Source organism: Paeniglutamicibacter antarcticus (assembly GCF_039544305.1).
In the GTDB taxonomy this organism is placed as follows: Bacteria; Actinomycetota; Actinomycetes; order Actinomycetales; family Micrococcaceae; genus Paeniglutamicibacter; species Paeniglutamicibacter antarcticus_C.
The window spans coordinates 169396-226069 of the sequence record NZ_BAABLK010000022.1 but is presented as its reverse complement, the minus strand read 5'-3'; the positions used below and the strand labels follow the sequence as shown (position 1 = coordinate 226069).

General features: G+C 62.5%; 51 protein-coding genes, 2 tRNA genes and 1 pseudogene (2 of these 54 running past the window's edge). 26 read left to right on the top strand and 28 right to left on the bottom strand.

Going from position 1 to position 56674, the window contains the following annotated elements; genetic code table 11:
* Nucleotides 1–615, bottom strand: the beginning of a protein-coding gene (locus ABEA12_RS06060) for an FMN-binding glutamate synthase family protein (RefSeq protein WP_210099711.1). Its footprint begins 1143 nt before the window's first position; the window shows 615 of its 1758 coding nt (coding positions 1–615); the start codon lies at nt 613–615; its stop codon lies beyond the left edge, outside the window.
* Between the two features lie 305 nt (nt 616–920).
* Between ABEA12_RS06060 and ABEA12_RS06055 the strand changes: the two genes are divergently transcribed.
* Together ABEA12_RS06055 and ABEA12_RS06050 are read left to right on the top strand one after the other, a co-directional pair.
* Nucleotides 921–3329 (top strand): beta strand repeat-containing protein, encoded by a 2409-nt coding sequence (locus ABEA12_RS06055; RefSeq protein ID WP_210099710.1) that lies wholly within the window; start codon nt 921–923, stop codon nt 3327–3329.
* Nucleotides 3330–3526: 197 nt separating this feature from the next.
* On the top strand, nt 3527–4510 hold the full coding sequence (locus tag ABEA12_RS06050; protein WP_210099709.1) for a diaminopimelate dehydrogenase: 984 nt from the start codon (nt 3527–3529) through the stop codon (nt 4508–4510).
* Between the two features lie 75 nt (nt 4511–4585).
* On the opposite strand, the gene ABEA12_RS06045 is transcribed toward ABEA12_RS06050, so the two are convergent.
* Together ABEA12_RS06045 and ABEA12_RS06040 are read right to left on the bottom strand one after the other, a co-directional pair.
* Nucleotides 4586–5149, bottom strand: a complete 564-nt coding sequence (locus tag ABEA12_RS06045; RefSeq protein ID WP_210099708.1) for a putative antibiotic biosynthesis monooxygenase — start codon at nt 5147–5149, stop codon at nt 4586–4588.
* A gap of 26 nt (nt 5150–5175) precedes the next feature.
* Nucleotides 5176–6360 (bottom strand): helix-turn-helix domain-containing protein, encoded by a 1185-nt coding sequence (locus ABEA12_RS06040; protein WP_345466969.1) that lies wholly within the window; start codon nt 6358–6360, stop codon nt 5176–5178.
* A 162-nt stretch (nt 6361–6522) separates the two neighbouring features.
* On the opposite strand from ABEA12_RS06040, the gene ABEA12_RS06035 reads away from it, so the two are divergent.
* From ABEA12_RS06035 to ABEA12_RS06020, 4 genes are all read left to right on the top strand, one after another.
* Nucleotides 6523–7845 carry an MFS transporter gene (locus ABEA12_RS06035; protein WP_210099706.1) on the top strand — a complete coding sequence of 441 codons (1323 nt, stop codon included), beginning with the start codon at nt 6523–6525 and terminating at the stop codon, nt 7843–7845.
* Nucleotides 7846–7945: 100 nt separating this feature from the next.
* On the top strand, nt 7946–9586 hold the full coding sequence (locus tag ABEA12_RS06030; RefSeq protein WP_210099705.1) for a thiamine pyrophosphate-dependent enzyme: 1641 nt from the start codon (nt 7946–7948) through the stop codon (nt 9584–9586).
* Complete coding sequence (locus ABEA12_RS06025; protein ID WP_210099704.1) at nt 9583–11250, top strand: amidohydrolase; 1668 nt, start codon at nt 9583–9585, stop codon at nt 11248–11250. The genes ABEA12_RS06030 and ABEA12_RS06025 overlap by 4 nt, the downstream gene beginning before the upstream one ends.
* Before the next feature lie 36 nt (nt 11251–11286).
* Nucleotides 11287–12579 carry a M20 family metallo-hydrolase gene (locus ABEA12_RS06020; RefSeq protein WP_210099703.1) on the top strand — a complete coding sequence of 431 codons (1293 nt, stop codon included), beginning with the start codon at nt 11287–11289 and terminating at the stop codon, nt 12577–12579.
* Nucleotides 12580–12632: 53 nt separating this feature from the next.
* Here ABEA12_RS06020 and ABEA12_RS06015 read toward each other — a convergent pair whose 3' ends face one another.
* Both ABEA12_RS06015 and ABEA12_RS06010 read right to left on the bottom strand, forming a co-directional pair.
* Nucleotides 12633–14036, bottom strand: a complete 1404-nt coding sequence (locus ABEA12_RS06015) for an HNH endonuclease (protein WP_210099702.1) — start codon at nt 14034–14036, stop codon at nt 12633–12635.
* A gap of 225 nt (nt 14037–14261) precedes the next feature.
* Nucleotides 14262–15107 (bottom strand): SDR family oxidoreductase, encoded by an 846-nt coding sequence (locus tag ABEA12_RS06010; protein WP_210099701.1) that lies wholly within the window; start codon nt 15105–15107, stop codon nt 14262–14264.
* 110 nt (nt 15108–15217) lie between these two features.
* On the opposite strand from ABEA12_RS06010, the gene ABEA12_RS06005 reads away from it, so the two are divergent.
* Nucleotides 15218–15598, top strand: a complete 381-nt coding sequence (locus tag ABEA12_RS06005) for a hypothetical protein (protein WP_210099700.1) — start codon at nt 15218–15220, stop codon at nt 15596–15598.
* Nucleotides 15599–15630: 32 nt separating this feature from the next.
* Here the strand turns inward: ABEA12_RS06005 and ABEA12_RS06000 are convergent, their stop codons facing one another.
* Both ABEA12_RS06000 and ABEA12_RS05995 read right to left on the bottom strand, forming a co-directional pair.
* Entirely contained in the window at nt 15631–16179 is a 549-nt protein-coding gene (locus tag ABEA12_RS06000) for an acyl-CoA thioesterase (RefSeq protein ID WP_210099699.1), read from the bottom strand.
* 66 nt (nt 16180–16245) lie between these two features.
* Entirely contained in the window at nt 16246–18063 is a 1818-nt protein-coding gene (locus ABEA12_RS05995; protein ID WP_210099698.1) for a glycoside hydrolase family 15 protein, read from the bottom strand.
* A gap of 128 nt (nt 18064–18191) precedes the next feature.
* Between ABEA12_RS05995 and ABEA12_RS05990 the strand changes: the two genes are divergently transcribed.
* From ABEA12_RS05990 to ABEA12_RS05975, 4 genes are all read left to right on the top strand, one after another.
* Entirely contained in the window at nt 18192–19568 is a 1377-nt protein-coding gene (locus ABEA12_RS05990) for a sensor histidine kinase (RefSeq protein WP_210099697.1), read from the top strand.
* Nucleotides 19565–20248 (top strand): response regulator, encoded by a 684-nt coding sequence (locus tag ABEA12_RS05985; RefSeq protein ID WP_210099696.1) that lies wholly within the window; start codon nt 19565–19567, stop codon nt 20246–20248. The genes ABEA12_RS05990 and ABEA12_RS05985 overlap by 4 nt, the downstream gene beginning before the upstream one ends.
* Before the next feature lie 142 nt (nt 20249–20390).
* The gene (locus ABEA12_RS05980; RefSeq protein WP_210099695.1) at nt 20391–21272 is read left to right on the top strand and encodes an ABC transporter ATP-binding protein; all 882 of its coding nucleotides are present in this window, start codon (nt 20391–20393) and stop codon (nt 21270–21272) included.
* Nucleotides 21269–22504 (top strand): ABC transporter permease, encoded by a 1236-nt coding sequence (locus tag ABEA12_RS05975; RefSeq protein ID WP_210099694.1) that lies wholly within the window; start codon nt 21269–21271, stop codon nt 22502–22504. The genes ABEA12_RS05980 and ABEA12_RS05975 overlap by 4 nt, the downstream gene beginning before the upstream one ends.
* A 120-nt stretch (nt 22505–22624) precedes the next feature.
* Here the strand turns inward: ABEA12_RS05975 and ABEA12_RS18775 are convergent.
* The 3 genes and pseudogenes from ABEA12_RS18775 to ABEA12_RS05960 all read right to left on the bottom strand — a co-directional run.
* Nucleotides 22625–22675, bottom strand: a pseudogene (locus ABEA12_RS18775) (hypothetical protein); the annotation flags it as partial.
* Between the two features lie 94 nt (nt 22676–22769).
* Nucleotides 22770–22988, bottom strand: a complete 219-nt coding sequence (locus ABEA12_RS05965) for a hypothetical protein (protein WP_210099693.1) — start codon at nt 22986–22988, stop codon at nt 22770–22772.
* A 306-nt stretch (nt 22989–23294) separates the two neighbouring features.
* A complete protein-coding gene (locus ABEA12_RS05960; RefSeq protein ID WP_210099692.1) occupies nt 23295–26831 on the bottom strand; it encodes a proline dehydrogenase family protein in 3537 nt (1178 codons plus the stop codon).
* Between the two features lie 234 nt (nt 26832–27065).
* On the opposite strand from ABEA12_RS05960, the gene ABEA12_RS05955 reads away from it, so the two are divergent.
* The 6 genes from ABEA12_RS05955 (at nt 27066) to ABEA12_RS05930 (ending at nt 33819) form a co-directional block, all read left to right on the top strand.
* Nucleotides 27066–28025 carry a LysR family transcriptional regulator gene (locus tag ABEA12_RS05955; protein WP_210099691.1) on the top strand — a complete coding sequence of 320 codons (960 nt, stop codon included), beginning with the start codon at nt 27066–27068 and terminating at the stop codon, nt 28023–28025.
* A 165-nt stretch (nt 28026–28190) separates the two neighbouring features.
* A complete protein-coding gene (putP, locus tag ABEA12_RS05950; RefSeq protein WP_210099690.1) occupies nt 28191–29714 on the top strand; it encodes a sodium/proline symporter PutP in 1524 nt (507 codons plus the stop codon).
* 125 nt (nt 29715–29839) lie between these two features.
* Nucleotides 29840–30217, top strand: coding sequence for a DUF4282 domain-containing protein (locus tag ABEA12_RS05945; RefSeq protein ID WP_210099689.1), 378 nt, complete (start codon nt 29840–29842; stop codon nt 30215–30217).
* A 135-nt stretch (nt 30218–30352) separates the two neighbouring features.
* Nucleotides 30353–31867: a S10 family peptidase gene (locus ABEA12_RS05940; RefSeq protein ID WP_210099688.1), complete on the top strand. Its 1515-nt coding sequence runs from the start codon at nt 30353–30355 to the stop codon at nt 31865–31867.
* A gap of 31 nt (nt 31868–31898) precedes the next feature.
* Nucleotides 31899–33299: a DUF1731 domain-containing protein gene (locus ABEA12_RS05935; RefSeq protein WP_210099687.1), complete on the top strand. Its 1401-nt coding sequence runs from the start codon at nt 31899–31901 to the stop codon at nt 33297–33299.
* Nucleotides 33300–33321: 22 nt separating this feature from the next.
* Entirely contained in the window at nt 33322–33819 is a 498-nt protein-coding gene (locus tag ABEA12_RS05930) for a methylated-DNA--[protein]-cysteine S-methyltransferase (RefSeq protein ID WP_345466955.1), read from the top strand.
* Between the two features lie 15 nt (nt 33820–33834).
* Here ABEA12_RS05930 and ABEA12_RS05925 read toward each other — a convergent pair whose 3' ends face one another.
* Nucleotides 33835–34611: a DeoR/GlpR family DNA-binding transcription regulator gene (locus tag ABEA12_RS05925; protein WP_210099685.1), complete on the bottom strand. Its 777-nt coding sequence runs from the start codon at nt 34609–34611 to the stop codon at nt 33835–33837.
* Nucleotides 34612–34868: 257 nt separating this feature from the next.
* On the opposite strand from ABEA12_RS05925, the gene galT reads away from it, so the two are divergent.
* Nucleotides 34869–36005 carry a galactose-1-phosphate uridylyltransferase gene (gene galT, locus ABEA12_RS05920; protein ID WP_210099684.1) on the top strand — a complete coding sequence of 379 codons (1137 nt, stop codon included), beginning with the start codon at nt 34869–34871 and terminating at the stop codon, nt 36003–36005.
* Nucleotides 36006–36016: 11 nt separating this feature from the next.
* Nucleotides 36017–37162, top strand: coding sequence for a galactokinase (galK, locus tag ABEA12_RS05915; RefSeq protein WP_210099683.1), 1146 nt, complete (start codon nt 36017–36019; stop codon nt 37160–37162).
* Between the two features lie 180 nt (nt 37163–37342).
* On the opposite strand, the gene ABEA12_RS05910 is transcribed toward galK, so the two are convergent.
* Nucleotides 37343–38107, bottom strand: a complete 765-nt coding sequence (locus tag ABEA12_RS05910) for an SH3 domain-containing protein (protein ID WP_210099682.1) — start codon at nt 38105–38107, stop codon at nt 37343–37345.
* 253 nt (nt 38108–38360) lie between these two features.
* On the opposite strand from ABEA12_RS05910, the gene ABEA12_RS05905 reads away from it, so the two are divergent.
* Entirely contained in the window at nt 38361–38786 is a 426-nt protein-coding gene (locus ABEA12_RS05905; protein WP_210099681.1) for a hypothetical protein, read from the top strand.
* 63 nt (nt 38787–38849) lie between these two features.
* Here ABEA12_RS05905 and ABEA12_RS05900 read toward each other — a convergent pair.
* The 3 genes from ABEA12_RS05900 to ABEA12_RS05890 form a co-directional block, all read right to left on the bottom strand.
* Nucleotides 38850–38922: transfer RNA gene (locus tag ABEA12_RS05900), tRNA-Ala, on the bottom strand.
* 237 nt (nt 38923–39159) lie between these two features.
* Entirely contained in the window at nt 39160–40296 is a 1137-nt protein-coding gene (locus ABEA12_RS05895; RefSeq protein ID WP_345467109.1) for an MFS transporter, read from the bottom strand.
* Between the two features lie 274 nt (nt 40297–40570).
* Nucleotides 40571–41824: an NAD(P)/FAD-dependent oxidoreductase gene (locus ABEA12_RS05890; protein ID WP_210099680.1), complete on the bottom strand. Its 1254-nt coding sequence runs from the start codon at nt 41822–41824 to the stop codon at nt 40571–40573.
* A 247-nt stretch (nt 41825–42071) separates the two neighbouring features.
* On the opposite strand from ABEA12_RS05890, the gene ABEA12_RS05885 reads away from it, so the two are divergent.
* Entirely contained in the window at nt 42072–43058 is a 987-nt protein-coding gene (locus ABEA12_RS05885; RefSeq protein ID WP_210099679.1) for an endonuclease/exonuclease/phosphatase family protein, read from the top strand.
* A 26-nt stretch (nt 43059–43084) separates the two neighbouring features.
* Here ABEA12_RS05885 and ABEA12_RS05880 read toward each other — a convergent pair whose 3' ends face one another.
* The 4 genes from ABEA12_RS05880 to ABEA12_RS05865 form a co-directional block, all read right to left on the bottom strand.
* On the bottom strand, nt 43085–43756 hold the full coding sequence (locus ABEA12_RS05880; protein WP_210099678.1) for an alpha-ketoglutarate-dependent dioxygenase AlkB family protein: 672 nt from the start codon (nt 43754–43756) through the stop codon (nt 43085–43087).
* Between the two features lie 51 nt (nt 43757–43807).
* Nucleotides 43808–44962 carry a N(5)-(carboxyethyl)ornithine synthase gene (locus ABEA12_RS05875; RefSeq protein ID WP_210099677.1) on the bottom strand — a complete coding sequence of 385 codons (1155 nt, stop codon included), beginning with the start codon at nt 44960–44962 and terminating at the stop codon, nt 43808–43810.
* Nucleotides 44963–45096: 134 nt separating this feature from the next.
* Entirely contained in the window at nt 45097–45702 is a 606-nt protein-coding gene (locus tag ABEA12_RS05870) for a hypothetical protein (protein WP_345466944.1), read from the bottom strand.
* A gap of 48 nt (nt 45703–45750) precedes the next feature.
* Entirely contained in the window at nt 45751–46257 is a 507-nt protein-coding gene (locus ABEA12_RS05865; RefSeq protein WP_210099675.1) for a hypothetical protein, read from the bottom strand.
* A gap of 259 nt (nt 46258–46516) precedes the next feature.
* Between ABEA12_RS05865 and ABEA12_RS05860 the strand changes: the two genes are divergently transcribed.
* From ABEA12_RS05860 to ABEA12_RS18635, 3 genes are all read left to right on the top strand, one after another.
* Nucleotides 46517–46987: a hemerythrin domain-containing protein gene (locus ABEA12_RS05860; RefSeq protein ID WP_210099674.1), complete on the top strand. Its 471-nt coding sequence runs from the start codon at nt 46517–46519 to the stop codon at nt 46985–46987.
* Between the two features lie 326 nt (nt 46988–47313).
* Nucleotides 47314–47589, top strand: a complete 276-nt coding sequence (locus tag ABEA12_RS05855) for a histidine phosphatase family protein (protein ID WP_210099673.1) — start codon at nt 47314–47316, stop codon at nt 47587–47589.
* A 50-nt stretch (nt 47590–47639) separates the two neighbouring features.
* On the top strand, nt 47640–47909 hold the full coding sequence (locus ABEA12_RS18635) for a histidine phosphatase family protein (protein WP_210099672.1): 270 nt from the start codon (nt 47640–47642) through the stop codon (nt 47907–47909).
* Nucleotides 47910–48137: 228 nt separating this feature from the next.
* Here the strand turns inward: ABEA12_RS18635 and ABEA12_RS05850 are convergent, their stop codons facing one another.
* From ABEA12_RS05850 to ABEA12_RS05840, 3 genes are all read right to left on the bottom strand, one after another.
* Nucleotides 48138–49454, bottom strand: coding sequence for an MFS transporter (locus tag ABEA12_RS05850; RefSeq protein WP_210099671.1), 1317 nt, complete (start codon nt 49452–49454; stop codon nt 48138–48140).
* A 373-nt stretch (nt 49455–49827) separates the two neighbouring features.
* Nucleotides 49828–49900: transfer RNA gene (locus ABEA12_RS05845), tRNA-Ala, on the bottom strand.
* Nucleotides 49901–49978: 78 nt separating this feature from the next.
* Nucleotides 49979–50188, bottom strand: a complete 210-nt coding sequence (locus ABEA12_RS05840; RefSeq protein ID WP_210099670.1) for a helix-turn-helix domain-containing protein — start codon at nt 50186–50188, stop codon at nt 49979–49981.
* 390 nt (nt 50189–50578) lie between these two features.
* Here ABEA12_RS05840 and ABEA12_RS05835 point away from each other — a divergent pair, with 390 nt between their 5' ends.
* Both ABEA12_RS05835 and ABEA12_RS05830 read left to right on the top strand, forming a co-directional pair.
* Nucleotides 50579–51055, top strand: a complete 477-nt coding sequence (locus ABEA12_RS05835) for an Lrp/AsnC family transcriptional regulator (protein WP_210099669.1) — start codon at nt 50579–50581, stop codon at nt 51053–51055.
* 97 nt (nt 51056–51152) lie between these two features.
* Nucleotides 51153–51548, top strand: a complete 396-nt coding sequence (locus ABEA12_RS05830) for a RidA family protein (RefSeq protein WP_210099668.1) — start codon at nt 51153–51155, stop codon at nt 51546–51548.
* A 37-nt stretch (nt 51549–51585) separates the two neighbouring features.
* Here the strand turns inward: ABEA12_RS05830 and ABEA12_RS05825 are convergent, their stop codons facing one another.
* From ABEA12_RS05825 to ABEA12_RS05800, 6 genes are all read right to left on the bottom strand, one after another.
* Nucleotides 51586–52722 carry an acyl-CoA dehydrogenase family protein gene (locus tag ABEA12_RS05825; RefSeq protein WP_210099667.1) on the bottom strand — a complete coding sequence of 379 codons (1137 nt, stop codon included), beginning with the start codon at nt 52720–52722 and terminating at the stop codon, nt 51586–51588.
* A 53-nt stretch (nt 52723–52775) separates the two neighbouring features.
* Nucleotides 52776–53708, bottom strand: a complete 933-nt coding sequence (locus ABEA12_RS05820) for a cytochrome b/b6 domain-containing protein (RefSeq protein ID WP_210099666.1) — start codon at nt 53706–53708, stop codon at nt 52776–52778.
* Between the two features lie 51 nt (nt 53709–53759).
* The gene (locus ABEA12_RS05815) at nt 53760–54728 is read right to left on the bottom strand and encodes an electron transfer flavoprotein subunit alpha/FixB family protein (protein ID WP_210099665.1); all 969 of its coding nucleotides are present in this window, start codon (nt 54726–54728) and stop codon (nt 53760–53762) included.
* Nucleotides 54729–54746: 18 nt separating this feature from the next.
* Nucleotides 54747–55511: an electron transfer flavoprotein subunit beta/FixA family protein gene (locus ABEA12_RS05810; RefSeq protein ID WP_210099664.1), complete on the bottom strand. Its 765-nt coding sequence runs from the start codon at nt 55509–55511 to the stop codon at nt 54747–54749.
* A gap of 199 nt (nt 55512–55710) precedes the next feature.
* Nucleotides 55711–56241 carry an isopentenyl-diphosphate Delta-isomerase gene (gene idi, locus ABEA12_RS05805; RefSeq protein ID WP_210099663.1) on the bottom strand — a complete coding sequence of 177 codons (531 nt, stop codon included), beginning with the start codon at nt 56239–56241 and terminating at the stop codon, nt 55711–55713.
* A gap of 170 nt (nt 56242–56411) precedes the next feature.
* Nucleotides 56412–56674 carry the end of an APC family permease gene (locus ABEA12_RS05800; RefSeq protein WP_210099662.1) on the bottom strand. The gene runs 1264 nt beyond the window's last position, so 263 of the gene's 1527 nt are visible here — the last part of the coding sequence; the start codon falls outside the window, past its right edge — the gene reads right to left on this strand; the stop codon is at nt 56412–56414.

The window sequence follows — 56674 nt, the reverse complement described above, 5'->3', positions numbered from 1 at the left end:
CTCCCAAAAAATGTCGGCACCATACTCCAGATGGTAGGGGGAGAGCCCTCCCTCGCCTGTTTCTTGGGCGAATCCCCCCATTGCCGCACCCTTGTTCATTGCCAGCACAGCGTTCTGCGACAGTGCGCCAAAGCTCATCGAGGACACGTTCATCAGCGACATGTCGTAGGGCTGCGTGCAATCCGGTCCGCCGATACGCACGCGGTGCTGTTCGGTGGCGACCGCAACAGGTGCCGTGGAATGGAGAAGGAATTCGTAGCCGACCTCGTTGACGTCGCGTTCGGTGCCGAAGGCCTTGTGGCTGTCAGCGCCCTTGGCACGCGAATAGACCAACGAGCGGGTGTCACGGTCAAAAGGCCGCCCGTCGGTGTTGCGCTCAATGAAGTACTGCTGGATTTCGGGGCGGATGGATTCGAACAGGAACCGCATCCGTCCCAACACCGGGTAGTTGCGCAGGATCGCATGTTTCGTCTGCAAGACGTCATGGATCCCCAGCGCCAGCAGCAGGACCGCCAGCACGGCGACCGCCCACCAGCCGTCGGGCCCGAACGATGCCGCGACGATGGTGATGAATCCCAGCAAGGACAGAAGGGCAATAATCAGAAATCTCACCATGTCTGCGAGCCTACAACTTTCGCACCCGTTTGTGCGGGTTCGCGGAAACGAAACACCTCAGGACTGGTTCAAATACGTCACAACCTACTGATGGGTAAGTTTTTTATTCAAAACGTTTGCAGACTTACTGATGAGTAAGTTCAATGGATCTAGCCCCTTGCGTGATCCGCATCACGGGGCTGCCGGCCGTTGGCCGCCGCTTTCTCCCGTTCCACCGAGCCACAGTGCGTGGCGTACTTCAGTGCATCCGAAATCCATTGTGGCTGTCTAGTGAACCTCCCACCATTTCGCCACAAGGAGTCCCATTGAACGCACATATCGCAGCCAAACGGCATACGCTGCTCCACGCCGTCATCACCGTTTTGCTTGGCCTTTTCCTCATAGCCTTCGTCGCTTTCTACGCCATGTTCTCATCCCAGGTGGCCACCGGCGCCTCCGACTTGAACGAGGGCATGGGCAAGGCCAACGACGGCGTCACGACGTTGGCCGAAGGGTCGACCTCGGCTGCATCCGGTGCCGCCGAGCTGGCCGCGGGAAGCGGAACGCTCTCCACCGGCGCACAGAATCTGGCAGAGGGCGCGAAGACCGCCGCCGAGGGAGCCACGAAGCTTGGCGACGGCGCCACCACCCTGCATGCCGGCACATCCAAGCTCCACCTCGGAGCCCAGGATGCGTCCGTTGGTTCCTCCAGGCTGAGCCGCGGGGCCGCGGATCTGGCCGTCGGAGTCGACACGCTTGCCAGGGGAACCGGTTCAGTTAATTCAGCAGCGGGAAAGCTCGACGCCGGAGCCGGCAGGCTATCGGCCGGGGCCAAGGACGCAAAGGCCGGAGCGGGTACACTGAGCGCTGGATCCGGCAAACTTGCCGCCGGGGCAGACTCCCTGGCGAGCGGAACAGCCGCCGTGGATGCGGGAGCCCAGTCGCTCAAGGACGGTTCGGCTGAACTTTCCGAAGGTGTCTCAAGACTCGGCCTGGGGGCGGGCCAGGCCAACTCCGGTGCACAGAATCTCAGCGCCGGAGCCCAAGGCCTGATGGCAGGAGCCGGTGCGGCCCACCAAGGGGCACAGCAACTCGCTGCCGGAACACAAGCCGCCAATGCCGGCGCACAGAAACTCGCCACAGGTACTGCCAATGCCACGGCCGGATCCGACGCCCTGGCAACCGGTAGCGGCAAACTGCTTGGTGGCGTCGAAGAACTCGCTGCCAAGGCACCTGCATTGCTTGACGGTGTGACGGCGCTCAAGGATGGTTCGGGACGCCTTGCTTCGGGCAGCACAGAGTTGGCAACCGGAACCAAGTCGTTCTCCGCCGCGATCCCTGGGCTTCGCGACGGCATAGTGGCCGCAAACGAGGGCTCTGCGACGTTCACAACCGGTGCCAAGGAACTCTCGGACGGGCTGGTCGCGGTCAACGCCAAGTCCACGGAGTTGGCAACCGGTGCCGGGCATATCTCCGGCGGGCTCGACAAGCTGGCCGCCGCCATCAAAAAGAACCCTGAAATGCCGGCCAGCTTGTTGCTGGATCAGCTCAACACGCTGAACTCCGGCGCCAAGAATCTCAAGACAGGGATCAACGGTCTCCATTCCGGAACCGCGCGCCTCAGCACGGGGGCCAAGAACCTTGCAGTTGGTGCACAGGACCTGTCAGCAGCAATGGGGAACCTGAACAAGAAGACGAAGGAACTTCCCACCCAGGCGAAAGCACTAGACGACGGGGCGCAGGCATTGAAGTCGGGTGTCGAGAAGCTCGATGGAGGATTGGGCGAACTCAGCAAGGGGTCCAAGGACTTGGGCGCAGGCATCGGCACGCTGAAGGCAGGTGCAGCCGATCTCAATGCCGGCGCCAAGGATCTCAACGCGGGACTCGGGCAGCTGGACGCAGGATACAACGATGCTGAAAGCGGCCTGCTGACGGGACTGGATTCCTTGGGCAACGGCGCCTCGAAACTGGCCGGCGGCACTGACGCTTTGGCCGCGGGAACCACCACACTCAACGCGGGGGCCGGCGCGCTGGCACAGGGAACCGCATCCTTGGAGAAAGGCGCCAGCAAGCTCGGCACCGGCGCGACCGCCTTGGCAGAAGGCGGCACCAAGCTTGCCAAGGGCACCTCAAAACTTGATGCAGGAGCTGGCAAGCTGAACTCCGGAGCCAGCGAACTCGCCGTGGGAGGACAGAAACTGGCAGCAGGAACAGACACGCTGGCTGCGGGTTCGGAGGACCTCAAGACGGGAACTTCCATGTTGACCGCCAACACCCCTGTACTGGCCGAAGGCGCCAAGGCTGCAGCAGTAGGTACGAACAAGATCCGCTACGGTGCCAGCGACCTTGGAGCGGGCAACGCCAAGCTCGCACGCGGTGCCGGGGACCTGGATACGGGGGCAGCGAAGCTTGCCAGCGGCACCGATGTCCTCGGGTTCGGGCTCGATGCGCTGCGCGAGGGCTCCGGGGATCTGTCCGCCGGTGCCGCCAGGCTCAATGAAGGGGCCACCAAGTTGGCGGACGGCAACTCGGAGCTCGCCACCGGCTTGTCAACGCTGTCGGACGGCTCAACCGAGCTGGCTACCGGCACTTCGAGGTTGGAAGCCAGCACGCGGGCAGTCTCGGCGGCGAAGATCGGCAGCGGCCCCAGCGCCCTTCTGCTCCTGGTGCCCGCGGCTCTCTTGCTGATCCCGGGGCTGATCATGATTCGAAACCGCCGCCACCTGCGCGGCTAGGAATCCACCTCGGAGGCGCGGGTGGCCCAGGCCCGTTACAGGGTCGGCACCACCCGCGCCCTGCATTGCCCTCCTGGGCACTCCGTCGACGAAGTCGATGTCCTTCCGTGGTTGTCACCACGTCACCGTTCTAGGTGTTCGGCCCCTGCAGGCACTAGCGTGAGAGGTCGTAAGAATCATCTGAAGTGAGGAATTTCGTGGGAGCATCAATCCGCATTGGCATTGCCGGTTATGGGAATCTGGGACGCGGGGTGCAGGCAGCAATCGCCAAGAACCCCGACATGGAACTGGTTGGCGTATTCACCCGACGCGATCCGGCGACGTTGTCCCTTGCCGGGGGCGCATCGGCCTTTCACATGGATGAGCTGGCCAAGCACACCGACGACATCGACGTGCTGATCCTTTGCGGCGGGTCCAAAACCGACCTGCCCGAACAGGGGCCCGTGCTGGCCGCCAAGTTCAACACCGTGGACAGCTTCGACACCCACGCCAAGATCCCCGAGCACTTCGCTGCCGTGGATGCCCCGGCAACCGCCGCAGGCAAGACCGCACTGATCTCAGCCGGGTGGGACCCGGGAATGTTCTCCATCAACCGTGTCTATGGCGAAGCCTTGGTTCCCGACGGGCAGACCTACACGTTCTGGGGCCGCGGACTGAGCCAGGGCCACTCGGATGCGATCCGCCGCGTACCCGGGGTTGCCGCCGGGGTGCAGTACACGATTCCCAGCACCGAGGCCATCGCCAAGGTCCGCGCCGGGGAACGCCCGACATTGAGCACCCGCGAGAAGCACGTGCGTGAGTGCTTCGTGGTTCTCGACGAAGGCGCCAGCGCCGAGACCGTGCGCGAATCCATCGTGACCATGGAGCACTACTTCGACCAGTACGACACCACGGTGAACTTCATCGATGCCCTCACGCTGGCTTCCGAGCACTCTTCAATGCCGCACGGTGGCTTCGTCTTCCGCAGCGGAAACACCTCCGACGAGCACGCCCAAGTCATCGAATACTCTCTGGCTCTGGGCTCGAACCCGGAGTTCACCTCCAGCGTGCTGGTGGCCTACGCACGGGCAGTGCACAAGATGAACAAGGCCGGCCAAGTTGGTGCCAAGACCGTTTTTGACGTTGCTCCGGGCCTTTTGTCCCCCAAGTCACCCGAGCAGTTGCGTGCCGAACAGCTCTAGGAAGCCTCGGAAGAGCAAACGCGTATGGGCGCAGATCGTTGGATCTGCGCCCATACGCGTTTTTCGTACCAACTGCTAACGGCGCGGCTTTTGCAACCATGGCCGCAGCAACCGTGTCGTGACCGGCAGGAAGATGTAAGTCATCAGCGGGGTCATGATGCAAATGTTCAGCAGCACCGCAAGCGCCACCGGCCAGTTCCCCAGAAACGGCATGAGCAGCACGTTGGAGAGCAAGCTGAGCGGGAAGAAGGGCAAAAAGATACTGACCGCCTGCTTCCAGCGCGGCGGCACCACTGTTTCAGGGATGGTCAGGTTGGTATCCCCGGGCTGTTCGAACCAGCCTTCTATCCCCGTACGGTGCTCCACCTTGGTGCTTTCCACCAGTTCCGAAGCGCTGTCAATCCACCAGCTGCGTTCTTCGGATTCGTCCCACGCAGCAAGTGCCTTCGCCGAGGAGAATCTATAGAGCACATGCCACTGGTTGGAGTCCGGTGCTGTGCGGATCCAACCGGATCCCAGGTATCCGTCCCATTCGCGGGCCAGTTCTTGGCCCGCCTGGACCCAGGCGTTGAATCGGCGGTGGTGTAGGGGCAGTACCGTTCTGGTGATCGAGACGGTGATGGGGGTTGCTTGTGGCATCCACACAATCTAACGTCTCTCGGTTCCTATGACCAAGCCACGACAAGTCTCGCAGCTTGAACCGGAATCGTCGGATCCAAGCCGGTGAGAGTAGCGAAACGTTTGAGCCGGTTCATCAGCGTGTTGCGGTGGCAATACAGGCTCTCGGCGGCAAGTGCGACGCTGCCCGTCAATAGGTACTCCTGGACGGCTTCGCCCAACCTTCGCCGTTCGGTAACCCCGCATCGTTCCAGTGCGCGTTCCACCTCTGCCAGCCCGGGGGCACCAGCACGATCCAGCTCTCTCCGTGCCATGCGTGCCCATCCCCGGGACCAGGTCATGGCTCCTTGCTCGTTCGGCCCCAGCAGTCTAGCCAAGGTGGCTGCCACTGCCGCAGCATGCGGAACCCGCTCCAGCAAGCATCCATCGCCAAGCAAACCACACGTAAGCTTCTCAAGTTTCGAATACAATATCTTCGCGTCGAAACCGGGACGCTTCTCAAACGGATAGAACACCACCAAGTCACCCGCAAGCGAATGGGTGAACACCTGGTGGCTGGCATGTGCATCTGCAATAGCGACGCGCAGGGCAGGAATATGGTCCCACTGTGCCACCGCGACCACGTATTCCTGCTCCGCGTCTTGTCCAAGTCCGGCCGCAATCAGTTCCATGGCCGCGCGCGTCATGCTTCGTTCGCTAAAAAGCGTGGCGAGGTATCCCTGTCGGAGGTTCGCGGCTTCCGCCTGGATCCTGGCCAGTTCGGCGACATAGGAGCGCTGCGTTTGTCCTGCATAGCCATCGACGACCTCCCAGACTCGGGCGGTGTGTTCTACCAGCAGTTGCGCATCTGCCGGGGCGGCTATGGTGGTGATTGCTTCCCAGATCACCGAGAAGTCTAATCGGATCGCTGTCATCAACGCCTCGATGGGAACTCCCGCTCTGGCCCTGGAGACGCCCACGTCCAATGCGATGGCATCGCGTTTGCGAAGGTATCCGGGGGCATCAGCGGTTGCCTTCATGGCCAGGATCAGCGCCTCGAAGGAAGTGCTGCCGGTGCGCCTGATCTCACTCTGTGGCAGCGGGGATCCAGCGTAAACAGGAATAGTTCCCAAGCGTGCAATGAACTCGTCCGTCAGTTTTCCGACGTCCAGCCCGTCCAGGATCACATTCCAGCGCACCGCATTCTCATTTTGTTTTTTTAGGACGTTCTCACTGTCTCCCATACGTCCCATCCGACCATAAAATGTGCTTTTGCACATAATGTGGCGTGGAATTCGTTATAAATCGTGCGCCGCGTCATAGTGAAAGTTTGGCAAGATTGTCTTCGACCACATAACCCGGACGGCGTGCGACGATGCAGCAGCCATCCCCTTGAGATCAGGCAGAAATATCCCATGACCCACACTGGAACACTCGAAGCCGGTGCGACACGGCACATCTCCGACAAGGAGGCCACCAAGGTCGCCGTTGGCGCCCTCATTGGCACAGCCATGGAATGGTACGACTTCTTCCTCTTCAGCGCTGCCGCCGCCTTGGTATTTAACGTCCAATTCTTTGAAAGCCAAAACCCCACGGCCGCAGCAATGGCTGCTTTCGCAACTTTCGGCGTTGGACTCGTGGCACGCCCCATCGGTGGAATGATCTTCGGGGTGATGGGCGATAAGATCGGGCGCCGTAAGACACTGATGGTCACGATCGTCGGCATCGGCCTCATTACCGGGCTGATCGGCATGCTGCCGACCTACGCCGCCATCGGAATCGCGGCTCCGATCCTCCTGGTTATGCTCCGCATCGCCCAAGGCTTGTTCGTGGGTGGTGAATGGTCCGGTGCCATGACCATTGTTGTCGAGAACGCGCCGCTGCACCGTCGTGCGCGCTATGCGGCACTACCGCAGATCGGCTCACCGATCGGTACCATCCTGTCCTCGGGCGGATTCTTCCTGATGACGGTGTTCTTCTCCCAAGGAAGCTTCGATGACTGGGGATGGCGCATCCCGTTCCTTGCAGCGATCCCAATGTTGCTTGTTGCCCTCTACATCCGAAGCCGGCTTGACGAATCACCTGTCTTTGCGGAACTGATGGAAAAGGGCGAAACCGAGAAGACACCCATCCGCACCACGCTCGCCGAGTCCTGGAAACAGATCATCGTCGGCATGGCTGCCGGCCTGCTGGGCATCGGCGGGTTCTACCTCGTCACTGCGTTCGTCGTCTGGTACGGAGTGAACATCCTGGACTATTCCGCTTCCCTGATGCTGCTTGGGACCATCATTGCAGCCGTCGTGGAGATCCCCGTCCTGATCTTTGGCGGTCGCCTCGGTGAACGCTTCGGCGCGTCCAAGGTCATCACCTATGGCGGCGTCTTCTCCGCAGTCATCGCCTGGCCGGCATTCCTGCTCATCGATTCGGGCAACGAGGTGATGGTCATCCTCGGCATGACGCTTGCGGTCGCCGCCCTTTCGCTGCCGTACGCGGCCTCAGGCACCGTATTGACAGGCTTGTTCCCCGCAAAGACCCGCTACACCGGCGTGGGCTTCGCGCAGAACACCGCTGGAATGATTTCCGGGTTCATCCCCCTTGCTGCCATCGGCCTCGTGGCATCCGCGGCCAACCACTGGTGGCCGGCAGCAGCGATGCTCATCTTCCTCTCGCTGTTCACAGCAGCGGCAGGGATCATCGCCCCTCGCCTAAGCGTCGATCTTCCCGGATTCAAGCACTAGCACGACTTTCGCCAGCGTTCATCATGGACCCCGCTCCCGCGGGCGTCGTCGGACCCCCTACTTCTTGGCCACGTTTCACCGCAAAGGACAACAAAAGCCCATGACCATCTCAGCCGGACACCTCATCGTCAGGACCCTCGAGGCACACGGTGTCACCCGCGTTTACGCCGTCCCTGGGGAAAGCTATCTCGATGTCCTCGACGGCCTGCACGATTCCTCGATCCACACAGTGGTGACCCGCCACGAGGGAGGAGCCGGATTCATGGCACTGACCGAGGGAAGACTGGGAACGGTGCCGGGCATTGCCATGGTCACTCGCGGGCCAGGTGCAGCCAACGCCATGATTGCCGTCCACACCGCGTGGCAGGACGCAACGGCCATGGTGCTGTTCGTCGGGCTGATCCCGCTGGTCGACCGCGGCCGGGACTCCTTCCAGGAGTTCAGCCTTGAGGGCTGGTTCTCCACCACCTCCAAGGCCGTCTACGTGCTCGACGACGAGCAACAGGCCGGGGACCTGGTGGCACGCGCCATGCGGCTGGCATCCACCGGACGCCCCGGCCCGGTCGTCGTCGGCCTACCCGAGGACGTCCTGGTCCGCATGACTTCCGCCGACGTCCCGGCGGTGCTGCCGCTGCCACAGACCGCACCCGGCACCGCCGGCTTGCAACAGCTCACTGACATGCTCCGCGATGCATCCGCTCCTGCGATAATCGTAGGCGGGGATGGTTGGGACGCGGCTACCTCCAGTGAGCTTGCCCGGTTGGCGGCCGCTGCGAATGTGCCGGTGCTGGCGGACTGGCGCGCCTATGACGTCATCGACCACGACTCCCCCGCCTACGCGGGCTGGCTTGGCTACGGCAGAGCCGAACGCACGGTGCAGGCACTGAACGAGGCCGACCTCTTGGTCTTCATCGGATGCACCCGCGGCGATGTACTCTCCGAGGGCTACACCGCGGCGCTGCATACACCGACAGTCCTGGTGAGCACGGATGCCCAATTGACCGGACACGCCGGACGCATCGATGTACACCTCGGCATCAATGCCGCGCAGCTGGTCTCCGCCCTTCCCACAGCGGAAGAACTCCGTGGCACAAGGGACGCGACGTGGATGAACACTCTGCGCAGCCAGCAGCTTGACTTCACCGTCCCCGGGCCCGACGGCGGCAGCGGAGTGGATCTCGGTATCGCGTTCGAAGCACTCGAGGCCTCCCTCGATGCCGACAGGATCATCACCTACGGTGCAGGCAACGCCACGCTGTGGGGGCACCGCTACCTCAGCCACCACGGCCCCAAATCCCTGGTGGCACCGCGCAACGGCGCAATGGGGCTTTCCGTACCGGCGGCTGTGGCAGCGAGCATCATGAACCCCGGACGCCACGTAGTGGCCATCTGCGGAGACGGAGACTTCTTCATGAACGCGCAGGAGCTTGCCGTCTCTTTCGCCCACGGCGGCACCCCGTTGGTCATCGTGGCGGACAACGGCATCTTCGGAACCATCGTTTCCCACCAACAGAGCCACTACCCGAACCGCCCATCGGGGACGGCGATGAGCAACCCCGACTTTGCTCAATGGATCGGTGCCTTCGGAGGCCACGGTGAATTCGTCACCTCCACACAGGACTTCGCACCGGCATTGGAACGCGCCCTTGCCAGTGGCCTGCCATCCGTGCTGCACCTGAAAACCGATCCCGCCACCATGGGCCCGGGCACCACTGCACACAAAGTACAGGTCTCGGCATGAGGCTCGATTTGGTTGTCCGCGCAGGCACGATCCTCACCATGGACGATTCCCGGCCCACGGCCCGGGAAATGGGAATAGTCGGTGGGCGGATAGTCGGGTTTGACGAAGAGCTCAGCGGCTGCACGGCAGAGCGCACCGAGGACTTCGGCGAGGCGGCGATCACGCCCGGATTCATCGATGCCCACTGCCACACCACGTGGTGGGGACTGGGCCTGTCCGCTTTGGACCTTTCGACCGCCCGCGGGCTTGATGAACTTTACGCAGTGCTCGAGGAAGGTATGCGCCAGCTGGACCAGAGCCCCGGAGCGTGGCTTATGGGCACCGGATTCAACAACAAGAATCATAACGGACTATTTCCCGACATCAAGCAGCTCGACGCCATTACCGGCGACCGCCCCCTGTACCTGCGCCATGTCTCCGGGCACGCCTCCATCACAAACACCGCCACGCTGCGCCTTGCCGGGGCCCTTGAATCCGGCTTCACCAACCCCGTAGGAGGAGCGGTGGTCCGCGATTCCAATGGCGCCCCCACCGGCTTGGTTGAGGAAGCTGCACAGGGACTCATCCAGAACCTCTTGCTGCCCTATTCGGTGGACCAGATCGTCGGTGCCCTGGATGCAGCAACCTCGCGCTATGCGGCCGAAGGCATTACCTCGTTCACCGAAGCCGGTATCGGCGGCGGCTGGATCGGTCACTCCACCATCGAAGTCACCGCCTACCAGCGAGCGCTGGCTTCCGGGAAGCTCCACGCCCGTGCCCAGCTCATGCCGGCCCTCGACGCACTGGTGGAGCAGGTATCCCACGCTGAGGACGCTCACGGCACCGGCAGCGGGCTCGGACTCGGACTCGGCATCATTGCCGGATTCGGGAGCGAGCATCTGTCGCTGGGGCCGGTCAAGGTGTTCATGGATGGATCACTGCTTGGCGCCACCGCGGCGATGACTGAGGATTTTTGTGGACACCAGCATAATACCGGATACCTTCTCGATGATCCCCAGGCATACCGGGACCGGGTTTCAGCCGCCTACCGCGCCGGCTGGCCGGTGGCACTCCACGCCATTGGGGACGCAGCCATCGACCTTGCCATCGAGATCATTTCCGGATTGCAGGAGCTGCACGGCCCCAACGCACTGCCCAATCGCATCGAGCACTTCGGCATCGCCAGGCCAGACCAAGTCGCTGCCGTCGCCCGGCATGGCATCGCAGTGACTCCGCAGGCCTCTTTCATCGGCCCGCTCGGCGACCAGTTCGCCACGCTCGTCGGCCCTGAACGGGAGGGATGGCTTTATCGAGGCCAATCACTGCTCCAAGCCGGTGTGTTGGCAGCCGGAAGCTCGGACCTGCCGGTGGCGGACAACAACGTGCGCAGGGCCATGGCCTCAGCCGTTGACCGCAAGACGGAAAACGGCAAGGTGCTCGGCGGGGCCGCAGAAGGACTTTCTGCCCTCGAAGCCCTCCGTTTGTACACCGTCAACGCTGCAAAAGCCACCGGTTTGTTCGCCGACCGCGGGTCCCTAAGCCGCGGCAAGCTTGCAGACTTCGTAGTTCTCTCGGAGTCCCCTCTGATTGCCAAGGACATCGCAGCCCTCGGGCTGGTGTGCACTTTCGTCGGCGGAAAACAGAGTTACTCAGGGCTCGAGGCCAGCGTGGCAACCACTGTCTGATCTAATTTACTGTTTCACAAGATTCCAGGAGAAACCATGACTTCCGCAAATCAGGCCTTCCTTACCGACTTCACATCCATGAGCAGCATCGGTGCCACCGATGGGGGCGGGGTGGACCGGCAGGCAGCTACGGTGGCCGACGGACAGAACCGCAACTGGTTCCGGGGGTTGGTGGAGGGCCTTGGCTTTTCGGTGCGCTACGACTCTGTGGGGAATCAATACGCGCTGCTCGAGCTGGTTCCCGGGGCGCCGTGGATTGCAGTAGGGTCGCACTTGGATTCGCAACCGCTTGGGGGTAGGTTTGACGGCGCATACGGCGTCTTGGCCGGCGCACATGCGGCGAAACGAGCACAAGCGGCCATGGCAAATGCCACTGATCCGGCGCAATTCAACATCGTCGTCATTAACTGGTTCAACGAAGAGGGTTGTAGGTTCAAGCCCTCTATGATGGGCAGCTCTGTCTACACCGGGAAGATCACTGCTGCCCAGGCCCTTGATACCACAGACCCCGATGGCGTGACTGTCCGCGAGGCACTGGAAGCCATCGGCACCATTGGTGACTTCGAGCTATCCGTTGCCGCCTACGTGGAGATACACATCGAACAGGGCCGCTCCCTCGAGGACAGCGCGATAAGCATTGGACTAGTCGAATCTACTTGGGGTGCAAACAAGTATGAGTTCGTGGTCAACGGAGATCAGGCACACACGGGTGCCACGATCATCGCGGATCGCCAGGACGCGCTGCTCGGTGCCTCCGCGCTGGTGGTTGCCGCTCGCGAGATCGCATTGAAACACTCGACCGCGGAACACATGGTTATCACTTCCTGCGGCGAGTTCAATGTCTTCCCGAATTCCCCGGTGGTGGTTGCTAGCCGCGTGAACCTGCTGGTGGACGTACGCTCCACTGACCCCGACGTGCTAGCCGCCGCGGATGCGGACCTGCATGCCCGAGTCGAGGAGATCGAGAAGATGGCCAACGTGCGGATCGAACGCGGCGCCGAGCATGCTTGGGGCGCTAAGTCCTACGACCAGGCTGGTTTGAGGTTGGCCGGCGAAGCGGCAGATTCGTTGGGCCTAAGCCACGGAGTCGTGAGAACCCTCGCGGGCCATGATTCGACGAACATGAAGGACATCGTCCCGACCATCATGTTGTTCGTCCCTAGCGTCGAGGGCATTAGCCACAACGAGCGTGAGCTGACTCGAAATGAAGATATGGTCGCCGGAGTTGAACTGCTTTCCGAAGTGCTCTTGCGCATAGTGAATGGCGAATTCGTCTCAGCTTCGGACACGACACAGGATCTTATTACCGAGTCGACCGTTGACGCCTGACCTGAAGTTCCATCGAGCGTCCTGAACTGCCTCGGGGCTTTATAGCGGCAGGTTCATTCGTCTTGGGGGTGCTTCGACTGGCTATGCGCGCCTGGTAGTGGTGGAGCGGTTGAACTGTAGATGTGCCCACTGGAGGTCGTGACTCGGATGGTGTGTCTATCCCCGGAGATGGTGCATTCTTCCCAATCGGGTGCTTCCTTGGTTGCGTTGCACCATTTGCAGCGTGAGCTTGAGTTTTCTGCGGTGGTAGGCCCGCCTCGTCGAACTTGGACTACGTGGTCCAAGTGTTCGATGCGTCCGTTGCAGTACGGCGTGCGGCAGTGTTGGTCCCGCAGGGTGATGAACCGTTTGAGGCTCCCTTTGAAGAGTCGTGCCTTGGAATCCATGGCTACCAGGTCGCCGGTTCCCGGGGCCGTGTAGAGCCGCCTTATCCACGTGTCCAGGGGGTTCTGGGGGTTCCCCGTGAACAGGTTTTTGGCCTTTTTGGCGCTGATGAATCCGTAGCCCGGGATCAATGCCGGCTCTTGGTTGCCCTCAAGCAGCGTCCGGTCCGTCATGATCAGGGAAACCTGCAGCGGGATGCCGTTGGGTTCGCGGATGCCAGTAAGGGACTCCAAGAGAAAGTCTGCGGCAATCTGTCCGCGGTTTCGCGTGTCCCCGGCGGCTTGGGCGTGACCTGATTCCCTGGCCAGGACCTGGCACAGCGCAACCCCATATTCCAGAGGCAACAGTCCGGTGATCTTCATCCGGTGTGCATCGATCTGGTAGAGATCGATATAGCGGGCTTTCATGGCCTTTTCTTCAAGGTCGGTCTCGGCGCCGGGTTCCAGGATCGCCGCCCAGCCTCGGATCATTTCACGGAGGATCGCTCCTCCGCTACCAAAGGCATTGTGGGTTTCGCAGAAAAGCATCTGGTCGATGAGGCGCCTGTTTTCACTTCGAAGGTTCCGGACCTCTCGCACGATCAGTTGGGCCTCGTCTTCGGTGATCGTTCCGTCCTTCAACCCCTGTGTGGCATAGGACAGGTCTTCGGTGAGGATACGGGAATAGTTGAGGAATTGGACCCCGGTGCGCGGGGACTCGTGGCGGGCCAGCGCTACGTCCGCGCCGATCCCCCAACTGGGGTGCTTCTCCCGAATTCCCTTGGCGTTGCGGTCGGCCGTGACAACGTCCTCAAGAGTGCATGCCTGTTCAGCCTGTTTCGCGCTGGCCGTGGATTTCAGGCACTCGTAAGCGTTGATGGCCTCGACAGATTCGTGGGCGTGCTGTTCCGACGGAACCAAGCTCAGTGCCCGGGCAAGGGTGCGGACACCTTGGACACCTGCGCGGGTGACGTATTCAGAGATTAGTACACCCATGTCCAGCCCGCGTTCCAGAAGCGCTGCGTAGGACAGGTCCTCACCGGTTGCATAGTGGGCAACCCCTCCGGAGTCCCGACTATCTGATGTCGTTGCCATACTTCAATTATAGAATACCTATCCGATGGTTTGCCGAGCATCCGCAGTGCTGTGGAAAGAATATTCTAAGGACGGTCGTCTTCTGGATCGTCTCCGCCGTCAGGTCAACGGCTTCCGGTTTTCACGATGGAATAACGGCCAAACAGGTGCAACCGGATCTTTCTGGTGCCTCCCATCCTAAAAGGCGATCCCTGCCGCGCGACTGGCTGGGCTGCGGCGATGCGGTCAGGAACGCAGCAACTTCGCGAACGACATCGGTGGGACGCCGGTGATCTTTTCGATGTCTCCACTGACATTCGCCATGGCGCCGGAGGCCATCGACGTATAGGTGGAAACCCACGCCTCGACTTGCCACTTGGATGCACCGAACGCTTCCCGTGAGGCATAGGCCTGCTCCATTGTCTGGGGAACGTAGGAAACCATGCGCGGGCCCGCTGAGCTGAGCTCCTCGGCGATCCTTGCCATCGACAGCGCTTCTGGACCCGTCAGTTCGTATGTCGACCCTTCGTGTCTTGTCGGCTCCTGCAAGATCAGGGCCGCAGTTCGTGCAACATCCGCGCGGGCAACCAGGGCCACCTTGCTTGCTCCGGCCGGACCACGGATGGTTCCGTCCTGGCCCACCATTTCCGGGATGTAGTCGGCGTAGAGGTTGTTTCGCAGGAAGGTGAAATGGATGCCCGAGGCCCGGATGTATTCCTCGGTGGCGTATTGGTCACGGGCCAAGGCGAACACTGCGTCTTGGGCAGCGCCAACAAAGGAAACATAGACGAGATGCCGCACACCGGAGGCCTTGGCTGCATCGACGAAGTCGCAGTGCCGCTCCAGCCGCTCCATGCCCTCGGTTCCCGGGACCATGAAGACGGTTCCGGCTCCGGCAAGCGCCATCCGCGTGGCAGTGGTGTTCTCGTAGGCCGCCTGCAGCACGGTGGTTCCCTCAAGCACCGGGGCCATGCGCGGGGTCCTGACCAGTAGTCGCTGCTTGAGGCCTGCGGCGCTGAGCAGCGAGGCAACACGGCCACCAAGCTTGCCCGTGGCCCCTGTGACGGCCAGCGGAGGAGGAACAATGATCATGGCTCCATTGCACCATCGAACCGGTTCCCGGGATAGGGCACAGGCCCCGAGCCCATTTCCCGGCGCGTCGCTCCATGGTTTTCTTCGCGTTTCGGGGTGATGCTTAAAGCATGAAGCCGTTGAACCAGGGTGCCGTCTACACGGAAGCAACACAGGCCAACATCCATGACGTTGTTTCCACCTTGCTGGAGGCCATCGGCACCCCGGCGGTCGTGGCGCTTTCCGGCGCCCTGGACGGCACCGCACCGGGTACCTGGGCCCGGCAGGACGGTTCCGCCCTAGACACCGGAACCGAGCAACGGCTGCGGCTGGGCTACAGGGTGTGGCTGACCTTGCAGAGCCTTGAGAACCAGAAGGACGCCACCGACTGGTTGATCAGCGCCAACCCCGCCCTTGACGAGGACCGCCCGGTGGACTTCATTTCGCGCATGGCCGCCCAGCAAGTCATGAAAGTGGCGGAAAAATTGGTCACCGGCGTCGAGTCGCGCTGAGCTTTCCTGCCGGAAACCGCCTCCGGGACGAATCAGCCCCAGAGGTGCGGGGCAGGCTTGCGCGTCCCGGGAAGTGCCGTCTCTTCGCGCCAGGGCTGGACCCACTGTGGGAGCACCAGATCCTCGGGCTCCTGGACCCCGGCAGCGGCGAGGATCTCCGCGTTGGAGAGAGCTCCATTCCTTGAGACGAGGCGCGTGGCGATGGTGGCCTGCACGTAGATCTCTCCGTCAACGACCATGCGTTGCTCGAAGTAGATGCACTTTTCGTCCATTCCCAGGACCCTCGTCTCCTGGGTGAACTTCTGGTTGAACTTCACCGACTTGCGGAAGGTGATGGTCTCGGCCTGGACGACGGGGGTCCATTTGTTCTTCTTCATCATGTCCCAGACCCCGGCGCGGACCATGAGGTCGAAACGGCCGAGGTCGAAGAGCGAGAAGTACATCCCGTTGTTGATGTGCCCGGCCACGTCGATGTCCGTGAGAAGCGCGCGCATGTGGACCGTCGAGGTATCGAATAGCGAGAGCTTGGGGCGTCTGCCGGCGGTGACGAGCAGGAGCAGGAGGCGAATAAGAACATGCATAACGCCCATCCTACTCATGGGTAACTTATCTGTCACCCATCGCGTTCGCAGGCAGGGGAAGATGCGCTACTTGGGTCCGCGGCGCGGCCTGAACGCACGGGTCCCTTCGGCCTCGGCGATGGCGTCGGCCGCGCGGATCAATCCAAGGTGGGACAGTGCCTGCGGGAAGTTCCCTGCCATCCGTCCGGTCTCCGGGTCATACTCCTCGGAGACCAGCCCCAGGTCGTTGACGATCGAAGCGAGCTTCTCAAAGAGTTCCTTGGCCTCGGGGACGCGCCCGGAATGGGCGTACTGCTCAACCAGCCAGCAGGTGCACACCAGGAAGGTGTACTCCCCAGCCGGCAGCCCGTCGCCACCGGCCTCGGTCCGGTAGCGCTTGAGGAAACCGTACTTGTCCAGCAGATCCTTTTCGATCTGTTCGGTGGTGCCCACCATGCGCGGATCCTCGTAGTCGATGAACCCCACCTGGGCGAGCACCAGCAAGGAGGCGTCAACCTCGGTGCCCTCATAGGTTTGCGTGAAGGCGTTGAGCTCCTTGTTGAACCCCTTGGCAAGAATCTCCGCGCGCAGTCCGTCACGCTCCGCTTCCCATTTCTTCACCTCTCCGGTCAGTCCGTGGTGGGTCACCGCGCGCACCCCGGCATCCAGCGCCGCCCACATCATCACCCGCGAGTGGGTGAAGTATTGTGGCTCCCCGCGCATTTCCCACAATCCGTGGTCCTTGCGCTTGAGGTTGTCGATGACGTATTGGATCAGCACCTTTTGCAGCGGCCAGGAAAAGTGGTCCTCATGCCCGCCCATGGTGCGCAGCTCATCCAGGGCAACCAGGACCTCCCCGACGACGTCGCCTTGGTACTGGAGCACCGCACCGTTGCCGATACGCACAGGCTTCGCTCCCTCGTACCCGTCCAGGTGTCCCAGTTCCTTCTCGGGCAGCTCGCGTTCCCCTCCGACTCCGTACATGATCTGCAGCTTGTGGTGGTCCCCGGCGATGGCCCGCAGCAACCAGTCGCGCCAGCGCAGGGCTTCCTTCTCAAAGCCGTGAGTCATCATCACCTGCAACGTCAGCGACGCGTCGCGCAACCAGCAGTAGCGGTAGTCCCAGTTGCGTTCCCCGCCAAAGAACTCGGGAAGCGACGTGGTGGGGGCGGCAACGATGCCCCCGGTCTCGTGGTGGGTCAGCGCCTTGAGCACCAGCAGCGATCGGCGCACCAACGCGTCGTGGGTCCCGCACTGCGGGATCTTCTCCGCCCAGTCGTGCCACACCCGCGCGGTCCGGGTCATCTCCATGCCTACGTCGTTGGCTGCGGGAAACTTCGAGTGTCCCGGATAGCAGGCGAACTCGAAGTCGTACACGTCCCCGGCGCTGACCTCGAACTCGTCGTGGTGGGTGCGGTGGCGTGCCTTGGGCAGCCGGGAGGCATGCAGCACCGCCGCATTCGGGCCGGCCACGGCGATCAGGGACTCGGTGCCGTGTTCCGGGTCGAAGTTGCGTCGCACCCAGGGCAGCACCTGGCCATAGTTGTACCTGATGATAAGTTCGTGCTCCACGGTCATGGTTCCGCAGATCCCCTCCACGCGGCGCATGATGCTGGAGTCGCCCTTGCCCATCGGCATGAAGTCGGTGACCAGCACCTGGCCGGTGTCGCTGGCCCACAAGGTGCGCAGCACGAAGGAGGAGTTGAGGTAGTTGCGGCTGAGCACCTTCGCGTTCTTCGGTGCCAGCAGCCAACGTCCGTTCTCCGGCTTGCCCAGCAGCGCGGTGAAGATCGCCGTGGAATCAAAGCGCGGGAAACACAACCAGTCGATCGATCCGCCGCGGGAGACAAGCGCAGCGGTTCGTTGGTTGGAGAGCAACGCGTAATCCTTGATCAAAGTGGCCATGGCCCCCAGCCAACCGCATTTACCGCTGCCAGACAAGGGAAAACCGTTCCCGTGGCCCAACAAAAAGCCGGCCATGGGATATGTTCGTGGGTGCGACGATGACCGAACATGTGCCCAGAGGATGAACCATGAAACTCCTGGCCCTGCGCCAACGCTTCCTTCCCGGCGATTTTCCGCCCGAAGAATGGGAGCGTCCCCAACCAGGCAAGGCAATGCTGCGCCGCGATGCCTGGATGACCCTTGCGGTGTTGGCCGTCGCACTGCTGGGCATGGAAATGATGCTCAGCTTCGCCCCGGCGCAGGACGGCCCGCAGCGCCTGCCCAGCTACCTGGCCATGGGCTTGATGATTGCCCCGTTGGCCCTGCGCAGGCGTTTCCCGATTATTTCGATGCTAGTGCTCTCCGCGATCTTCCTGGGCTTCGGGATGTGGTTGCCGGCGGTCATGGTCCAGCTGGCCCCGCAGATCGCCTACTTCGTCGGGCTCTATTCGGCAGTCGCCTGGGCACGGGATCGACGTGCACTGCGACTAGCGCTGGGCTCCGTCATCCTGGCCATGGCCCTGTGGCTCATGGTGGGGATCACCAACGCCAAGGTGCTCTTCGGGGAGGAGCTGGATCTGCCCGCGGCCGTGGACACCACCGGCTTCATCGACCCGGTGCTGGCCTACGCCGGATACAACTTCCTGGTGAACCTCTTCTACTTCGGCGGGGCGATCTTCCTGGGGATGACGTCCTGGCGCAGCGCCTGGCGGCACGACGTTGTCGTGGCCCAGGCCAAGCAGCTGGGCGAGCAGTCCGCGGAGCTGGCCAGGCGCGCGGTCATCGACGAGCGCTTGCGCATTGCCCGGGAGCTGCACGACGTCGTCGCCCACCACATCTCGGCCGTCGGTGTGCAGGCCGCAGCAGCCCGAATGGTCCAGCCCCGTGACCCGGAGCGTGCCGCCGAGCTCATGCACGGCATCGAGGACTCGGCGCGCCGGGCCGTGGGCGAGACCCGTTCGCTGCTGCGCGTGCTGCGGCATGAGGAAACCGGAACCCCGGACCCCGCCGGGCGTTCCCCCGAGCCAACGCTTGGCCAGCTGGGCGCACTGGTGGAGCAGTCGGGCCGCGCCGGAGTGGTCGTGGAACTGATTTTCGCCGAACACCGCGAGGGGTTCCTGGATTCGCTGGGCGCCGGGCTGGGACTGGCGCTGTACCGGATCGCCGCGGAATCCCTGGCCAATGTCCGCGAGCATTCCACCGCGCACAAGGCCATGCTCTCGGTGCGCAGTGGGGCGGACACGCACGGGGAATGGGTGGAAGTCGAAGTGACCGACGACGGCAATCCGCGCCCGGGAACCGCCGGTGGCGGTTACGGCTTGCGCGGGATCACCGAACGGGCACAGCTGCACCACGGGATGGTGGACATCGGGCCGCGTTCCCCTGCCGGCTGGCGCACCCGTGCCCGGCTGCGCGCGCTGCACACCGGCGTTGCCCGGGTTCGGGCCAAAGGGGCAACCCCATGAGCGCAATCCGCGTCCTGGTGTGCGATGACCAGGCACTGATCCGTTCCTCGCTGGAAATGATCTTGGGCACCGATGATGCCCTGGAGGTGGTGGGCGCGGTTGCCGACGGCCAGGCGGCCCTCGATGCCGCGCTGGCGCTGGGGCCCGACGTGGTGCTCATGGACATCCAGATGCCGGTGCTCGACGGGGTGGAAGCCACCCGGGTGATCACCGCCGAAACCAACGCCAAGGTCGTCGTGCTGACCACCTTCGACCGCGACGATTACCTCTTCGCCGCCATCGATGCCGGGGCCTGCGGGTTCCTGCTCAAGAACACCGAACCGGAGATGATCATCCAGGCGGTGCACGCCGCGGCCGGCGGCCAGGCACTGCTCTCCCCCGAGGTCACCTTGCGCATTATCCAGCGCGGCACCTCAACGGTGTCTGCGGGCCCACCTAAGGACGCGCTGGATCCAGCGGACCGGCGGGTGCTCGCGGGACTGACCAACCGCGAGCGCGAGGTGCTCATCAAGCTCGCCGCAGGGCTCTCCAACGCGGAGATCGCCGGCTCGCTGTTCGTCTCCGAGGCCACCGTCAAGACTCACCTGTCCAACATCTTGGCCAAGGCCGGTTTGCGCGACAGGGTCCAGGCCGTGGTCTTTGCCTACCGGGTAGGTCTCATCCCTTTGGCGGAGGCATGAGCCCGCCGGCGTGAACACGTGCGTCGATTTCATTCCTTTGAACGATCCGTCCTGGGGGTTCCGGCACATAGATTGGAAGGCAGGAAGCAAGGCCCTGCACATCAACGTGGGGCATCGAAACGATACGAAGGGACGCCCACGCGTGTTAGAGGCCATTAATCTCACCCGGCATTTTGGGTCGCGGACGGTGTTGGAGGATGTCTCGTTCTCCGTGCCCGCCAACGGCATGACCGGATTCGTCGGAGCCAACGGCGCCGGCAAGACCACCACGATGCGCATCATCATGGGAGTGCTCAAGTCCCATTCCGGATCGGTGTCCTTCAACGACACGGCGATCACCGCCGCACACCGGGCACGTTTTGGCTACATGCCCGAGGAACGCGGGCTCTACCCCAAGCAACAGGTGCTGGACCAGCTCAACTACCTGGGCCAGCTTCACGGGATGAGCCGCACCGACGCGCGCACCGAGGCCATTGGCCTCCTTGACCGCTTCGGGATCGCGGACCGCGCGAAGGACAAGCTTGAATCGCTCTCGCTGGGCAACCAGCAGCGCGTGCAGGTCGCCGCATCGCTGATGCACCACCCCGTCGCGTTGATCCTCGACGAACCGTTTTCCGGACTCGACCCCCTGGCAGTGGATTCGATGTCCTCCCTGTTGGCCGAGCGCGCCGCCACCGGGGTTCCCATCCTCTTCTCGAGCCACCAGCTCGATTTGATTGACCAGCTTTGCGACAACCTCGTCGTGCTCTCCGAAGGAAGGATCGTCGCGGCCGGGTCCGCCGAGGAGTTGCGTGCCCGCGCGCATTCACGCCACGTGGTGGTGACACCGCCGGATGCCGGTTGGCTGCGCGAGCAGCCCGGGGTCAGCGTCCTTGACGTAGCCGGGCCCAAGGCCCTGGTCGAGTTCGCAGACGACGCCACTGGCCAGCGCGTCCTGCGCGCCGCCATCGATCGCGGCGCCGTCACCGAGTTCGCACCGCTTCGACCCTCGCTGGCCGAAATCTACCGGGAGGTCATCCGATGAGTATCACCGAGCAGCGCACCGCCCCCGCCGTGCCACCGACCAACGACCTCGCCGCCACGGCCACCGCGCCTTGGATGATCGTGACACTGCGCGAAGTCACCGTGAAGATCAAGGACAAGTCCTTCATCATTTCCACCGCGATCACCCTCGCGCTGATCATCGGCTCGGTGGTGTTCGCCGGGATCATGGGAGACAAGACTACGACGGCATCGGTTTCCTTCACGCAAGGATCCACGGCGTCAGAGCTGCTGGCCTCCGCCAACGAGCTCGCCACCAGCACCGAGCAGAAGATCGTGCTCGAGCCTTCCCCGGTGGGAACCGAGGAGGCGGGCCTCCAGGCACTGCGGGACAAGGACACCGATTTGGTGATCACCGCCACCGACGGGGGCTACACCCTCACGGGGCTCACCGAGGTGGACGCCTCGGTGCAGAAGCTGATTTCCGATGCCGCGCAGGCCCTGGCGCTTGAGACACATGCCAAGGACCTCGGTGTCACCGCGGAGTCGCTGACCGCCGGTTCAAAGATCACCCCGGTCCTGATTGAGGGCAGCCAGGAACGCAATTCGATGGCCCTGGCCATGGGCCTGGTCTTCTCCTTCCTCTTCTACATGTCCTCGCTGATCTTCGGCATGCCGATCGCCAACTCGGTGGTGGAGGAAAAGCAGAACAGGGTCGTGGAAATCCTGGCAACAGCCATCCCGATCCGCCAGTTGCTGAGCGGCAAGATCCTGGGCAACCTGATCCTGGCCATGGGCCAGCTCTGCCTGTTCGTGGGTATCGGGCTGCTTGCCCTGAGCGTGATGCCCACGCAAATCCCATTCCTCTCGGTGGTCATCGCCACCTCCGGATGGTTCCTTGCGTTCTTCCTGGCCGGGTTCCTGATCCTTGCGGCCATCTGGGCGGCATTGGGGGCGATGGCCTCGAGGGTCGAGGACCTGCAGCAATCGACCGGCCCGGTGATCACGGTGCTCATTGCCGTGTTGTTCATCGGGATCTACGCCAAGGGCTCTTTTTTGGTTATCGCTTCCTATGTCCCGGTGGTTTCCTCTGTGGCCATGCCGATCCGGTTGCTGAGCACCGACGTGTCCTTGTGGGAACCGATCGCCTCGCTGGTCTTGGCCGTTGGGGCGGCCTGGGCGATGGTGTTGCTCGGGGAACGCATCTACCGCCGGGCGATCATGCAGACCGGCGGCGCGCTGTCCTTGCGCAAGGCGTTGAAGCTCGAGGACTAGGCATCCGGCCACCGGCCTTGCCAAGGCGTGCGCATCCCGTTGGGTTGCGCACGCCTCGTGTATTTTCAGGGGCTCGGGGCCCAGCAGGTCGCCGATCTCGCATCCGAGCTCCTTGCGGATCGCCACCAGGGTGCTGAACCGAATCGTCTTGGTCCTGTCTTTCTTGAGCACCGGGAGGTTCACGATGCTCACCCCGCCCGGGCAGCATCATGGATCGTTCCTGCAGGATCTCATCGAGTCGGCAGTGCACGCCGCCCTTTGGCATCTACCTGGTGCCCCCGCGGAAGGCCAGCAACAGCAGGGAATGGTTGGCGTCCTGGAAACTGAAAACGGCGGAGGTCACTACCCAGGGGGCATCCACCGGAACCGTCGGGCTCTCGCCGGGGTGCCAAGAGATCAGCAAGCCAGGGGACGAACAGTGCCGTGGCAGCCGCGAGGACTCCGGGGCCAATGTGCCGGCAAGGCGGATGCCTTGTTCTTCCATGGCCTGCGGCAGATCAGCATTGGCCGCGCAACCGCAGATGAAGAGCAGGAACTACAGCGCCTCGGACGCCTCGATGGCCAGTCAAGGAACCCTGTGACCGCCGCAAGGCTTGACACGGTCAGAAGGAAGGCCCGTCCTCCGATGTGTCCGAACCTCTGCTTTTAAGTTTCGAGAACGCGGCTCGTTTCACGCCATAACGATCGTCGATCATTTGGTGGTCAAGTCGGCATCTAGGCTAACCACCACTGGCCCGCCGCATCTCCCATGCGGGGGATGCGGCGGGCCAGTGTTGTCAGGAAACGGCGGTTAGATCACCGAGTCGCTGAGGTGGTCCGGGGTGCCGAAGCGGTGCGCGGTGATGGAGATGGCCTGCTCGCGCAGGAACGTCAGCATTTCCACGCGGCCCGCAGAGACCACGTTGTTCGTGTAGATCGCCACGTCCGGCTTGCCGTCTGTGGCCTCGGCGAGATCCATGACCGTTCCGCCGATCAGGCGGATGCGGGAGGTGGATTCCGGTCCGGTCTTGGCCGCCAGGCGAGCGGCGCGGGCACCGAAGGCCTGGGTATCTTCGACGAAGACCACAGCGGAGGACTCGGTGAACACGGCACGCAGGGCGGCCGGCACCTCGACGGACGAGGAAACCGTGATGCGGGACCCGGCGGCGATGCCTGCGGCCACGACTCGCACTAGCTCGGCAATGCCGTGGCCCGAGGTGTCATGCTCGTAGCGAACCGTCACTGGCAGGGGACGGTAGCGGAAGATGTTGCGTTCGGCCTGCAGGTCCGAGACATCCTTGGCGGTGTTGAACTCCTCGGCCCACGCCGCGGCGTCCGAGACCAATGCGCTCTCGAGCCAAGCCAAGTCGGCAGCCCCGAAGCCGTCCGAGTTGGCCGCTTCCAGGATTGCTGCGGAGGAAGCAGCGATCTTCCCGGCATGGGTGACCGGGGCGTCCTCCCAGGAGCCTAGGCCCACCAGGTAGTTCGGCCCCCCGGCCTTCGTGCCGGCCCCGATGGCCGACTTCTTCCAGCCGCCGAACGGCTGGCGCTGCACGATGGCACCGGTGATGCCGCGGTTGATGTAGAGGTTGCCGGCATGGATGTTCTCCAGCCAGTAGCCCATTTCATCGGGATCCAGCGAGTGCAGCCCCGAGGTCAGGCCGAAGTCGGTGCCGTTGACGACCTCGATCGCTTCTTCGAGGGTCTCGGCCGTCATCACGCCAAGGATCGGGCCGAAGTACTCGGTGAGGTGGTATTCGGAACCCGGCTTCACCCCGGAGCGTACGCCCGGGCTCCACAGCTGGCCGGAGTCATCGAGCTGCTTGGGCTCGAGGACCCACTTTTCGCCCTCGCCCAGCTGGGTCAGGCCGCGCAGCAGCTTGCCGGCTGCCGGTTCGATGATCGGGCCCATCTGGGTCTGCGGGTCCTGCGGGTAGCCGACCTTCAACGAGCGGATATCATCGATCAGCTGGTTGTGGAAGCGCTTGGATTCCGCGGCGGATCCGACAAGGATGACCAGCGAGGCAGCCGAGCACTTCTGCCCCGCGTGGCCGAAGGCCGACGCCGCGGCATCCTTGGCCGCCAAGTCGAAGTCCGCGTTCGGGGTGACGATCAGCGCGTTCTTGCCGCTGGTCTCGGCCAGCATCGGCAGGTCCTTGCGGAAGGAGCGGAAGAGTTGCGCGGTCTCGTAGCCGCCGGTGAGGATCAGCCGGTCCACGTGCGGGTTCGAGACCAGCTCGGTTCCCAGGTCGCGCTCGGAGAGCTGAACAAGCTGCAGCACCTCGCGCGGCACGCCGGCTTCCCACAGTGCCTTGACCATGACGGCGCCTGAACGTGCCGCCTGTCGTGCGGGCTTGATGATGACTGAGGATCCCGCGGCCAATGCCGAGAGGGTGGAACCTGCCGGGATGGCCACCGGGAAGTTCCAGGGCGGGGTGACGACGGTCAGCTTCGAGGGCACGAACGTGGCCCCGTCGACGTTCTCAAGGTCAATCCCGCGTTGGGCGTAGTAATGGGCGAAATCGATGGCCTCGGAGATCTCCGGGTCGCCCTGGTCAAGGGTCTTTCCGCATTCGGAGCCCATGACTTCGAGCAAATCGGCGCGGTGGGTCTCAAGGGCCGCACCGGCGCGGTGCAGGATCGCTGCGCGCGCTTGAGCACCCATGGCCACCCACGATTCCGAAGCGGCGACCGCGGTGTCGATGACCTGGCTCAGTTCGGCTTCGGTGTGGATCATGGATTCGGCCACTGCCTGAACACCCAGGGTGGAGTCAACCATCTTGTCCACGATCGCCCGGCCCCAGGCGCGGTTGCCGGCGAGGTCGGGGTCGGTGTCCGGGGTGTTCTCGAAGTCGAGGGTGCCATCGGCCAGGCCGGCAAGCTTGGCCTCGACGGCTTCTTTATCGACAATGTTGCGGTCCTGGATACGGTGCGGGGCCGGGACCTTGTCATCGAGCTCGGCAAGGGATGCCAGGAAGCGGTTCTTTTCGCGCTCGTAGAGGGCCTCGTTGTCGGCCAGCTCGAAGACGGCGGACATGAAGTTGTCCTGGCTGGCGCCTTCCTCGAGGCGGCGGATCAGGTAGGCGATCGCCACGTCGAACTCGGCGGGGTGAACGACAGGCGTGTAGAGCAACAGTCGCCCCACGTCCTTGCGCACGGCTTCGGCCTGGCCGGTTGCCATGCCCAGCAGCATCTCGAATTCGATGCCGTCGGTGACGCCGCGGCCTTGTGCCAACAGCCAGGCAAGGGCCACGTCAAAGAGGTTGTGCCCGGCAATGCCGATACGCACGTTCTTCACGTGCTCCGGACGCAACGAGTAGTCGATCACGGACTTGTAGGAGGTGTCCGAGTCCTGCTTGGTGTGCCAGGTGGCAACGGGCCAGCCGTGCACGTCGGCCTCGGCCTGTTCCATCGGAAGGTTTGCACCCTTCACCACGCGCACCTTGACCGGGGCGCCGCCGCGGGCCACGCGCTTGGCGGACCACTCCTGGATGTGGATCATTGCCGAGAGCGCATCGGGCAGGTAGGCCTGCAGCACGATGCCGGCCTCGAGATCCAGGAATTCCTCGAGGTCAAGGAGCCTGGTGAAGACCTCGATGGTCAGGTCCAGGTCCTTGTACTCCTCCATGTCCAGGTTGATGAACTTTTTCTTGGGCGCGGAGTTGGCGGCCAAGCGGTAGAGCGGGACGAGCTTGTCGACGATGTGCTCGACCGCTTCGTCAAAGGCCCAGTGGTTGTGCGGTGCCACGGTCGAGGAGACCTTGATGGAGACGTAGTCGACGTCGTCACGCAACAGCAGCTTCTTGGTGCCCTCCAGACGACGGGAGGCTTCTGAGTCACCGAGGATGGCTTCACCCAGAAGGTTGATGTTCAGGTCGATGCCTTCCTTCTGGATTTTGGAGATCGATGCCCCGAGCTTGGCGTCGGTGGCGTCGATGATCAAGTGCCCGACCATCTGGCGTAGCACCTTGCGGGCGATCGGGACAACGATCCCGGGCAGGATCGGTGCCATGGCGCCACCAAGGGCAACCGCGGACTTCATGTACCACGGCAGGAAGGCGGGCACCTTCGGTGCCAGGGCCTTGAGGTTGCGGGCTGCGACCTTCAGGTCTTCGGGGCGGATCACACCGTCGACAAAGCCGACGGTGAAGACCAGTCCGTTGGGGTCTTTCAGGACCCCGGCCAGCTGCGCTGCGGAGGCATCAACGGGAAACTTCGAGCCTTCGGTGAGCCAATGGCGCACCAGCTTGATAGATTCCTCTGCAAGATCCTGGGGGCGGACCAGTGCGGTGCCGTCGGCGGCAAGGGCCGGCGGTACAACACGCGCGTGCGGGGTCGTTAGGGACACGGCTGCTTCTCCTTGGAAGAAAAATGGGGATTGTTTTTCGGGTACTACTTCCCTATCGTGCACGCGAAACGTTTCGCATTGATAGGTGGGCTTATGAGTAAGTATGGACCCAACCTTCACTTCGGGGAAAATGAATAAAACCGAATGTTTTACTTCGGCTTTCCCGATGTATCCTTGGGCTCACACAACCGTTCTAAAATCCCCGGAACATCAGGTCAGAACTGGGAGTAAAAGATGCTTGAAATACGCCGCTTGCGGCTCCTGCGCGAGCTGAGTATTCGCGGCACCATCGCCGAGGTCTCCGAGGCCCTAAGCTACAGCCCTTCCTCGGTCTCGCAGCAACTCTCGCTGCTGGAAAAAGAAACAGGCGTGAAGCTGCTGCGCAAGGTCGGCCGGCGCCTGCAGCTAACCCCGCAGGCCGAGGTCTTGGTGGCCCATACGGATCAGTTGCTCGACTCCATGGAACGGGCCGAATCCGACCTGGCCTCGACCCAGCCGAGAATTGCCGGCACGGTGCGTCTTGCGGTGTTCCAGACTGCGGTTCTCTCACTGATGCCCTTGGTGCTGCGCGAACTGCGTGAGAACTATCCCCACCTGCGGGTGGAGATGGTCCAGCATGAACCAGAGAGGGCCCTGCGTGAGACGTGGGCGCGGGATTTCGACATGGTTGTTGCCGAAGAGTATCCCGGGCACGCCGCCCCGCACTACGATGCCTTGGACCGCAAGAACCTTGCCCAAGACGCCCTGAGGTTGGCCCTGCCGGCACGCGATGAGGCCACGCCGGCCGAATTCCACCACGTCACCACCCTGGAGGGCGCCGCCGGATTGCCGTGGGTCATGGAGCCCCGGGGTGCGGCCTCACGGCACTGGGCAGAGCAGGCGTGCCGCATGGCCGGTTTCGAGCCCGACGTCCGCTACGAAACCGCCGACATGCAGGCCCATGTGCGCTTGGTTGAATCGGGAAACGCCGTTGCCCTGCTGCCGGACTTGGTGTGGCCCGCACGAACCCGTGACTTGCGCTTTTTCGACCTGCCCTGGGCACCGCATCGGACCATCTTCACCGCCATGCGCCGCTCCGCCGCACAACACCCCGGGTTGATCGCCGTGCGCAAGGCCCTTCACGACCAGGCAATGGCCCTCCCTGGACCACGCGAACCCGGTGTCAAAACCGTTACCCAGATCACAAACGAGTAACAACGACGTGAAGCCAGCCACAGCTGACCGGCTTTTGCTGTCATAATCGAAGACGGTTGCGAACGAAACGCACGAGCCAAGTGGCATGCAACCGTGCCATCGGCAGCAAAAACATCCGTGGATCACACTTCCCCGGCTCGCCCCCAACCTTCATGAGGACCGATAATGTCTGAGACGACATACCAACTGATAGCCATCGCCATATATCTCGCGGCAATGTTGGCTATCGGCTACTACTCGTTCAAACGTACAAACGACATCGACGACTACATGCTCGCCGGCCGTGGACTCAAGCCAGGGGTGGCCGCCCTTTCCGCAGGTGCCTCCGACATGTCCGGCTGGCTGCTCTTGGCGCTGCCGGGCGCCATCTACCTCAACGGCCTCATGGAGGCTTGGATCGCCATTGGTCTGACCGTTGGGGCATGGCTGAACTGGAAGTTCGTGGCCCCGCGGCTGCGCTCCTACACGGCTGTGTCGCAGAACGCGATCACCATCCCCAGCTTCTTTGAGAAGCGCCTCAAGGACAACTCCCACTTCCTGCGCATTGGCGCATCAGTAATCATCCTGGCGTTCTTCACCTTCTACGTCTCCTCCGGCATGGTGGCCGCGGGCAAGTTCTTCGAGTCGTCCTTCGGCTGGAACTACTACAACGGCCTCGTCGTGGTCGCGGTTATCACCCTTGCTTACACGCTCTTCGGCGGATTCCTCGGCGCCACCCTCACCGATGTGGCGCAGGGGCTGCTGATGTTCGCCGCGCTGATCGCCGTGCCGATCGTCACGTTCATCGAGATCGGCAGCTTCAACGAGTTCTCCACCAAGATAGCGGAGATCAAGCCAGAGGCGCTGAACCTGTTCGCCAGCTTTGACGGCAACACCCACTGGTTCCTTGCCGCCGCAGCGATCTTCTCAACCGCGGCCTGGGGCCTTGGCTACTTCGGCCAACCCCACATCCTCGTGCGCTTCATGGCCCTGCGCACCCCCTCGGACGCCAAGGTCGCTCGTCGCATCGGCGTCGGCTGGATGATCCTCTCGGCCTTGGGCGCCGTCGCAACGGCACTTGTTGGCATCGTCTACTTTGCCGACAACCCGGCCAAGGACCTCGAGGACCCGGAAACCGTCTTCCTGATCCTGAGCCAGATCTTCTTCCACCCCCTCGTTGCGGGCTTCGTCCTCGCTGCGGTGCTGGCGGCGATCATGTCAACGATGTCCTCACAGCTCATCGTGTGCTCCTCCGCCTTGGTCGAGGATCTGTACAACATCGCCGGCCGGAAGCTGACACCCAAGCGCGAAGTCGCACTTGGTCGTTCGGGCGTGCTGGTGGTTGCAGTCGTCGCCGCGCTGCTGGCACTTGACCGGTCCTCCAGCATCCTGGATCTGGTCTCTTTCGCGTGGGCAGGATTCGGTGCGGCCTTCGGACCGATCGTGCTGCTGAGCCTGTACTGGCGCAAGCTCACCTCAATGGGTGCTTTCGCCGGCATGATCACCGGTGCTGCCACCGTCTTTATCTGGGGCAACATCGATATCCTGCACAATGCCATGTACGAGATCGTTCCCGGCTTCATCTTGAACCTGGTCGTCGCCGTGCTGGTGTCGCGTGCCACGTACAAGCCCAATGCGCTCATCGACGAAGAGTTCTCCGCAATGGAAGCCGAAATCGAAGAGAATGCACCTTACGTAGCTGCCAAGTAATCCGGTAATACTACGCGACGGACCCCCTCACCGTTTTCGGCGAGGGGGTCCGTTGTGTTTGACTGGTGCTTGCAAATCATCAATCGCATCTACTAAAACCCATCGAGAACAGAGGTACGGCTCCTATGAAGGAACTGTTCGATTTCAACTTCAACAGCTTTGTCACCCCGAAGATCGTCAAGATCGTCTACATCCTGATCATCATTGGTTTGGGTCTGATGTACCTGAGCTTCGTGATCGCCGCTTTCGCTTCCCGGCAGGCAATACTTGGCTTCTTCGTGCTGATCATCATCGGCCCTTTGGTCGTGCTGATCTACCTGGCCTTGGCACGCATGGGCCTGGAATCGTTGATCGCCACGATCCGCACCGCAGAGAACACCGGCCAGCTGGTTCGTCTCTCCGGCGGCAACGCCCCGGGCGATAACCCTTCGGCAGACGGCTCCTACCCGGGCGGCCCGCAGGCACCTCCGGCCAACCCGTACGGGAACTACCCACAGGCCTAAGGCCTACCGGGCCCACGCCATGAAGAAGGCGGTGGATCCGCAGGTACGCGCAAGCGTCCGGCGGATCCACCGCCTTCTTCATTTCCTCCCACCGGCGCACGGCAAAGCATCCGGCCTCGACTGTAGGCTCGTGCCATGCCTGAAGCTTCCGCACTCCCCGCGCCCGAAACCACGACCAAGCCCGAGGTCGCCGACGACTTCGTCACCCGGAGCCATCGCACGGCCTCAGGACTGCGCTACACCTCTACCACCGGCCGGATGGTGCTGCGCAAGGAAGAAGACGCGCAGGGCAAGACCAATGGCTTCAATGCCAAGGCGGAGATCTTCCTGGTCGCCTACACCGCTGACACCGCGGATGCACCAAGCACCGGGGCCGGATCCAAGTCCTGCGCCAAGAAGCCCGTCGGTGCCACCGAACCCAATCGGCGCCCTGTGGTCTTCGCCTTCAACGGCGGGCCCGGCTCGGCGAGCCTCTGGCTGCACATGGGTCTGTTGGGCCCGCGCATCGTTGATTCCGGTGACGTGGGAAACATGACCCGTGCGCCATACGCAGTGATTGACAATCCCGAGTCGCTGCTGGAACATGCCGACGTGGTGATGATCGACCCGGTGAGCACCGGGTTCTCCCGCGTGGTCCAAGGCGGCACCAGCGACGAGTTCCATTCCTTCACCGCGGACAGGGACCTGGTCGCCGAGGTCATCCGTCTCTGGGTCACCCGCAATCAGCGCTGGCTTTCGCCCAAATACCTGATCGGGGAGTCCTACGGGACCATGCGCGCGGTGGCGGTGGCCCGCCGCCTGCAGGAAGCGCACGGCATGGCCGTGAACGGGCTGGGGTTGATCTCCACTGTGCTGAACATGTCGACTCTTGATTTCGCGCCGGGCAACGACACACCTTACGCCCTGCACCTGCCCACCTATGCGGCGATTGCCCACTACCATGGGCGCCACGGCAACCGGCCGCTGGCCGAGGTGGTGCGCGACGCCGAGGACTACGCTTCGGGCGACTTCGTGGTCGCCCTGCACCTGGGAAACAGGCTCTCCAAGCGCAAGTACGATTCGGTGGTCAAGCACCTCGCCGAGCTGACGACGCTTTCCGAGGCATTCATCAGGCGCACCAACCTGCGCTGGGACTACATGGAGTTCGCCACCGAGCTGTTGCGGGATTCTGGCTTGATGGTCGGGCGGATCGACGGGCGCTTCACCGCGGTGCCTCCGCGCCTGCAGGAATCCCGCACCTGGGACGATCCCTCGCTGCGCGCCATCACCCCGCCGTACGCGGCTGCCGTCAACCACTATGTGCGCGCCGAGCTCGGCTACGAATCCGATCTGCCATACGAGGTACTCACCGGGAGGGTGCACCCGTGGAGCTATGATACCTTCGAGGGCAAGCCGATCGACGTCACCGGGGATCTGGAGCGTCTGCTCATCGACATCCCCTCACTGCGCGTGCACGTGGATTACGGTTTCCACGACGGTGCCACACCGCACTTTGCCGCCGAGTACGTCTGGGCACACCTGGATGTCCCCGCCAGTGCGCGGGCGCGCTTCACGCACCATTACTACGCCGCCGGGCACATGATGTATCTGGATCCGGTAATCCGCAACGCACAGCTAGGCGCATTGGCCGACTTCGTCACCGGTGCCTAGCCACGCCGGATTCGATGGCTAAACTGGGTTCATGGCCTGGCAACGCACGCAAACCCATTTCTTTGCACTTTCGCCCGCTTCCCTCTGGAAGGTCTTGTGCGATCCGGCGCGTTTTCCCGAATGGAACCGCGCCATCGCCGCCTTGGAACCCCGGGAGGTTCCTGCCGTCCCGGGAACAAAACTGGACCTGCTCCCCGCGGGTCAATTCCTGGGACCGATCCATGTCGCCACCGCTCCGGCAGCGGTGCTCACCCGGCTCGAGGAGCGCAACTCGATCGCTTGGCGCCAGCCGCAGCCCGGCGGGCACCTGCTGGTGCACCTGTCGTTGCGCGAGGTCAGCGGGGGTACCGAGCTGACGCAGGTCCTCACCGTCGCCGGGCCGGCATCAGCACTCTTCGCGCATTCGGCCGGCAAGCCGATCGCCGCGGACTTCGCGCGCAACTGCGCACGCCTCTACACGCTGGCCGGCGGGACCCAGAAGCGCAAACTGCGGATCGTGATCGCCGGGGGCCATGGATTCCTGGGCTCCCGTGCAGCCGCCGACCTGTTCTGCCGCGGCCACGAGGTCATCATCCTCACCCGCAAGATACGCGCGGACAGCCCGTTCACCCAGGTCCTGTGGGATGGCAAGGCCCAAGGCCCCTGGTCCACCAGCTTGTATCGCCAAGGCCACGAGACCGCGGTGCTGAACCTCGCCGGTGAACTGGTGGACCTTACGCCGAGCGAGGCCAACATCGCACTGCTGCGCGCCTCGCGCATCGATCCCACCCGTGCGCTGGTCGACGCCTCGAACGCGGCACCTTCCCCCCTGGCGATGTTCCTGCAGGGAAGCACCACGGCGGTCTTTTCCGACGCCGGCGAGCAATTGCTCACCGAGGACTCGAGCCTGCCGACCGGGGAAAACGCGTTGGCCCAGATGACCGGGGTTGCCAAGCCTTGGGAAGAGGCAGCGGCCGGTGCCAACACGAACCGGCTCAATATCCTGCGCACCTCGTTGGTCTTTGAGCAGGAAAGCCCGCTGGTGGACAGGCTTTGCCTGCTGGCCCGTGTCGGGCTGGGCGGCCCTGTTGCCGGCGGGCGCCAGTGGGTTAGCTGGATCCACCTGGCCGACTGGCTGCGCATCATCCGTGGCTGTCTGGGCTTGGAGGAAGGCCTGGCCATCCCGGACGGGACCATCAACCTGGCGGCCCCTTACCCGGTGCGCAACCGAAAGATGATGTCCATCCTGCGCGAGAAGGTGGCCCCGGGTCCACTGCGCCGATACTCGATGCCTACTCCGAGCCCGGTGCTGGCCGCCGGCGCCGCGGTACTGAGGTCCGACCCCGCGCTGGGCACCACCGGGCGGCACGTGACCTCGAGGGTGCTGGCCGATGCAGGATTCACGTTCCGCTATCCGGATTTCTCCGCCGCTCTGGGGCAGATCTTTGGTTGAGACGCCAAGGTTGCTCCACGCGATGGTGGAATCTCCCATCGGCCTGTTGCGGATCGTGGCTTCCGATCGCGGGATCACCGGGATTTACATGGAAAACCATGCCCATCCGCCAAGCCCCGAGGCTATGGGCGCACGGTTGCCATCCGTGAAGGAGGATCCGCACCTGGCCCGCTGCGCCAGCGAGCTCACCGAGTACTTCGCCGGAAGCCGGCAGTCCTTCGAAGTGGAGCTGGATGCCTCGGGCACCGAGTTCCAGAAACGGGTCTGGGAGCAGCTGACTTCCATCCCCTTCGGGCAGTCCCGCACCTACGGGCAGCTGGCACTGGCCTTGGGTGACGGGAAGCTGACCCGCGCCGTGGGCACGGCCAACGGGCGCAACCCGATCTCGATCATCGTTCCGTGCCACCGGGTCATCGGCGCCGACGGTTCGCTGACCGGTTACGCCGGCGGACTGGCCGCCAAGTTGTTCCTGCTTCGCCTCGAGGGCCTGGAACCCGCGGCGGAAGCGACTCTTTTCTAGCCGGACCCTCGTGCTTTAGGCCAGGATCAAGGTATCCAGGCTCTGGCGCAGGATGACCTTGGCTTCCTCATCGATCCTGTTTCCTGTGATCAATGCATCGACCTGGGAGAGCGGGACGATCTGGCACAGCCCCGTTACCGCCCACTTGGTGTGGTCGGCGAGGATGATCTGCCGTGCGGAGGCCCTGATGAAGGCCTGGTTGGTCTGCGCCTCAAGCATGTTCGGGGTGGTGAATCCGTCCTCGGCAGTCATCCCATGGACGCCAAGGAAGAGTAAGTCGACGTGCAACTGGTCCAGGGCCGTGAGTGCCAAGGGGCCGACCAGTGCATCGGAGATCGTGCGGATGCCACCGGTGAGAATGATGTTCTGGCTCGGGTTGGCCGCCGCGTAGAAGATCTCGGCGATTCGCGGGGAATTGGTCACCACCGTCAGGTCCTTGATGTCCGTGCATTGGGCTGCCAGCGCATACGTCGTGGTGCCCGAGTTCAACGCTATGGACATGCCGGGCTTGACCAGCTTCACCGCGGCTTGGGCAATCGCCAGCTTTTCCGCCGCTTCCAACGCCAGCTTGTGGGTGAAGCCCGGTTCGCTGCTGGTCGGCGCGGCGTCAAGCGTGGCACCACCGTGGACCTTGACCAGTGCCCCGCGGGCTGCCAGCGCGTTCAAGTCGCGTCGCACTGTCATCTCCGAGACACCCAGCTCGGAGGCCAGGGAAGTCACGCGTACCTGCTCGCGTTCGCGCAGCGCCTCGAGAATGCGCTGTTGGCGGGCACTTGCGAGCATCTCGGTCATGGCGATCCGTTCGGTTGGGCAGCGGGTTCAGAAGACCATGCTAGCGAACAAACGAACATATTTCGTCGATGGGTGTTCGACATTGAGCGAAACTCTTCGTCCTGTTGCACGACTAGCGGCTTTGGGACGCACTGGTCACTCCGTTAATCGAACGTTTTGCGGACCGGCAGGCCCGGCATCTTCCTCCCAGCGTTGCTTTCCGATAGAATATGATCGAAATTGTTTGATTTTTTTGTACCTCTCTCGAAGGAGCATCAGTGGATCAGAACCCGAGTCCGACGGAACCTGCACGCAGCAAGCTTGCCGACGGCCGTGAGCTGATTTACTTCTTTGACGACGGCCACGCACCCGCCGGATTCGTGGTGCCGGCCGACGCCCGCGAGCTTCCGCAGCGTCCGCCGACCGCGCAGCTGCGCTACGACGCACTGGCCGGGGACTGGGTTTCATTTGCCGCCCACCGCCAGGCGCGCACCCATCTTCCCTCGGCAAGCAAATGCCCGTTGTGCCCCACTCGCGCCGACATGGCCAGCGAGATCCCTGCCGACACCTACGATGTCGTGGTCTTTGAAAACAGGTTCCCCTCCTTCGGTCCCGAACAGCACGAAGTGCACGGGTCCGCCGAACTCGGAGCAGTTCGACCGGCCCACGGCCGTTGCGAAGTCATCGCGTTCGGCCCAGGCCACACCGATTCCCTTGCTTCGCTTGGGGAACGCCGCATCCGCACGGTGATCGACGCCTGGGCCCAGCGAACAGCCGAACTCGGCGCGCTGGACGGCATTGAGCAGGTTTTCGCCTTCGAGAACCGCGGCGCCGAGATCGGGGTGACCCTGCACCACCCCCACGGTCAGATCTACGCCTACCCGTATACCACCCCTAAAACCGAGAACCACCTAGCCCGGGCCGCAGAACACAAGGCGCGCACCGGGAAGAACCTGATGTCGCAGATCCTGGACTTCGAGGTGGCCGACGGCCGGCGCATCATCGAACGCGGCAAGCATTTCACCACGTTCGTCCCCTTTGCCTCTCACATGCCCATCGAGGTTCATCTGGTTCCGCACCGCCAACTGGCAGACCTGAGCGAACTTTGTGGCGAAGAACGCGACGAACTCGCGGGAATGTACCACCGGTTGTTGCGCACCGTCGATGGCTTGTACGACTCCCCCACCCCCTACATCGCTGGCTGGTTCCAAGCCCCGCGGAACCACCCGCACCGTGACGAGGCATGGCTGCACCTGCAGCTGACCTCGCCGCGGCGCGCCGAAAGCAAGCTCAAGTACCTGGCCGGCTCCGAGGCGGCGATGGGCGCCTTCATTGGCGACGTCACCCCGGAGGCTGCCGCCGCCGGCCTGCGTGATTCGGCGGCCCGGCTTCAGATCCTCACCGACGCCACGTGAAAGACGATGCAATGAGTGCCCTGCCCGATGCCTTCACCGCACTCTACGGCACCATCCCGGACGCATGTTTTGCAGCTCCCGGACGAGTGAACCTCATTGGGGAGCACACGGACTACAACCAGGGATTCGTATTGCCCTTCGCGATCGACAGGGTCGCGGGCATCGCGTTGAGGATCCGGCCCGCGGACTCCGTGCGGCTGCTGCGCGTGGCCTCCACCCAGGGAGGGCCCGTCGTCGAGGCGGAACTCGAGAGCCTGCTTCCCGCGGCCGTTGAGCCATGGGCACGCTACGTCGCCGGTGTCTTCTGGGCCTTGGCACGACGTGGATTCACTCTGCCCGGAGCCGATATCCTGCTGGATTCAACGGTGCCGATCGGGGCGGGTCTCTCGTCTTCCGCGGCCATTGAATGTGCTGTGGCTCTGGGCTTGAACGAGCAGCTGGATCTGGGCCTCTCCCGCGAGGATCTGGTGTTGGTCTGTCAGCAGGCAGAGAACGACTTCGTCGGAGCGCCCACCGGGATGCTCGACCAGTCCGCCTCGCTGCTGAGCACACCCGAACACGCGTTGTTCCTCGATTGCCGCACCCGCGAAGCCCAGCAAGTGGCCCTGCCCCTGGCCTCCACCGGACTGCAGGTCCTGGTCATCGACACCAGGGTCAGCCATGCCCACGATTCGGGCGGGTACAAGGAACTGGTACGGGCCTGCACCCAGGGAGCACGTGAACTTGGTGTTCCGGCGCTGCGCGACGTGTCGGTCGGGCGTCTGGACGAGGCCAAGGAAATCCTGGCCCCGAAGATCTTCCGCCGGGTCAAGCACATTGTCACCGAGAACCAACGGGTGCTCGACACCGTTGGGCTTCTGTCCACCGACGGCCCTGGCGCCATCGGCGCCCTCCTGAACGCAAGCCATGCCTCCATGCGTGATGACTTCGGCATCTCCTGCGCGGAACTGGACCTTGCGGTCGATACCGCCATCTCCGCAGGCGCGCTCGGGGCCCGGATGACCGGCGGCGGCTTCGGAGGTTCGGCAATCGCCCTGCTCGAGGCCTCGCAAGCCGACGGGATCCGCACGGCTCTGCACGAGGCTTTTGCCGCGGCCGGATACATCACCCCGGAAATCTTCTCCGTCGCCCCTGGCCCAGGTGCGCGGCGCCTCTAACTAGCACGGCAACGAGGACGGGAGCTTGACCGGGGTCTTCACAATTGCTCCCTTCACGTCGGAGCCGCGACAGGTCTTCACCCCGCGCTTGGCGAGGTTTGCCTTGAGCGCGCCCGACTCGAAGCCCTGCCACTGCATGTGCATCGGTACGGTGTCCCCCGGCTTGGCTGCCGACGCCCTCTAGACGGTGATGGCCTTGGACTTCACGCTCCAGTCCATGGTGTCCGGTGACCACGTCCAGATGGCCATGCCGACCCTGTCGTATCCACACCGCACACCGGCATCGATCGCCCCATAGGGTGGCCTGGAGAAGTTGGTGTGCACGCCGCGGTTCAGGGTCCGCAGGTCCCTATGGCTGACCGAGTGGTTGATGACCCATTGGCCCTTGGCGCGCGCCGATCCCGCCAGGTCCATGCCGTAACGCGATTCGAAGGATGAGATGCAGTTGCCCGTGGGAGCCAGGACCAGACCCATGTCGTTGCCGGCGGCATAATTGATGGCCGCGGTGAACGAGCCCAGGGTGCGGGGACAATCGTCGAAGGTCAGCACCACCCGTGAAATTCTGTTGGGCCCCGTGGGCGCCGGGGCGAACGAACCGGTGGTGACATATTTATTGTTGATCCACCCCGTGCGCCCGCTGTAGCTGAGCTTGTACCACCCCGAGGAAGACCGGGAAATGACTATCACAGCTGTGCCCTTGGGAATGGGCGCCAGAATCTTGTACGCCGTGCGCGGACCGCTGCGCATGTTCAGGCTCGCCGTCGTCTTCACCTTTGACGGCAAGGCGGTTGCGGACCTCACCGATACGGAGGCCGCCGGTGGGCGTGCGGGCATCTGGGACAAGTTGGCAGCCACGGTGGGAACCGAGGTGAGCAGCAGTGCTGCAGATACGAGAATCGCAGAGATTCCCCGCAAGAGATTACGTTGTTCCCCATGCCGCAGCATCGATATTCACCTTCTGGTTCAGTTCCCCAAGAACATCCTTAGCGACAGAATGGGGGCCGCTGGACGACCACTCAATCTCGGTTTCAATTCGTATCCGAATCGTGCCCATCACGGTGCATTTGACAGCCCCTGGATATCGATCAAGCTCCGGGCCCTACCATCGATTTTTCAGCCAATCCGCGTAACATGGAGATTAGACGACCCTTGGGTTCTCGGCCCAGGGCATTCGTTCAGTGCAGGAATGAGGTATCCCATGGATCGTGTTGCCATTGTTTATTACCAGCGCGACACGCTTGCCAAGCTGCGCGCCACCGAGCTCGCCGAGAAGCTGTTCGCGTATGAAATACGTGGTGAGCTCCTCCAAGTCACGAGCTCCTCTGCCCATGAACTGATCTATTTCGACGCCATGGTCCTGGTTGGCCCACTGCGTTTTTCCCGTATGCACGGGTTGGCATTGGTCCGGGCCGTTTTTGGTTTTCGCCCGGTGGCGCTGCTGCTGACCGGAACCGGTGACACCAATCGGATCCTACGTCGGTTGTCCAAGTCCATGCGGGATGAGGTCCCGGTTTTCATCGCAGGAGCCAACGACCTGCACCACACCGGACTCACCCCGCTGGTCACGTGGATGCGCGCCATGATCGGCTACTCCGGATACCGGCCCGTGGGCCGCCTGAGCTGACGCCAACGATCCGGAAATACGCGAAAGGCCCCAAACAGGATGTTTGGGGCCTTTGGTCTTCGGTGGAGGTAAGGGGATTCGAACCCCTGACCTTCTGCATGCCATGCAGACGCGCTACCAACTGCGCCATACCCCCGAAAAGGATTGATTTCTAGCTTTCCCGAAGGGCTGCCGAACCGAGATAACAATCTACAGCACCATGGAGCACAAACGCCAATCGGAGCCGCACATCGTTTTTTCGGCCTCCCGCGCAGCCCCAGCGTCAGCGCACAATACGGTTCCAGTCACCCGCGGGAAGCACCCAACCATCTCTTGGATTATCCCTGATTGCGCGGTACAAGACCGGATCGGGCACCTCGTTCCACCGGTACGGCTATTTCGCGCTATCGCCGGCCAGGCGCTTGGCGCGGATTCCCGTAGCAATGGCCAGCAACAGCCCAAGAAGGGCTAGTCCGGCACCCAAAAAGGCAGGAGCGCGGTAGCCCAGGCCCGCAGTGATGACAGCGGCTCCAAGGGCCGCTCCCAGCGCGTTGGCGACGTTCAATGCCGAGTGGTTGAGGGAAGCTGCCAAGGACTGTGCATGCGGAGCGGAGTCCATGAGCAGGGCTTGAAGCGCCGGAACCAGCAGCGACCCGGTGCATCCCAGGATGAATACGAGGATAAGGGTCGGCGCAATATGGGTGGCGACCAGACCGAAGAGTGCCATGAAAAGAACCATGGCCGAGGTGGCGATATAGATGGCACCCATCACCGACCAATCCGCGAGCCTGCCTCCAATCAGTGAGCCAACAACCATGCCGATCCCGTAGAGTCCCAGCACCAGAGGTACCGCCCTGATCGACAGCCCGGTGACGTCGGTGAGGATCGGGCTGATATAGGAATACACGGCAAAGAAGCCGCCGAAACCGATGATGCCGGTGAGCATGGCCATCCACACTTGACCACTGCGCAAAGCCGAAAGCTCGTTACGGATGCTCGCACCCTCGACCGCCGGCGCCATGGGCACGAAGATCCGAATGGCAACCCATGTCAAGGCACCCACCAGGCCCACGACGGCAAACATCCAGCGCCAGCCGAAACTCTGACCCAGGAACGTCACCACAGGGACGCCAAGCACGTTGGCAACCGACAACCCCAGCATCACCCATGCGATGGCACGTCCGCGCATCGATGCCGGAACCAAGGTGCCAGCCAAGATGGCGGCAATGCCGAAATACGCTCCGTGGGGCAATCCGGAAAGGAACCGGGAGACGAGCATCCATTCGTAGTTCGCGGCGAAGATCGAGCTGAGGTTGGCCAGGGTAAAGAATGCCATGAGCCACAGCACCATGGTCTTGCGCGAAACCTTGGCACCCAAGGCGGTGAGGATCGGTGCCCCCACCACTACGCCCAGTGCGTATGCAGAGATCAGCAAACCCATCTGTGCGTTGGTGACATCCAGGTCGGCTGCTCCTTCTTGGAGCAGGCCCATGATGGCGAATTCCGTGGTGCCGATGCCGAACCCACCCATGGCCAAGGCAACTACGGCCAGTAGCAGTGCCTTGCCGGATAGCTGAGTGGAGCGGGCCGGAACATGGTGTCCATGGGCAATGGCGGCAGATTTCACGGGTCCCTTTTCGAAGGCTCGGCAAGCAGATGGCAGTGCGGCCCATGGGTGGGAGTTGCCGCAGCAGCCTCCAGCCTACGTGGCCAAGGTAACCGCCGGTAACGACAGTGAGCATCCCCACGACCCGCTCAACGCCGAGAGGTGGCCTCTCGCCGCTGACCGGAACAATCCTGCCGGGCTACAGCTCCATCAAGTCGTTGCTCGTGTCCTCAAGCTCGGCCACGGTGATCGTTTTGCCGACCATGCTGCGCAGGTGGTCGTTGACGTCCCAGATGTTCACGTTCATGGCCGCCGAGATGACTCCCTTGCGCAGCCAGAAGATGATGAATTCGCCCTTCTCCATGTTTCCGCGTACCACTGCTTCGTCATTGGCACCGCGGTCCCCGACGTATTCCATGCCCAGGTCGAACTGGTCGGTGAAGAAATACGGCAGCCAGTCGTAGGATTCCTCGCGTCCCAAGATGGTGGCCGCAGCGAGCTTGCCCTGGCGGATGGCGTTGTCCCAATGCTCGACGCGCATGGTGCGGTCCAACGTGGTGTTGTACGCCTCGGCAATATCACCAATGGCCAGGATGCTCTTGTCACTGCTGCGCAGGTGCTCGTCCGTCACGACTCCGCTGCCCACTTCAAGCCCGGCAGCGACGGCGAGCTCATTGTTGGGCACCGCCCCAATGGCCAGCAATACCGCATCCGCGGCGATGGCTCCGGTCGCGGTCTGAACCATCAGGCCCTTGTTCGGGTCGGAGGCGATCCCTGTGACCCCCGTGCCGAAGTGGCACCTGACGCCGTTGGCAATATGTAGCTGCGCGACGTGTGAGCCAAAGTCCTTACCCATGACGGTGGCAAGCGGTACCTCGTCGGGGGTCAGGACAGTGACCTCGACTCCGGCGTTGCGCGCCGAGGCCCCGACCTCCATCCCGATCCACCCGGCACCGATGATGACCAGGTGCCGTCCGGAAACCAGTTGTTCCTTGATCGCCTTGGCATCCTCCAGCGACCTCAGCGTGTGGACGCCGGGCAGGTCCCATCCAGTCATGTTCGAGTCCCTGCCGCCCACCCGCGAACGGCACCCTGTGGCGATCACGAGGTTCTCGTAACCCACACTCGACTTATCGGAAAGCGTTACGGTCTTGGCCTCGGGGTCGATGGATTCGGCAGTGATACCCAAGCGTAAATCGACATCGGTCTTTGAGTACCAGCTGGCTGGAAAGGGTTCCAGGTCCTGGGCGGGCTTGCTGCCCTGAAGGAATTCCTTGGACAGCGGTGGACGTTCATACGGGATTTGGTTTTCGGAGGCAATGAGCGTCACGGGCTTGGTATAGCCGCCCTCACGCAACTCGTGGACACAGTGGGCAGCGGCAAGCCCGCCGCCGATGACCACCGTCCCCAGGTCCTTGCCTGCATCCGACGGTGTCGATGACGTTTCGCTCATGGTTTCTTCTCCTGCCAAGATAGGGCCGTCCCGGGTTTCGGGTGTTGCACGAAACTGGTGGTGACCGTGAACAATCTTGATTTCAGAATCTCACTTTGCTTGCCAAGAGTCGAGAGGTCCAAGGCGGTCGATGGGAGCGAACCGGAGATCTCCAAGGCTCCTGATGGATATGGCGTCCAAGAAGTCTGGGCAAAATCACAGCTTGTATCCACGCGCTCCATGGACCAATGTGCGATTCTTGGTAACGATGTCTGCCTATTCCTCCCGGTCACCGGGCACCAAGCCCAAGAGGCGCCGCCTCACGCACGCTCAGCGCTTCCTGCGTTTCTTGGTGTTTCTCGGTTCATTGGGCACCGCTCTTTTGATCGCGTTCCACAACCGCATCCCCGACGTCGCAGGCATTGGATTGGTGCTGGACAATGCTGCGCCTTGGTTGGGCCTGGCCGTGCCTGCCTTGCTACTGCTGGCAGTGGCGTCGCGTAGCCGCACCTCGTTGGCGTTCCTGTTGGTTCCGGCTTTCACATGGCTTTTCGCGTTCACGCCATCGATCGTTCCGTTGGCATGGACGGCACCTGATCAGAGCGCCCAAACCCTCACCTTCGCCAGCCAGAACATCAAGGCTGGAACGGGTGGAGCGGAAGATTCCGCGCTTGCGCTCTCGGCACACCAAAGCGACGTCATTGCCCTTCAAGAGCTCGATGCCGGCAGCGCCCAACGAGTCACCGATGCCTTGGCTACCATGTACCCCCATCATTTCGTGGTGGGCACTGTTGGTGTTTGGAGCAAATACCCACTAAGGGATTCACGTTCGCTGGATCTGGGTTTGGGCTGGAAGCGGGCACTATCGACGCGGGTGGCCACCGGCCACGGGGATATCCGCCTCTATGCCATCCATGCAGCTTCGGCCCGCCCCAACGACCATGTCGATCGCGACGAGATGCTGAATCAATTGGCCACCGTGGTACGGGCCGATCCACACGAGAATATCGTTGCCATCGGGGACTTCAATGCAACGAGCACCGATCGGGCATTCGAGGGGATCTCTGCGGTCCTTGACGAGCCGAACCAGGACGAGGGGCTCTTTGGTTTTACCTGGCCGCAGAAGCCCTTCCCCATGATGCGCCTAGACCATGTGCTGGTACGCGGATTGGGCGTCGTTTCAAATACCGATCTTCCCGCGGGGCGCAGTGACCATTTGGCCATCAAGACGACGGTGAATCTACCTGGGCAATAGTCCGCGACGCCAATGACGGGACGGGTTCAGTCGCTCAAGCCGGTGACCCGCATGGTGATGTTGATTCGTCCGGCCCCAAGCCCGCAATCTGCAGGGGCCGTTCCGGGCATTACCTTGGTGACACCATGGAACGCCAGGCGCGCCGGACCCCCAAAAACAAACAGGTCCCCCGAGGCCAACGCGATGTCCTCGTAGGGTTTGTTCCTGTTGCTGGTGTTGCCGAAGCGGAAGCTGCAGGTGTCCCCGATGGAGATCGAAACCACCGGGTCAACCGATCGTTCGTCGCGGTCCTGGTGCATGCCCATCTTCGATTGGGCCCCGTAGTAGTTCACTAAGGCGGTATCCGGGGTGTATCCCTCGGCCATTGCCCTGTCACCAGTGGCGGCGAACAAAGCCTTGCGTCCGAGGCGCACCATCCAGTCGGGAAAGTCCAGGACCCTGTTGCCGTTTACATCCACGGCTTCGCGCGAGTATGCGTAGGGTCGCCAGTGCCAGCCTAGGCAGACTGTTTGGACGGACATTTCATGCGTGCCGATCATTGCGGCCCGCGGCGGCACCGGGCCCCGCCCCCAGTCGCGGAACCGTGCCACGATCCAACGTTGCTCCTCGACGCCGAGCCAGTCCGGAACCCAGTAGGCTCCCGGTGCCAGCTCACGTCGAGGCCGTTCGAGGAAGCTCTCCGCAAAGAGTGTGCTCACGTTGGGTTCCTTTCGGCTCGGTCAGTTGCGGAGGCGGGGAGCCCTTGGGCCTCAGCCGGCGTTTTTTGTGTGTGGGTATTCCGCGTTCCTGCCCTGGAATTCGAGGATCGCCGGATTCTGGATCACTCCGTCCTGGATCTCAATGGCCCGCGCGATCGTCTCATTTTCTTTCCATGCAGCCGGTCCATCCAGCACCACATCGAGGAACGGCAGAATGGCATCGCTGATTTCCCAGCTGGCGGAGTTCCATAAATACGACGGTGTGTGGTCGACAGCGTAGTAGTTGATGTTCTTGCCGACGATAAACATGGGATCGGCAAAGGTTGTCGGCTTGGCCCATTCGAATCCCATGCCTTCGTCGCAGGAGACATCGACGATGAGGCTTCCCGGGGTGAAAGCCACCAGGTCTGCCGTACGCAAATACATCAAGGGCGCATTGGGATCCTGCAAGGTGCAGTTGACCACGATGTCGCTTTCGGCCAGGAACGGGGCCAACGGCACGCGTCCCTCGTCAGTAATGACCTCGCTCAGGTTCGGTCCGTCATCATGGTCGAATTGCGCCATTTGCACCGAGTGGATCGGGGAGGCAACGGCCGCAACCGACCGGCTGGTAAGCACCCGGACGTCATGGATGCCGTGGCCGTGCAACGCGGTAACTGCACCTCGGGCTGTGGCCCCGAACCCAATGACCGTTGCGCTGAGCCTGCGCCCGTAATCACCGGTGGAGCCACAAAGCTGCAAGGCATGGATCACCGATGCGTATCCGGCGAGTTCGTTGTTCTTGTGGAAGACGTGAAGCCCAAAGCTGCCGTCGGTGCCCCAGTGGTTCATGGCTTCAAAGGCTATGAGAGTGAGCTTCTTGTCGACTGCTAGTTGCGTGATCGCCGCGTCCTGGACGCAGTGCGGCCAGCCCCAAAGCGTCTGGCCTTCGCGCATTTCCTCAAGGTTGGCGACCTGCGGCTTGGGCAGAAGGACGATGTCGGCTTCCGCCAGGATTTCACTTCTCGAAGCAATCCTCCCGACGAATGGCGCCAACGCCTCGTCATCCATGCCTACCGGTATCCCGTAGCCGGTTTCAATCATGATGCGGTCGCGAAAGGACTCGTCGATTCGTTCGAAGTGCGCTGGGTGGATCGGCAAACGCCGTTCAGCCACCTTGTGTGACGTCGCAATGACACCCAATGTAAGTTTCTTAGCAACGGCCATGCTTCATGTCCTTTTCCTGTTTGGGGAGGGTCAACGTGACCCACTCCATAAGGCTCACCGTACACTGAACACCTTCTTTTTAGACTCGGGAAGACGAAGCTGAAGCCTCCTGTGTCGCCTGAGCATTCGGGCCTCTACGAGCGCATGGGCACCCAGTCCTGGGGCTTGCGCTTGCGCACATCCTCGAGAGTGATCTCCGCGTTCCTGATCAACCACGACACGTAGAGTTCACGTCGTCGATTCATGGTTTCACCGGCTTTGAGCATGAACGGACACATGGAAACCAAGCTCGCCGACAGCGCCAAGACAACCGCTATGAACTCAGGATCCACCGCTTTCGGGGCCACCATCGCCCCCGACACGAAAATGGCCACCGCCGCTGCATAGAGCGCAATGGCGGTTCCGCGGTTCACGTGTGCAGATCGGCCGAGGTTGTATGCGTACCATTTCGCGGGCGCGGCTTTGCCTCGACGGTCCAAATGCAGCCGAACGGCACCAATCATCCAACACGAAACCATGATGGCAAGTGAAATAGCCACTGGCACAATCCAGGTTTCGTATCCGAATCCCAAGGCCCAGGTACTCAGGAGCAACGAGCCCAGGCCACAGGCGGGCAGTGGTCCCAGCAGAATCAGCGCCCAGGATCGTGCCCGCATCCCGGCATAGCCAAAAGCCTGCAGTTCAAAGGCCAGGGGTGTGCTGTCGATGACGATGGGTCCGGGCATCACTTCACGAACCACGCGGGTCTTGCCAACAGGTGCCCCACCTCGCTTGGCGAGGTGGGCGGCTTAGAGCTCGTCACGGTGAATGCGCAGGTATCGACCATGCATCAAACTGAAACATGCGATGAGAACCGCTACCCACATGGCCGCCAGAATGCTCGCCGTATGCCTGCTCCCCGGACCCCACGTGATCGCGATCGCCGCAACTGTGTAGATGCCGGCAAGAACCAGGACCGTGCGGCTGGTTTTGTGGTCTTTTCGAATGGAGTCGTCGGCAAGGGCGAAAGCAACCGAAGGCCGGACCGGTTTCAGCATCGAAAGCGCCGCCGCCATCAGGGAGCCTGCCATAACGACAATGCCAACGTCGGTCAACAAAGCCGCACCGTTGGATCTTGTGTTTGCGAGCCATTGCATGACCAGTGCAACGCCGGAAGCACCATAAAGGGCGAAGCCGAAAACAAGGATATGCATGAGGCGGATTCGGCGTTCCACGTACCCCAACGCCATATGCTGGAATTCGTTGGCGTCGGGAACCACCGGGTCCTCGATCGTGGCGTCGTATCGATCTTGCATCTGGCCTGGCCGGCCTCCATCCATGGTGCTTGCATCTATCCTTTGCGTGGTCAACGTCCAACTCGCCAAGTAAACGCTACACGCGGTTTACCTCTCGCATAGTTCATGCGCCGTTCGGCACGGTGTTGGGCAATTCCTTGGATCGAAGCGATTTACCGCTGGAGGGTCTCCTTCCCCGGCAAACCCGCTCGCCACCCGGCTCCCGGGGACGAATCTGCCTAGACTGGAGAAGCCATATTCTTTCGACCAAGGAATGACCGTGGAACACAAAACGCTTGGCGCCGCTTTGGAAGCGGAGCACCGAGATATCGACGGTGGGATTGAGGCCTACCTGGCACAGCCAGCGGATGGCGTCGGAACCACTGGTACCCTGCAGCGATCCTTGGCAGGCCTGCGACGGAATATCTATTTGGAGGAAGAGTTTCTGTTTCCGCCGCTGAAGACCGCCGGGCTGATGGGACCTATTTTCGTCATGGAACGCGAACACGGAACGCTCTGGAACATCATGGACCGGCTCGACGAGTTGATCACGGAACAAGATGCCGCCGCGGCCCGTGACACCTGTATCAGGTTGTTAGGGCTCTTGGAAAAACACAACGCCATAGAGGAAAAAGTGATCTATAGACAAGCGGATGAGCTGCTGAACAGTTCGGAGGGGACGGCACTATCCGGGTTCATGGAATCAGGTTCCATGCCGACAGGCTGGGTTGCGCGCTCAGCCGGGAAATAACGCTACCACCAGCAGCTCTGCGCCAGGGATTCGTCCGCGTCTAGTTTTCTCAGCATGCACGCCGCTGGCTTGATAGATCAAGACACCAGAGGAAGAAAGCGAACTCGGCGGGGTTCCCCCGTCGGGCAGCATGTTTCATGCTTGAGGCATTGGCTGGTGATGATGTCCAGGGAAATCGCTCTCACTCTTCATCCTGGGATAATTGGTTGCGGTTTGGACACGTCAAGTGGCGCACCTCGGGACGACCTATTCCATGGCCAACACAAGCAAGCGTCCAAGGATGCGGTTCTGAAGAATCCGCGTCGCAGTCTGGAGAGGAACCGATCATGAAGATATCCAGGCAGGGCACGAAAGAGGTATATCTGGCCCGTCACGGGGAAACCGGGCTGAATGCCGGTGGTTACATCCGAGGTCGGGCCAATCCACCACTGGACGAAGCGGGGATTGCCGAGGCCCGTGCGCTTGCTGCCTCACTGGCAACCAAGCAACCCGTTGCTGTGATCTCCAGCCCGCTTCAACGAGCGGTGCAGACCGCCAGCTTCATTGCCCAGGCCCTCGAGGTGACACCCACCACCGATGAACGATTCAATGACAGGGACTAGGGACCGGACGATCCGAAGTCGAGGTCATCGAACAGTGAGGAAGCATTGACTTGGCTCCCGGGGTCGAATCCATTTCTACCGTTTTGTCCCGTGCACGTCCAGCCTCGGAGGAAGTAGCAGATATTGCAGTCGGACCGGTCGTCATCGTCACCCACGACGCCGTCATCCGGCCATTGATCTTGGCACTCGACACCGCGATCACCGGACTGCAGGAACCCACCGGGTGCTGGAACCACTTGGTCAGAAACGACGGCCTGTGGACGGTGCAGGCAACCGGTCAGAAGCCGCGAATTGAACCCCCTGCGCCGAAACAAGTTTGATCTCCCTGGGCTTTGACGAGCCAATACGTCCGTCGATTCAAGCCGCCGTGACTTCCCTTCTGCTTCCAGCTTCTTGGCATCGGGAGGGGCCCGGGACCAGGGACACCGCGATTCCCGAGGCAACCAGCGGATTCGACTCCGGGATCATTGATACCACGGCTCATGAAGACTGTATGTAGTGAACCGCAGCTCGTGAAACCTCTGGTCTCGGGTTACGGCGTTGTTTGGTCATCTGAGGGCATCAACGGTTGCGCGGGTTCTCAAGTCCGGGGAGGAAATCACTGCGGCAACCATCCAAGCAGCCGCATACAGGAACGCCGCGGTTGGGGAGAACACGGCCCAAACGACACCTGCAACGACAGTGGCGCCAAGGTCACCAAAGGATTGAACCAGTCCTAGCAGCCCGTAGCCGCTGCCCCGCAGGCGGTCCGGCAGCAAAAGCGCCACCGCCGCCTGCTCCGAAGTCTCTGCGAATCCAGTCCCGGCACCCGCAAGCAAAAAGCCCGCAAGCAACAACGCCGGGTGGGTCCCGTCCATGGCAAACAATAGGTATGCGGCCACATACAAGCCTGCTCCCAGGGTAAAAACCAGTCGTGGGTTCACCCTGTCAATGAGTTGGCCCCCGACCAAAGCGGTGGCAGACGCCACGGCGTTGTGGCAGGCGTACATCAAGATCACCATGGTCACCGCGGTATCGGCACCACGTCCTCCGGCTTCCAGAATCGTCGTTGCACGCAGGATCAGCAGCATCGCCGCCAGATTTCCCAACTCAAAGAGCGATACAGGCAACAGCGTCCGCCGTAGACCCGCTCTACGCAGCTCGCCCAGGTTGAAACCCATAGTCCGCTTGCCCACCGGAGTAGCGAGCACGTTGCGGGCATGCCGCGCTGTCACGATGATTGCCACGGCTGCAATCAAGCCCGGGATCAGCGAAAGTCCGATCGTTGTCCTGATGCCCAGCAACCCGACAAGGGTGGCCGCCAGCAAAGGTCCCACGATGGCTCCGGCATTGTCGCCCGCTCGTTCGATACCGGCGGCACGTCCGTACGCTGCCCGTGGAGTCATCGAGACCAGCAGGGTGTCCCGAGCTGGGGATCGCACGCCACGAGACGCCCAGGCAAGTGCGCGAAGCCCAGCGACTTGCCACACAGCAGTGCTCAGACCAATGAGGGATGTCGCGACGGCAGTGAGCAGATACCCTCCCGAAGCGGTCTTTGCCCGGCGCGAAGGGTCATTGGATAGTGGCCCGCCGGCAAGTTTGCTCAACCCGAGCAATGCGTCCGAGACACCTTCTATCGCACCCAGCACCGCGGGGCCGCTGTGGAGAGTAGAGCTGAGGAAGGAGGGCAGCAACGACGTGACGAATTCATGGCCTGAGTCGCTGAAGAAGGAGGCCGCTCCCACGCCGAGAATGCCTCGGTTCAACCAGTGCCCTGGGGGCTCCTGAACCGGAGCGAACGAGGCCGAATTTGTTGGATCCCCACTGCCGGGCTCGTACCCGGCTTGCTTGTCAGCCGCTTCATGCTCGTCATCGATTTCCGACATGTAAAGTTCCCACCCGTCGCTCGGGATAGGAAGCCATCAGCCATGCCGGCGGTTCGGGCCGGACTTCAGACCCCGGCGAGATCCATCACCGATAACTCGATCGTATTCCCAACACATTGCAACGGATGCCCTTGCGCGAGAAAATTCTTGACGGACAAGGATCCCGGATGGCCACGCTGCAAGGAACACTTTCTTCTCGCGGCCCAACCACAGCGGTATCCACGGAAATGGCGCGCCATATTTCCTGGATGAGATCGTCCCGAAGTGCCTCGACTAGAGGCGATTGTGCCCAATGGCTGGCCTTTAAGCAGGAACGACCCCGAGCAGTTACTCGAGGCCGTTCCTGGACTACACCGCCATAGTGGCGATTTTGTGGAGCATAGCGGAATTGAACCGCTGACCTCTTCGTTGCGAACGAAGCGCTCTACCAACTGAGCTAATGCCCCGGGTTTGCACCGGATGACGCAACGTTTTCAGCCTAAACCCGCGGAAGCCGTCCCGCAAAATTCAGATGCGGCGAGCAGTTACTTCTCCTCGTTTTCCGCGGTTCCCGCTTCGGTGGATTCCCGTGCAACCGTGTACTGGCGCTGGATATATGCTTCAAGCTCACTACGCTCAACCCGCCAGACTCCGCGTCCGCCGATCTTGATGGCCGGCAAGTCGCCGCTGCGCACCAATGACCGCACCTGCGGCAGGTTTACGTTCAACTCATCGGCGACATCTTCTAGGCGCATGAACCTCATGTACTAGAGGTTACCCGTTTCGTGGACTGTCCATACGCCCACCAGCACGTTTGTGGACAACCCTAGCCGTCCGGGGACCTGTGCGGGCCGAAAACAAGAGTGGCCCGCGATGACTCCAAGTTCTTGGAATCCTTGCGGGCCACTCCTACTGTTAGACCTGAGACCTTGTGGGCCAGCCCTAGGCCTGGCCAGGATCGGGCCTTGCTGCGGGGGTCTGCTCTCCGTGGCTTGTGGCGTTGGTTGAGCTTCTAACAACTACTAAAGCAACAACCGGGCATACCGCGCAACACAGTTGGGAATCACTGATCATTTTGACTAACATGAAACGGTAGCAACGGAACAACTTGGTCAGTCTGACCGAACTTACGCGAAGGAGCCGGAATGACCCCGGAATCGTACCAACTCGACGATACGGACAGGCGCATTCTGTTGGCCCTGGACGAGGATCCTCGCGTACCCACCATGATGCTTGCCCAACGGCTGGGGTTGGCCCGGGGCACAGTCCAGACCCGCATGGAGCGCCTTGCCAGTTCCGGCGCCTTGCGCCCAAACTCCAGCCGCGTGAAGCCTTCCTCTGTGGGTCGCGGTGTTTCCGCCGTTGTCAGTGCCGAGTTGGACCAGTCACACCTGGAAGACGCCATCGAGGCCCTGAGCAGGATTCCAGAGGTCCTTGAATGCGTCGCACCAGCAGGAGACACCGATTTGCTGATCCGGGCCGTGGCCACGGATCCGGATGACCTCTACCGGGTCAGCGAAGAAATCCGGCTGTGCCCGGGAATCACCCGGACATCCACCTCGATGATCCTGCGCGACGTGATCCCCTATCGCACCACCGCGCTGCTGAACCACCTGAGCTAGTCCGGCAACGCGTACCGGGGTTGCTTAGGTGACCGATGCCGTAGTCTTTTTCCGGGCAATCCACTGCCTCAGGAACCACCTTCGACCAAGGAGCATCATGGCCACCACAGGACTAACGAACATCGACGTTGCAGGCATCACCACCGAGTCCGGTCCGTTCCCCAGTGCGACTCGCGCCGGGGATCTCGTTTTCGTGTCCGGCATGGTCGCGAGGGACGAGAACAAGACACTGGTCGGCGAGAACGACGTCTACGCCCAAACCGTCCAGACGCTGGAGAACCTGCAGCGCGTCCTGGCCGCGTACGGGCTTGGCCTCGATGCCGTTGCCACCACCACCGTCTACATCACCGATGCAGCCATGGCCGGGGAATACAACCGCGCCTGGGTGGACACCTTTGGCACCCACCGACCCTCGCGTGCCACCGTCGTGGCGCCGCTTCTTGCACCGGAGATCCTGGTCGAGGTCCAGGCCACGGCCTGGGCAGGGAACTAGCCTTCCCGCTGCTCCCGCGTTGTCCGAAGCGCGACGCCTACCGTTCGACAGCCAGTCGCCCGATGATCAGGCGCATGATCTCGTTGCTGCCCTCAAGAATCTGGTGCACACGCAGATCCCTGACGATCTTCTCGATCCCGTATTCGGAGAGGTAGCCGTAGCCTCCATGGAGTTGCAACGCGGCGTTGGCCACCGTGAAGCCGGCGTCGGTGGCCACACGCTTGGCCATGGCACACAGGCGCACGGTGTCGGGGGTGCCACGTTCAAGCGCATCGGCAGCCCGCCAGATCATGGTCCGGGCGGTCTCCAGCTCGGTCTCCATGTCGGCAATCGCAAAAACCAGCGCCTGCTGTCCGATCAGCGGCGCACCGAAGGCCTGACGGTCCTTGAGGTAGGCAATGGACTTGTCCAACGCTGCCTGTCCCCCGCCGATGGAGCATGCACCGATGTTCACCCGTCCGCCGTTGAGGCCCTTCATCGCGATCCCGAACCCGGTACCTTCATCCCCCAAGCGGTTTCCCACGGGGATCCGGACGTTTTCCATGACCACCTGTCGGGTGGGTTGGGCGTTCCAGCCCATCTTCGCTTCCAGCGGCCCGAAGGACAGGCCCTCGGCGCCGTCGGGAACGATGAAAGCGGTGATCCCCGCGCTGCCGGTCTCAGCCGTGCGTGCCATCACGATGTAAACCCCCGAGGAGCCTGCCCCGGAAATGAACTGCTTGGTCCCATTGAGCAGGTAGGAATCCCCGTCAAGCACCGCTCGGGTGCTCAGCGCCGCGGCATCGGAGCCGGCCCCGGGCTCGGTGAGGCAGTAGCTTCCGAGCATCTCCATGGTGCATAGCGCAGGCAGCCACGCGGCGCGTTGGTCCTCGTTGCCGAAGCGGTCGATCATCCATGCGACCATGTTGTGGATGGAGATGTAGGCGGCGATCGTCGGGTCCGCCTTGGCGAGTTCCTCAAAGATCAGCGCCGCGTCCAGCCTGCTCATGCCAGAGCCGCCGAAGTCCTCGCGCACGTAGATCCCGCCCATGCCCAGTTGCCCGGCCTGCGCCAGGACGTCAACGGGGAAATGTTTGTCGTGGTCCCAGGCCGCCGCGTGCGGAGCGATGTTCTCGGTGGCGAAGTCGGACACCATCTCGACAATGGCCTTTTGGTCTTCGGTGATCTCAAACATTCTTGGTGCTCCTGCTCTCGGCGTTGAGGTCTGGTTCAGGTGCGCGGGTTAGGCTACTTGCCGACTTTCCCGGTCAGTGAGGCCACGGGGCGCAGGAAGATCGGTTGGGCCAGGAACCACACACCCACGATCACCACGATGGACACGGCGAACAGGATCAGGCCCGTCCAACTTGTCGAGTCGTTGGATGCGTACATGTGGTTCAGGTTGTTCAAGGCGCCGGTGGCAAAGACCAAGGCCACATGCACCACAGTGAAGGCGACGAAGTAGATCATCACCGGGAAGTGCAGCACCCGGGCCAGCTCCATCGGGTAGGCATGGTTCAGTCTTGTTGCCTTCTTGGGCCATGCCCCGGACATGCGCAACCCGGTGATGATCGCCAGCGGGGCGGCGATGAAGACGGTGACGAAGTAGGCCAGGACCTGCAGGGCGTTGTAGTTCACCCATCCCGTTTCCGTCGGCCAATTCAGCGAGAGGTACTGCAATCCTGCGGAGAGTGCATTGGGGAAGATCTCCCAGCTGGTGGGCACGATGCGCATCCATTGCCCGGAGGCAAAAAGCACGATGACGAAGATGATGCCGTTGAGCACCCACAGTGCGTCCAGGCTCAGGTGGAACCATAGTTCCAGGCTGATGCGCGAGGGAGCACCCTTGGTGCGGATCATGGACTTGTTGTTGCGCACCCAGTGGGCGGCCGGCCGGGTCACGGTGCGGATCTGCCAGCCGGTGCGCACGATAAGCACCAGGAAGAACATGTTCAGGAAGTGCTGCCAGCCCAGCCACGCGGGGAACCCGACGGGCGCAGCCTCGGGCAAGGCCGAGTGGCCGGTGTAGGTCTCCATCCATGAGGAGACCCCTTCAAGGGACACCAGCCAGCGGGCAACAAAGACTGCAACAACGAGCAGGACAATGAGCGAGCCGGCGATGATGCCTGCACGCGCCCACTTGTTGGATTGCTGCTTATTGGGTGTGGACCGGGCGGTCATCTTCGGGGCCTCGCGTTCTTGGGTGGGTCGGTGCCTGGGGAGCTGGCGTTGCTAGGGGCGGGACTTGAGCAGCTCGATCACCTGCGGGACAAGCGTAAAGACATCTCCCACGATCCCCAAGTCGGCGATCTCGAAGATCGGGGCGTCGGCGTCCTTGTTGATCGCCACGATGGTCTTGGCCGTCTGCATCCCTGCACGGTGCTGGATGGCACCGGAGATGCCCAGCGCGAGGTACAGCTGCGGCGATACGCTGACACCGGTCTGGCCGACTTGCGCGCCCTGAGCAATGTAGCCGGCGTCGACGGCCGCGCGCGAGGCCCCGACTGCCCCGCCCAGGGCATCGGCGAGTTGCTCGACCAGTACGAAGTTTTCCGCCGAGCCAAGCCCGCGGCCACCGGAGACCACCGTGGCCGCACCGCGCAGTTCGGGCCGCGAGGATTCCTCCGGGGTGTCGGCGAAGGAGCTGATCAATGCGCTGGTCGTTTCGGAGGGCTGCAGCGCCACGGCGTTGAGCGTTCCTGCCGCCGCAGGTGCCTGCTCGTCGATGGCGCCGGTGCGCAGGGTGATGATCGGCAGGACCCCGGTCACTGCCGCGTGGACCGTGTAGTTGCTGCCAAAGACCGAGTGCTCGGTCACGATGCCCGATTCGCCGGCTGTTGCGTCCACGACATCGGCCAGCAGTCCACCGCCGGTGCGCACGGCAAGACGCGCAGCGGCCTCGCGCCCGTCCACCGATGCGGCGGTAAGCACCGCGGCGGGTTCATGGACGGCAACGGCGTCGGACAGTGCGTCGACCAACGGGGTGACGAGCAAGGAACCGGCCTCGGGGATTTCCGCGGCGTGGATCGTTTCGGCGCCAAGTTCACCGAGCCGGGCCACGGTTCCAGGTGATAATGCGTACCCTGAGGCGGTGACCGCAACGGGTGTTCCCAGCCGGGCGGCCAGCGCCAACAGGCCGCGAGCCGTCGCCGCAGGCTCTCCGGCGTGGGTCAGTTCAACCAATGCAAGGATGTTTGCCATGGGAAGGGGTGTCCTTTGCTAGATCAGGCGCCGGGAGGCGAGGAAGTCAACGAGTTCGGCGGCGCCGTTCCCGTCGTCGGTGATCGTTCTTCCCGCGGCGCGCGCAGGGCGTTGGGCAACATCCAGTACACGCGACCGGACTTCGGCGGTGAGCGCCAGGTCCGAGGCGGAAAGCGTTTCCACCGGCTTGCGCTTGGCACCCATGATTCCCTTGAAGTTGGGGAAACGGGCCTCGGCGAACCGCTCGGTGACGGTGATCATTGCGGGATAGGAGGCACTGACCTCTTGGGTGCCGGATTCGTTTTGACGCGTGCCGGTGACCTTGTCGCCACCGATTTCCGCTGAGACCAGCGAGCCCAGCAGGGGCAGACCAAGGTGTTCGGCAACCATCGCCGGGAGCATGCCTGCCCACCCGTCGGTGGAGGCATTGCCGGCGATCACCAGATCGGCACCGGCTTCACGCAGCATGGCGGCCAGCGCCCGCGCGGTGAGAACCAGGTCGGCACCTGCCAGGGAATCATCGAGCACGTGAATCCCTGTATCGGCACCCATTGACAGTGCCTTGCGGATGGATTTCGCTGCGCCGGCCGGACCCATTGTCGCCACAACGACCTCGGTGGATTTGTCCCCGTCCTTGATGGTGAGGGCCAGTTCCAGGGCGCGTTCGGTGATCTCGTCAATCACCGGGTCGCTGGCTCCCCGGTCGACCCGTCCGGTGTCCGGTTCCAGGTGCCGCTCTTCGGCGGTGTCGGGAACCTGCTTGATCAAAACGACAATCTTCATCCGTTTTCCCCTCTTGGTGCCATGCCTGTTCGCTCATTCGAGACATTACTAGGAAGCACGAAAATTTACTAGGTCTTCCTAGTAAATCGGTGACAAGGCAAACGAAGAGGAAACTCGCTGCTTCATTTGTTGACCTGATCTTCTATCGATTCAGCAAAAAACCGGGGAAAGGCTTTGCTTCACAGTTGAGGGATGTCTGTCAGGGACGCTGCGTCTTCAGAGCCCCCTGGGCGATCTGTTCAAGCAACCACGGGGAAAAGGCGAAGGGAGCTGCAAGCGCGGCGGTCTTCAGCTCCTGTGGCTCGATCCAAGCGTATTGCGCGACCTCATCGGGGTTGGGGTTCAATTCCCCGGTGATCGAAGCGGTGAAGACCGGGCAGATCTCGTTTTCCACGATTCCCGAGGCGTCGACGGCCCTGTAGGCAAAGTCCGGCAGCAGCGCATCGATCGAGGTGATCGTGGTGCCCAGCTCTTGCTCCGCACGGCGGACCATTGCGGATTCGAAGGATTCCCCTTCTCCCGGGTGGCCGCAGAACGAGTTGGTCCAGACACCGGGCCACGCCTTCTTGCCCAATGCGCGGCGCGTCATCAGGATCCTGCCTTCCCCGTCGTAGAGGTAGCAGGAAAAGGCAAGGTGCAATGGGGTGTCTTCCGTGTGCACCAATGCCTTGGACGCTGTTCCAATGCGGGTGCCGTCAGCTGCCAACAGCACCACCAGTTCCTCGTTCATGGCTCTCTTTCTGGCTGGGTGGTTCAAGGGGCGGGAATCCCCACCACAAATCATCCCACGCTTTGTTGCAGCGACACCGGTGTTGTGTTTTTTAGGCTTAACGCGGCAGTTGCCCGCCGAGGGACGTATCCTCCTCGGCGGGCAACTGCTATCCACGCACGGCCAAGCGCCTACTTCATGCGTTTGAGCGTTTCACCCTTGAAGAACCCGGGCTGGCGCACGCGCATGAAGATCATCACGGCCACACCGAGAAGCAGCACGCCCATGCCCAGGATGAACACCATGCCGAGTCCCGCGATATTGGTTCCCGAGCCGTAACCGGGGTCCATCGAATCGCTTGCGGTCTTGACGAACATCACCAGCAGGATCACGCCGCCCAGCAGCGGTGCAAGGAACTTGAAGACGATGTTGCGCAGCGAGTCGAAGGACTCGC

Excerpts from the sequence above, each read along its gene's own strand:
- ABEA12_RS06045 (WP_210099708.1), bottom strand. The coding sequence starts at position 5,149 with ATGCCACAAGCAACCCCCATCACCGTCTCGATCACCAGAACGGTACTG.
- ABEA12_RS06040 (WP_345466969.1), bottom strand. The coding sequence starts at position 6,360 with ATGGGACGTATGGGAGACAGTGAGAACGTCCTAAAAAAACAAAATGAG.
- ABEA12_RS06035 (WP_210099706.1), top strand. The coding sequence starts at position 6,523 with ATGACCCACACTGGAACACTCGAAGCCGGTGCGACACGGCACATCTCC.
- ABEA12_RS06030 (WP_210099705.1), top strand. The coding sequence starts at position 7,946 with ATGACCATCTCAGCCGGACACCTCATCGTCAGGACCCTCGAGGCACAC.
- ABEA12_RS06025 (WP_210099704.1), top strand. The coding sequence starts at position 9,583 with ATGAGGCTCGATTTGGTTGTCCGCGCAGGCACGATCCTCACCATGGAC.
- ABEA12_RS06020 (WP_210099703.1), top strand. The coding sequence starts at position 11,287 with ATGACTTCCGCAAATCAGGCCTTCCTTACCGACTTCACATCCATGAGC.
- ABEA12_RS06015 (WP_210099702.1), bottom strand. The coding sequence starts at position 14,036 with ATGGCAACGACATCAGATAGTCGGGACTCCGGAGGGGTTGCCCACTAT.
- ABEA12_RS06010 (WP_210099701.1), bottom strand. The coding sequence starts at position 15,107 with ATGATCATTGTTCCTCCTCCGCTGGCCGTCACAGGGGCCACGGGCAAG.
- ABEA12_RS06005 (WP_210099700.1), top strand. The coding sequence starts at position 15,218 with ATGAAGCCGTTGAACCAGGGTGCCGTCTACACGGAAGCAACACAGGCC.
- ABEA12_RS06000 (WP_210099699.1), bottom strand. The coding sequence starts at position 16,179 with ATGCATGTTCTTATTCGCCTCCTGCTCCTGCTCGTCACCGCCGGCAGA.
- ABEA12_RS05995 (WP_210099698.1), bottom strand. The coding sequence starts at position 18,063 with ATGGCCACTTTGATCAAGGATTACGCGTTGCTCTCCAACCAACGAACC.
- ABEA12_RS05990 (WP_210099697.1), top strand. The coding sequence starts at position 18,192 with ATGAAACTCCTGGCCCTGCGCCAACGCTTCCTTCCCGGCGATTTTCCG.
- ABEA12_RS05985 (WP_210099696.1), top strand. The coding sequence starts at position 19,565 with ATGAGCGCAATCCGCGTCCTGGTGTGCGATGACCAGGCACTGATCCGT.
- ABEA12_RS05975 (WP_210099694.1), top strand. The coding sequence starts at position 21,269 with ATGAGTATCACCGAGCAGCGCACCGCCCCCGCCGTGCCACCGACCAAC.
- ABEA12_RS05965 (WP_210099693.1), bottom strand. The coding sequence starts at position 22,988 with ATGGAAGAACAAGGCATCCGCCTTGCCGGCACATTGGCCCCGGAGTCC.
- ABEA12_RS05955 (WP_210099691.1), top strand. The coding sequence starts at position 27,066 with ATGCTTGAAATACGCCGCTTGCGGCTCCTGCGCGAGCTGAGTATTCGC.
- putP (WP_210099690.1), top strand. The coding sequence starts at position 28,191 with ATGTCTGAGACGACATACCAACTGATAGCCATCGCCATATATCTCGCG.
- ABEA12_RS05945 (WP_210099689.1), top strand. The coding sequence starts at position 29,840 with ATGAAGGAACTGTTCGATTTCAACTTCAACAGCTTTGTCACCCCGAAG.
- ABEA12_RS05940 (WP_210099688.1), top strand. The coding sequence starts at position 30,353 with ATGCCTGAAGCTTCCGCACTCCCCGCGCCCGAAACCACGACCAAGCCC.
- ABEA12_RS05935 (WP_210099687.1), top strand. The coding sequence starts at position 31,899 with ATGGCCTGGCAACGCACGCAAACCCATTTCTTTGCACTTTCGCCCGCT.
- ABEA12_RS05930 (WP_345466955.1), top strand. The coding sequence starts at position 33,322 with ATGGTGGAATCTCCCATCGGCCTGTTGCGGATCGTGGCTTCCGATCGC.
- ABEA12_RS05925 (WP_210099685.1), bottom strand. The coding sequence starts at position 34,611 with ATGACCGAGATGCTCGCAAGTGCCCGCCAACAGCGCATTCTCGAGGCG.
- galK (WP_210099683.1), top strand. The coding sequence starts at position 36,017 with ATGAGTGCCCTGCCCGATGCCTTCACCGCACTCTACGGCACCATCCCG.
- ABEA12_RS05910 (WP_210099682.1), bottom strand. The coding sequence starts at position 38,107 with ATGCTGCGGCATGGGGAACAACGTAATCTCTTGCGGGGAATCTCTGCG.
- ABEA12_RS05905 (WP_210099681.1), top strand. The coding sequence starts at position 38,361 with ATGGATCGTGTTGCCATTGTTTATTACCAGCGCGACACGCTTGCCAAG.
- ABEA12_RS05895 (WP_345467109.1), bottom strand. The coding sequence starts at position 40,296 with ATGGGTGGGTTCGGCATCGGCACCACGGAATTCGCCATCATGGGCCTG.
- ABEA12_RS05890 (WP_210099680.1), bottom strand. The coding sequence starts at position 41,824 with ATGAGCGAAACGTCATCGACACCGTCGGATGCAGGCAAGGACCTGGGG.
- ABEA12_RS05885 (WP_210099679.1), top strand. The coding sequence starts at position 42,072 with ATGTCTGCCTATTCCTCCCGGTCACCGGGCACCAAGCCCAAGAGGCGC.
- ABEA12_RS05875 (WP_210099677.1), bottom strand. The coding sequence starts at position 44,962 with ATGGCCGTTGCTAAGAAACTTACATTGGGTGTCATTGCGACGTCACAC.
- ABEA12_RS05865 (WP_210099675.1), bottom strand. The coding sequence starts at position 46,257 with ATGCAAGATCGATACGACGCCACGATCGAGGACCCGGTGGTTCCCGAC.
- ABEA12_RS05855 (WP_210099673.1), top strand. The coding sequence starts at position 47,314 with ATGAAGATATCCAGGCAGGGCACGAAAGAGGTATATCTGGCCCGTCAC.
- ABEA12_RS05850 (WP_210099671.1), bottom strand. The coding sequence starts at position 49,454 with ATGTCGGAAATCGATGACGAGCATGAAGCGGCTGACAAGCAAGCCGGG.
- ABEA12_RS05840 (WP_210099670.1), bottom strand. The coding sequence starts at position 50,188 with ATGCGCCTAGAAGATGTCGCCGATGAGTTGAACGTAAACCTGCCGCAG.
- ABEA12_RS05835 (WP_210099669.1), top strand. The coding sequence starts at position 50,579 with ATGACCCCGGAATCGTACCAACTCGACGATACGGACAGGCGCATTCTG.
- ABEA12_RS05830 (WP_210099668.1), top strand. The coding sequence starts at position 51,153 with ATGGCCACCACAGGACTAACGAACATCGACGTTGCAGGCATCACCACC.
- ABEA12_RS05825 (WP_210099667.1), bottom strand. The coding sequence starts at position 52,722 with ATGTTTGAGATCACCGAAGACCAAAAGGCCATTGTCGAGATGGTGTCC.
- ABEA12_RS05820 (WP_210099666.1), bottom strand. The coding sequence starts at position 53,708 with ATGACCGCCCGGTCCACACCCAATAAGCAGCAATCCAACAAGTGGGCG.
- ABEA12_RS05815 (WP_210099665.1), bottom strand. The coding sequence starts at position 54,728 with ATGGCAAACATCCTTGCATTGGTTGAACTGACCCACGCCGGAGAGCCT.
- ABEA12_RS05810 (WP_210099664.1), bottom strand. The coding sequence starts at position 55,511 with ATGAAGATTGTCGTTTTGATCAAGCAGGTTCCCGACACCGCCGAAGAG.
- idi (WP_210099663.1), bottom strand. The coding sequence starts at position 56,241 with ATGAACGAGGAACTGGTGGTGCTGTTGGCAGCTGACGGCACCCGCATT.